This is a genomic window from Streptomyces sp. HUAS YS2 (assembly GCF_033343995.1).
Lineage (GTDB): Bacteria > Actinomycetota > Actinomycetes > Streptomycetales > Streptomycetaceae > Streptomyces > Streptomyces solicathayae.
The window spans coordinates 3,401,338-3,456,235 of record NZ_CP137573.1 but is presented as its reverse complement, the minus strand read 5'-3'; the positions used below and the strand labels follow the sequence as shown (position 1 = coordinate 3,456,235).

Genomic DNA, 54,898 nt, shown 5'->3' with positions numbered 1-54,898 from the left:
CTGGTGCTGGGCGTCGCGCCGCAGTACTTCCTGGACCTGGCCGGCCAGGCGGGCGTGTTCGTCCGGTAGCCGGCCGCTGTACGGCGTCAGGGCCCGGTCCCCGCGAGTGCGGGGGCCGGGCCCTGACGTATGTCCGGGAGAGGTGGGGCCTAGCCCTCGCGGGCGGGCACGATCCGGCCCGTCACCTCGCCGAGGCCGACCCGGGTGCCGTCCGGGCCGGGGGCCCAGGCGGTCAGGGTGACCTCGTCGCCGTCCTCCAGGAAGGTCCGCTTGCCGGTGGGCAGCTCGATCGCGTCCCGGCCGTTCCAGGTCAGCTCCAGGAGCGAGCCGCGCTGGTGCACCTCGGGGCCGGAGACCGTGCCGGAGCCGTACAGGTCGCCGGTGCGCAGCGAGGCGCCGTTGACCGTCATGTGGGCGAGCTGCTGGGCGGCCGTCCAGTACATGGTGGCGAACGGCGGCTCGGAGACCACCTCGCCGTTGATCTCGACCGTGATCCGCAGGTCGTAGCCGCCGGGCTCCTCCTCCGCGGAGTCGTCCAGGTACGGCAGCAGGTCGAAGTCCCGGGCCGGCGGGGCGGTCCGGGCGGCGTCCAGCGCCTCCAGCGGCGTCACCCAGGCGGAGACGGAGGTGGCGAAGGACTTGCCGAGGAACGGGCCGAGCGGCACGTACTCCCAGGCCTGGATGTCCCGGGCCGACCAGTCGTTCAGCAGCGTCAGGCCGAAGACGTGGTCCCGGTAGTCGCCGAGCGCGACCGGGGAGCCCTGCTCGGACGGGGTGCCGACGACGAAGCCGACTTCCGCCTCGATGTCCAGCTTGACCGAGGGGCCGAAGACCGGCGCCGGGTCGGACGGGGCCTTGCGCTGCCCGGAGGGGCGTACGACGTCGGTGCCGGACACGACGACGGTGCCGGAGCGGCCGTGGTAACCGATCGGGAGGTGCTTCCAGTTGGGGGTGAGCGGTTCGCCGTCTGGTCGGAAGATGTGGCCGACGTTGGTGGCGTGGTGCTCGCTCGCGTAGAAGTCGACGTAGTCGGCGACCTCGTACGGGAGGTGCAGCGTGACCGCGCTCAGCGGGTGCAGCAGCGGCTCGATGTCGGCGCGGTGCGCGGGCACGGTCACCCAGGCGGTCAGCGCGCGGCGCACGTCGCGCCAGGCGGTGCGCCCGGCGGCGAGCAGCGGGTTGAGGCTGGGCTGCGCGAGCAGCGCCGCGTACGGGGAGCCCAGGGCGTGCGCCGCGGCCCCCGCGTCCAGCACCGAGTCGCCGATGCGGACGCCGACCCGGCGCCGGCCGGGCTCGTCGGGGGTGCTGAAGACGCCGTACGGAAGGTTGTGCGGGCCGAAGGGGTCGCCCTCGGCCAGATCGAGCGGGCTCTGCTCGGACATCGGTGCCTGCCTCGCTTTCCACGGGTGTGGGGGACACGTTACGTCGAGCGCCGGGGGCGGCGTCAGTGTCCGATGAGCCGGACCGGGTGTCCGACCCGGGGCCAGGGACATGACATGCGTCACACAAAAACCTGGGTGATCGTGGGCAACTGTCCCGGTTCTTCCCCTTCGTTGCCCCGGTCCGAAGAACGGTCGCGCGCAGGCCCCGAAAACCATCTCCTGAGCGTCATGTTCGGGCCATACGATCGCGGCACGCGTCGCCGCTGCGTGTCGATCTCCGCAGCGGCGAACCGCACCGAATCGTTGTGTCACCCGTCCTTTCCGACCCAGGAATAGGTTGCGTCTTGAAGATCCGTCGCATGCTCGCGACGGCCGTCGCCGCGGCCGTCACCACCCCCGTCGTCCTGCTCTCCGCCGCCCCCGCGTTCGCCGACACCAAGCCGGCCGCGCAGACGGGCCAGCAGGACCAGAAGCCGACCATCGAGGAGCTGGAGCGCCGCGTCGCGGCCGCTCAGAAGACCTACGACGCGGCCGTCGTCACCCTCGCGCAGGCCACCGCCGACCGCGAGGCCGCCCTGAAGGACGACAGCCCGCTCGCCAAGGCCGCCATCGAGGCGAAGACGGCCGCCGACACGGCCAACGCCAAGTGGAAGGCCGCCGAGGCCAAGCAGGCCGACGCCGAGGCCGCCCTGGCCGCGCTGCCCGACACGGCCACCGCCGAGGAGAAGGCCGCCGCGGAGAAGGCCGTCGCCGACGCCAAGACCGTCGCCACGGGCCTGGCCGGCGAGGCCGCCGCCGCCGACACCGCGTACAACACCGCGGTCAAGGAGCGCGACGACCAGCGGGTCGCCGCGGTCCGCGCCGAGGGGCTCGCCAAGACGGCCAAGGAGGACGCGTTCAAGGCCCTCAAGGCGGCCGAGAAGGAGCTCGCCGACGCCAAGGCCGAAGAGGGCGAGGGCGGCGAGGAGGGCGAGGACTGCGTCCCCGAGCCGAAGTTCACCACCGTCGTCACCGGTCTGCCGTCCAAGGTCGTCGGCGGCGCCACCGTGAACTTCACCCTGAAGGTCACCAACGGCACCGAGAAGAAGCTGGACGAGGTGTACCCGTACGCCTTCGTGTCCGCCTTCGACACCAAGGGCCTCAAGGAGCTCGACAAGTTCCTGGACCTCGAGTACTACGCCGACGGGACCTGGAAGGACGCGGACGACGAGTCCGAGGACGCCGAGGAGTTCGGCATCGGGAACGTGGGCCCGCTGAAGGCCAAGTCGTCCGTCGACGTCAAGCTCCGCCTGAAGGTCGACGCCAAGATCCCGGCGGGCCAGGGCGCGGCCTTCGTCGCCGGCGACTACTGGAACGAGGACGAGTCCTGCGGCGGCACGCCGGACCTCGACTACTACGAGTTCGAGATCCTCGCCAAGGGCAGCAACCCGGGCAAGGTCGACGACGCCAAGGGCAAGCCGGGCAAGAGCAACACCCCCGGCACCCAGGGCGGCGCCAACAACCCGGTGACCAACGGCAGCACGAACGGCTCGCTCGCGAAGACCGGTTCGAGCGACGTCGTCCCGCAGATCGCGATGGCGGGTGCCGCGGCCGTGGCGCTCGGCGCCGGCGCCGTGTTCCTGGTCCGTCGCCGCAAGGCCGGCTCGGACGCGTAACGGCGGCGCGTGACGCGCAGCAGTGAGGCGGGCCCGCATCCCCCGGAAGGGGGACGCGGGCCCGTCGCGCGTTCCCCGGGGCTCAGCCCGACCTGCGGGGGACGCGCCGCTCCCACGTACGGTGGAAGACGACCTCGGCGCCCTCCGTGCAGATGACCTCGTCCGATGCGGTGAACGCGTCGGCGTCGCAGGAGAGCTCCGAGCGGGCGGTCACCCGGACGTCCCAGGCGTCCTCCGGACGGTGGAGGCGGATCGCCCGTTCGGACGTCGTACGGGCGGACAGCGGGTCGTGCTCCACGATCGTGTAAGTCTCCAGGGCCTCCTCGGTGACCTCCAGGCCGTCCGGGTGGACCCGGGTGCCGCCGTGCCCCGGATCGGCCTCCAGACGCCACTCGCCCTTCGCGACGTCCCGCAGCACCAGGCGCTCCGGGCGGGGCTCCTCCAGCGTCGCCGGGATCACCACCGCCAGCGGCTCCGCGTGCTCCGGCGGCGCGAACTCGACCGCGTCCCGGGTGGCGGTGCGGACCGGGAGGGTGAGCGAGGAGCCGTCCGGGTCGAGGGTGAAGCCCGCCGCGTCCGGCTGCGGCCAGATCCACGGCCAGTACGCGGAGGAGACGGCGAGGCGGACCCGGTGGCCGGGCGCGAAGGCGTGCCCGGCGGCGTCCAGGTCGAGCACCACCTCCTCCGTCTCGCCGACCTGCGCCTCCACCGCGCGGTCGGACCCGTAGCGGGCGGACAGGTTCAGCACGCCCCGGGTGACCAGGGTCGACGAGCCGTCCGGGGCGACGTCGCAGAGCCGGGCGGCCACCTGGCCGGTCGGCGCGTGGCAGCGCAGCGCCAGGACCGCCCGCGGCCTGCCCAGGATCGTGACCGGCTCCCCGTCCGCCGGTACCGGGAAGTCGAAGCAGGCCGAACGGGCGTCGTCCTCGCGTTGGTCGGGCGGCAGATCGGCCTCGCGGCCCTGCGGCAGCAGCGGACCCGCGTCCAGGCCGGTGTGCTGCGGCGAACGGACCAGCACCGGGTCGCCCCCGAGGGCGTACGAGACGGGCGTGACGTGCGGCGACGGCCAGGCGGGGTCCGCCGCCCAGTGCCCCGGCAGCTCCTCGCGCACGGTGGCAGGGGCGTGGGACGCCGTGATCCAGGAGCGCAGCAGCGGCTCGGCCGCCACCCCGCTGTCGATGCCCTTGAGGTGGTGGTCCCACCAGCGCAGCGTCTCCTGCAGGAAGCCGATCGACGGGCCGGGCGGCAGCCCGCGGTCCGGGTACTGGTGGCACCAGGGTCCGAGGACGGCGCGCACCCGGTCCTGGGGGAGCTGCTCGACGAGCCGCAGCACGGCGTTGCGGTGCGGGTCCTGGAAACCGCCGAAGGCCAGGACGGCCGCTCTGACGGCCGCGAGGTCCTCCCGGACCGCCGCGGCCCGCCAGTGGTCGTCGAGGGTCTGGTGGGCCAGCCAGGTGTGCAGGAAGGGCCGTACGGCCTCCAGGCGGCGCAGCCACAGCGCGCGCCACTCCTCGCCCGCGTGGCGCGGGTCCGGCGGCCGGCAGACGTGCGCGAGCAGCCGCGCCGCCCGGGCGGGCAGGCCGGCCGCCAGCAGCGAGCCGCCCTTGTAGAGGAGGTCGTCCTCGTACGGGTCGTCGGTCGCGCAGACGGCGACCACGGCCTGCAGCGGCCCGGGGGCGAGAGCGGCGACCCGCAGCGCGGCCAGGCCGCCCCAGGCGGTGCCGAACATGCCGACCCGGCCGGTGCACCAGGGCTGGGCGGCGAGCCACTCCACGACCGCGACGGCGTCCGCGAGCTCGGTCGCGTCGTGGGCGTCGCCGGGCACGCCCTCGCTGTTGCCGTGGCCGCGCACGTCGACCCGTACGGAGGCGTAGCCGTGGCCCGCGTACCAGGGATGACGCTCCGCGTCGCGTGCCGCGGTGCCGTCCGTGAGCCGGTACGGCAGATACTCCAGGAGGGCGGGGACCGGCTCGTCGGTGACCGGCCGCCAGACGCGCGCGTACAAACGCGTAGTGTCCGGGAGGGGGATCCGGACGTCGTCGTGGACGGTCTCGTACGGGAAGTCGCTGCGGATGCTGATGCTTCTGGGCAAAGCGGACGCTCCAGGTCGTATGAGCTGATCACGAACATACCGGCGGTGGCGGGAAGGCGCCCACGGTGATCGAAAGGCGACCGGATACGCTGACTTGAGTGAATCCAGCGACACATCGACAATCCGTGTGATCCTCAGCAGGCGTCAGCAGACAGGAGACTCCCTCGTGACCGTCGTCGGGCCGTTCGGGCTGAGCGTGCGGGACCAGGCTCTTGAGGCCGATGTCCAGACCGGATTGGCTGCGGTGGAGGCCGGCCTCCTCGAAGCCACCAAGAGCGAGGTGCCGTTCATCACGGAGGCCGCGCAGCATCTGGTCAGGGCCGGCGGGAAGCGCTTCCGGCCGCTGCTGGTGATGCTGGCCGCGCAGTTCGGCGACCCGTTCGCGCCGGGCGTCGTGCCCGCGGCCGTCGTCGTCGAGCTCACCCACCTGGCCACGCTGTACCACGACGACGTCATGGACGAGGCGGACGTGCGCCGCGGTGTGGACAGCGCCAACAGCCGCTGGGGCAACTCGGTGGCCGTCCTCACGGGTGACTTCCTGTTCGCCCGTGCGTCGCACATCCTGGCCGACCTCGGTCCTGATGCCGTCCGTATCCAGGCGGAGGCGTTCGAGCGTCTGGTGACCGGCCAGATCCTGGAGACCGCCGGCCCCCGCGACGGCCGCGACCCGGTCGAGCACTACCTGGACGTCCTCGGTGGTAAGACCGGCTCGCTGGTCGCCGTCTCCTGCCGTCTCGGCGCCATAGAGTCCGGCGCGGACGAGGGTGTCATCGACATCCTCAGCCAGTACGGCGAGCGGCTCGGCGTCGCCTTCCAGCTCGCCGACGACGTCCTCGACATCGCGTCCGACTCGCACGAGTCCGGCAAGACCCCCGGCACCGACCTGCGCGAGGGCATCCCGACGCTGCCGGTGCTGCACCTGCGCGCCGAGGCCGCCGCGCACGGCCGTCCGGAGGACCTGGAGCTCGTCGCGCTGATCGACGGCGACCTCGCGGACGACACCGTGCTCGCGGAGGTGCTGCGCCGGCTGCGCGAGCACCCGGCTCTCGAGCAGGCCCGTCGCGACACCGTCCGCTTCGCGGAGGAGGCGCGGTCCATGCTGGCACCGCTCCCCGAGGGCTTCGCGAAGGCCGCGCTCGGCGAGCTGTGCGACGCGGTGGTCCACCGCGCGGGCTAGGGTCCGTCCGACGTAGATCCACCCCGTGGCCTAGGGGCTCTCGGGGTCGGGTCATCCCGGAGCAGTACGCCAGGTTGAGTCCGGAGGCTGACGATTCCCCACCGCCGTTTTGGTCAGATGGAGTCATCGACCACGGAGGTAGGACAGACCATGGCAACAACTCGTAAGGCGAGCCGTTACCTCGTGCCGGTCGCGGTGGCCGGTGTCGCCGCGGCGACGATCGGGCTCGTCCCGGCCCTGGCGGCGTCCGGGGACCCCGAGCTGCCGGAGATCACCGCCCAGCAGCTCATCGAGAAGATCGCCGCATCGGAGACCCAGACCCTCTCCGGCACGGTCAAGGTCGAGACCGACCTGGGCCTGCCGTCCTTCGCCGGGCTCGCGGGCCTCGCCGGATCCGATTCCGGCAAGTCCCCGGCCCCGTCGACGGATCCGACCGAGAAGCTGACCGAGCTGGCGTCCGGCTCGCACACCCTCAAGGTCGCCGCCGACGGCCCCGACAAGCAGCGCCTGACCGTCCTCGACGGCAAGGACGAGTACAGCCTGATCCACAACGGCGCCGACGTGTGGGCGTACGACAGCAGGTCCGGCGAGGCCGTCCACGAGAAGGACGCGGACGCCGGGCGCAAGGACGCGCCGCGCGAGAAGGAACTGCCGGGCACTCCGAAGGAGCTCGCGGACGAGGTCCTGAAGGCGGCCGGCGAGAGCACCTCGATCACCGTCGACGGCACCGCCCGGGTGGCCGGCCGGGACGCGTACCAGCTGGTGATCAAGCCGAAGCAGAGCGGCTCGACCGTCGAGTCGGTGAAGATCGCGGTGGACGCGCAGAACGGCGTGCCGCTGAAGTTCACGCTGGCGTCGACCTCGGGCGGCAAGGCCGTGGTGGACGCGGGCTTCACCAAGGTGGACTTCGGGACGCCGGCGGCCTCGACCTTCCAGGCCCCCAAGGGCGCGAAGGTGACGGAGGGCGCGGCGGACGAGGCGGAGCACGAGGCCCGGGGCAAGGCCCCGAAGGGGCTGGAGGGCCTCGTCGGAGCGAAGGGCGAGGGCGGCAAGGAGCCCGTCGTCATCGGCGAGGGCTGGACGACGATCGCCAAGCTCGACTCGGGTGCGCCCGCGCCGAAGACCGAGGACGCCCCGAAGGAGATGCAGGGCTTCCTGGACTCGCTGGGCGACAAGGTGAGCGGGAAGTTCGGCTCCGGCACGGTCTTCAAGACCAAGCTGGTCAACGCACTGATGACCGACGACGGCCGGGTGTACGTCGGCGCGGTGACTCCGGACGCCCTGGTGAAGGCGGCGAACGCGGACAAGTAGTCCGCGGGGCGGAGCAGTTGGGACCCCGGGTGGGGCGGGACCGCGCGTCACCGTCCCACCCGGGAGTTCTTGTGTGTCAGAACGTCAGCTTGAAGCTGTTGATGTAGCCGGTGTCGATCGCGGCCTTGTCCTGGACCCGCAGCTTCCAGACGCCGCCCGCGACCTCGCTGGAGGCGTTCACGGTGTAGGTCTGGACGATGTTGTCCGCGCTGCCGCCGGAGCGGTTGTGCAGGTTGTAGACCGAGCCGTCGGGGGCGATCAGGTCGACGACGAGGTCGCCGACGTAGGTGTGGACGATGTCCACGCCCACCTTGAGCGTGGCCGGCGCGTTCCCGGTGACGCCGGAGACGGTGACCGAGGAGGTCACCGCGGCCCCGTTGTCCGGGATGGAGACGTCGGCGGTGTTCTCGAAGACCGGGCCGGGCGGCGGCGTCGTGGCGGTGCCGAGGGTCCAGATCGCGTGGGCGATGGCGTCGCTGTTGCGGTCCAGGGCGGTGTCGTTGACGGCCGCCGTCGTGTCGCAGGACGAGTGGTAGCAGCTGTCGAAGGCGGTGGCCGTGCCGCCCCACTTCTGGACCTGGGCGCTGGTCTTGACGCGGCTGGCGCCGGTGAACAGGCCGCCGACGGGTATGCCCACGTTCTTGAACGAGGCGTGGTCGGAGCGGCCGTCGCCCTCGGTCTCTATCTCCGTCGGGACACCGATGCCCGCGAAGTAGTTCTTGAAGACTCCTTCGAGGGTCGGGTCGTCGTCGTAGACGAAGTAGCCGGCGTTCTTCGAGGCGATCATGTCGAAGTTCAGATAGCCGGTGATCTTCGAACGCTCGGTGCTGGGAAGGTTGTTGACGTAGTGCTTCGAGCCGACGAGGCCGAGTTCCTCGGCGCCCCACCAGCCGAACCGCAGGTGCTTGGTGGGCTGGAGGTTGGCACGGGAGACCGCGAGCGCGGTCTCCAGGATTCCGGCCGAGCCGGAGCCGTTGTCGTTGATCCCGGGCCCGGAGGTCACCGAGTCGAGGTGGGCCCCGGCCATCAGGACCTGGTTGGCGTCGCCGCCCGGCCAGTCGGCGATGAGGTTGTAGCCGGTGGTCCCGTTGTAGGTGAACTGCTGGACGGTGGTGGTGAAGCCGGCCGCGTCCAGCTTGGCCTTCACGAAGTCGATGGACGCCTTGTAGCCGGTGCGCCCGTGGGCCCGGTTGCCGCCGTTGGCGGTGGCGATCGACTGCAGGTCGGCGAGGTGCTGCTTGACGTTGGCGAGCGGGATGTCGGGCGCCGCGAGGGCGCCGGCCGGGGCGGCCGGCGCCGTCTGCGCGGAAGGCGGTGCCGCGGTCGCTGTGGTCCCGGCGAGGCCGGTGACGGCGAGGACGGTGAGCGCCGCGACCGCGGTGGCACGTCTGGGCACGGAGAGGTTCATGTGGGGGCTCCGGATTCCGAACGGGGATGGAACGGAAACGTGCGAGAGCTGTGCGTGGTGCGGGTGAATGTTCGACGAGAGTTTGATCCACCGTCAAGAGCGGAAACCGGTCAGGAGTGTTCGCTGACCGGACAATCCATCGCCCGCTGCCGCAGCGTCGAGAGCGCCCCGTCGATGGCGCTGGGCCGGCTCCATCGCATGAGGTTGATCGCGAACGAGAACTGCCGCCCGCCGTCCTCCCGAGTCATGGTGACCGTGCCGGCTCCCCAGACCGTGCCCTCGTTGCCCCAGAAGGTGCCGCAGCCAGGGACCTCGAGCTTGTGCAGCCCGAGTCCGTACTGGATCGTCGACCCGTCCAGGGCGACCACCGGGACCGTGCGCCGCATTTCCGCCAGCGACGACGGGGCGACGATCCGGCCCGCGAGCAGCTTGCCGTAGAACAGGTTCAGGTCCTCCATGGTGGACACGAGCCCGGCCCCGGCCATCACCCACGACATGTCGTAGACGCTGTAGTCGCGCGGCGGGTCGAGCACGCCCCACAGCGCCTCGTACATCTTCGAATGCGGCCCCTGGACGCGCGGTCCGGTCGGGAAGCCGGTGTGCCGGAGTCCGGCGGGCTCGATGACGTGCTCGGTGATGTAGTCCTCCACCGGGGCGCCGGAGACCCGCTCCAGGAGCTGTCCGAGCAGCAGGTAGTTGGTGTTGGAGTACACGCCGGTGGGGGTGCCGGGCTCGGCGGCAGGGGGCGCCGCGAGCCCCAGCGCGATCAGCTCGGCCGGGCGGAACCGCCGGAACCGGTTCTCGTCCAGGCTCCGGGCGGAGACGCCCGAAGGGCCGCCCTGGATGGACGGGAAGGCGTACGGGATGTACTCGGCGATGCCGCTGGTGTGGTTGAGCAGCATCCGTACCGTGACCTGCCGGCCGCGCTCGCCCGGCACCAGATCCGGCAGGTAGTCGCCGATCGGGGCGTCCAGCCGCACCCGGCCCGCCTCGACCTCCCGCATGACCGCGACGGCCACGAAGGTCTTGGTGATGCTGCCGACACGGTGCCGCATGTCCGGCCGGACGGGACGGTCGGTGTCGAGGTCGGCGACCCCGGAGGCGCCGCGCCAGGTCCGGCCGGCCTCGCGCACCTCGGCGAACACCCCCGGTATCCCGGCGCGGTGGACGCCGTCCAGGGCGGACTGGAGCCCGTCGCCGTTCAGGCGGGCCGGCGCGGAGCCCGTGCTCCCGGCGGGTGCGGGCGTACCTGCCCCGGCCCCGTCGGCCGCGGCGGCCGCGGTCACCGTGCCCGTGCCGATGGTCAGCGCGGCCATGCCGCCGCACAACACCTTGCGCATCTTCATGAGTTCGTCCTCTCGTCGCTTGTTCATCGGTGAAGGGTTCAGTCGGCCAGCGCGCGTCGCAGCACGGCGCCGAGCTCGGCGTTCTGCCGCTGCGAGACGTCGGCGGAGACGATCGCCTGGGAGCCGTGGAAGGTGCCGGGCCACTGGTGCAGCTCGACGGACACGCCCGCCTGCATCAGGCGCAGCGCGTACCGGATGTCCTCGTCGCGGTTCGGGCACAGCTCCGCCGTGGCGATGTAGGCGGGCGGCAGCCCGGACAGGTCCTCGGCCCGGGCGGGGGCCGCGTACGGGCCGGCCGGTCGCCCGCCGAGGTAGTGCCGCCACGACATCCCGACCTTGGCGCGGGTGATCCAGGGCGTGTCGGTGAAGTTCCGCTGGGACCAGGTCTCCTGGCGGTCGTCGAGCTGCGGCTGGTTGAGCAACTGGAAACGGATCGCGGGCCCGCCCTCGTCCCGGGTCCGCAGCGTCAGCGCCGCCGCGAGCCCGCCGCCGGCGCTGTGGCCGCCGACCGCGATCCGGTCCGGGGCGCCGCCGAGCGCCTGGGCGTGCTCGGCCGCCCATGCGAGTACGGCGCCGGCGTCGTCCAGGGCCGCCGGGTACGGGTTCTCGGGGGACAGCCGGTAGCCCACCGACACCACCACCGCGCCGGACCCGGAGGCGATCCGGGTCGCCCACGGGTGCTCGGTGCTCAGGTCGCCCGTGACGTACCCGCCGCCGTGCAGCCAGAGCACGATCCCCCGGGCGCCCTGCGGGCGGTACACGCGCACCGGCACGTCCGGGCCGGTGGCCGGCACCGCCACGTCCTCGATCGCCATGCCGTCCGTGTCCGGTGCCGGAGTGGCGGCGGCGATGCCGGCGAACCTCTCGCGGTCCCGGACCGGGTCGGTGAAGTCGGTGTCGGGGAACAGTGGGACGAATGCTTCGAGTTCGGGATCCATGAGGGTCATCCTCACGGCCGGACCCCGGCGGGATCATCCGCCGACCGTCGCGCATCGGACCGCGATCACGCGCCGAACGGCGCACCGCAGCGCGGCCGGTGCTTCTATCCTGGCCGGTATGGAGGCACTGGCCCTACGGGTGTCGGGACTCGACCCGTACGTCGACGGCGCGATCCGCGTCGTCGCGTTCTACGACACGCTGATGCGCCGCCGCGTGGATCTCCCGGCGCTCGCCCGCGCTTCGGCCGGCCTGGCCGAGTGCGTCACCGGGATACGGCTCCACGGCACCGGGCGGGCCGTTCGCGTCTCGCCGCTGGGCACGGAGGCCACCACCGCCCCGTTCCCCGCCTCGACCACTGTCGCGGTCACCCTCGACGAGGAGGAGATCGGCGAGGTGTGGCTGGAACGGACCGGCCCGCCGAACCCGCTCGACGACATCGTCCTCGACCGGCTCGCGATCGCCGTCGCGGCGGCCGTCGAGCGGTACGGCCCGGCCCGCACCACCATGGCCGACCCCGCCCTCGTCGAACTGGCCGTCGGAGCCGAGGGCGACGAGGTGGCCAGGGCGCGGGCGCTCAGGCTCCTGGGCTTCGCCGCGGGCGTACCCGTCCACGTCGTCGCCGTATGCTCCGAGCTGCCGCTCGACCAGGTCGGCGGCCGGATGTGCCCCACCGGACTGGTGAAGGCGGCCCCGCTCGACGACGTCGGCGTGGTCCTGGCCGCCGCCGTGGATCCCGCCGGTCTCCCGCCGGGCGTGCGCGCCGGTGTCGGCGGCCCCGGCAGCCCCGACCTGTCCTGGCGCCGGGCCCGTACCGCGCTGCGCTTCACCACCGCGCGCGAACCCGTCGTCCACCACGCCGACCTGGGCGCGCTGGCCCTCCTCGCCGACCTTCCCCCGGACGTCGCGCGCGCGAACCCCGACGTGGCCGCGCTCGCCCGGATCGCCGCCGTGCCGGAGGACCTGGAGACCCTGGACGCCTACTGCGCCACCGGCTCCCTGCGCCGCGCCGCCGACCTGCTCCACCTGCACCACAGCAGCGTCGCCCGCCGCCTCGACCAGCTCGGCAAGGTCCTGGGCCTCGACCTCACCGACCCGGCCGGCCTGACCCGAGCCCGACTGGCCCTCACCGTACGGCGGTTGCTCGACTCCTGAGGAAGGTCCGGGGCACGGGGCCTCAGTCGTCGGTGTGATCCGCGACGGCCTCGCGGACGCCGGGGTCCGGGTCGTTCGCCAACTCCCGCAGCAGCTCCGGCACTCCGGGTGTCTTCCAGTACGCCACGGCCTCGACGAGCGCGACCCGCACGGCCGGGTCGGGGTGCCGGGCCAGCCCGGTCAGCCGGGGGAGGGGACCGCGGCGGCGCAGACCGTACCAGCCCAGCGCCTCGCGCAGCGCCGCCGTGTCGCCCCGCGCCTCGGCGGCGTCGAGTCGCGCGAGCAGGACGCGCGGCGGGGGCGGCGGCCCGTCGAAGGGATGCGGCCGGCGCCGCCGCAGCCGCTGGGACCCGTACTCGCCGCGCACCCGGCAGCCGTAGCAGGTGCAGGGCGTGACCCCGTGCGCGTTCGGGAAGTACCGCCAGCCGGTGACCTGCCGCACCTCCCGGACCGTCCGCACCTCCCGTGCCGTGACGGTGCGCGGCAGGATCACCTCCCAGCCGCGCGGGTCCTCCATCGCCGCGATCCGCCGTACGGCGTCGGCCGCGGTGGTCAGGAGCGGCTCGCGGTCGTTGTACCGCCCCACCCGGACGGGCTCGGCGTCGTCCAACCGCACGTGTACGGCAACGAGTCGGCGCGGTCCGGGGCGCCGGGCCAGTTCGCGCAGCCACTGGTGGGTGAGCGTGTACGACGGCAGCACGGGGAAGAGGAACACCCCCCGCCGCTCCTCGCGCCCCTGGGCCCGGATGCCGCTCCGCCGGATCCGGGCGGCGTGGGCGGCGGGGGTGAGGTGAACGAACGTGGCCATGGGCGCCGATGGTGCCAGTGCACGCGCAACTCGTCGCCCCCGGGGTCCGGTCGGCGTCAGTGCACGCAGAACTCGTTGCCCTCGGGGTCCGTCATCACCACCCACGAGCCGCCCGGTTCGGCGACCCGGCGCAGGACCGCCGCGCCGAGGGACTCCAGGCGGGCGACCTCCGCGTCCCGCTCGCCGGGGGCGCTGTGGACATCGATGTGGAGCCGGTTCTTGACCGTCTTCGGCTCGGGGACGCGCTGGAAGAGCAGGCGCCTGCCCAGACCGGTGTCGCTGTCCGGGTCGAACGGGTCGTCCGGATGGCGGACGGCGGCGAGATCGCGCCAGGCGAGGCGGCCGGCATGCGTCGTCGTCGCGTCCGGCGGGGCGGCGCCGAGGTCCAGCAGCCGCTCGACGAGCGCGCTGTGGTCCTCCTGCCGGTACCGCAGGGCCTCGGCCCAGAAGGCGGCCTGCGTGTGCGGGTCGGCCGCGTCGATCACGAGCTTCCAATGGAGAGCTGTCATGTAACTGGTTATAGTGGTTACGTGAGTGAGTCCGCAAGCGCATCCGCCATGACACTCCGTCACCGCGACGGCCAGGTCTTCCGCTTCGACGCGGGCGCCCTGTGCCTGGAGCTCCTGCTCACCGGCGGCCCCGGACCCGTGGCCTCGCAGTACGAGGTGCTCGACCGCACCGAGGGGCTCCTCGACTGGGTCCGCGACTGCCGGCTCGCCCCGGGCCTCGCCCCCGTCGTCACGGCCGCCGAGCTCACCGCCGTACGGGCGACCCGCGACGCGCTCTGGCGGCTGGCGCTCGCCCGCGCCGGGGGCGAGCCGCTGCCGGCCGCCGATCTCGCCGTGCTCAACGCCGCCGCCGCCCACGCCCCGCTCGTCGCGACGGTCGCCGCCGACGGGACCCGCGCCTGGGCCCCCGGCGCCACCGGCACCGGGCTGCTCGCCACGGTCGCGCGGGACGCCGTCGACCTGCTCACCGGGCCGTACGCGGACCGCATCCGCGTCTGCGGCGCGGACGACTGTGCCCTGCTCTTCGCCGACACCTCCCGCCCCGGGCGCCGCCGCTGGTGCTCGATGGACAGGTGTGGCAACCGTCACAAGGTGCGGGCCCACCGAGCCCGTACTCCCACGGAAGGGGAGAAGTGATGCCCACAGGACTGACCCGCGACGCGGGCTGGGAGATCGGCGTCTCCAGGACGTTCCCGCTGCCGCCGTCCGCCGTCTGGGACTTCGTCGTGAGCCCCGAGGGTGTCGCCCTGTGGCTCGGGCCCGGCGTCGTCCTTCCGACGGAGAAGGGGGAGACGTACGAGACCGCCGACGGCGTCACGGGCGAGCTGCGCGGCTACCGCCCGGGGGACCGGGTCCGTCTCACGTACGGTCCGACGACCGTCCAGGTCGCCGTCTCCGCGACGGGCGAGGGCCGCGCCGTCCTCCGCTTCCATCAGGAGCGGATGGCCGACGAGGCCGAACGCGAGCGTCAGCGCGCCCACTGGCGGGCCGTGATGGCGGAGGTGGCGCGGACCCTCGCGCCTTGACCCGCGTGGCTGCGACCGAGCTCACGGTCCGAGCACCCCGCTGCGGGCCTAATCTGTAGGAATGAACGATTCGCCCGGCTGCCCGCTGGTGGGTGTCGCCGCCGCCTACATGTCCCGGCTCTCGGAGTTCTCCTTCGAGCCGGGACTCGTGGCTGCCGTCGACCAGCACGCGGCGGCCGTGCGCGACGCCCTCGTCGTCCCCGCGCAGCGGCGGCCGTCGGACGTGCCGGACGGTCGGTCGTCCGTGCGGCGCGAGGACCTCTCCGACTACGTCCTCGGGTTCACCGACCGGCTCTCCGCGGTCGACTGGGTCGAGCCGGTCGGCCACGACTTCGCGACCCTGAGGCTGACCGCGATCTGCTGGCTGATCCGGGAGTACGACCTGCTGGACGCGTGACGGGCACGAAAGAAGGGGCGGGACCGTGAACCGGCCCCGCCCCCTGGCGTCTCCGCTCAGCGGCCGGGCTGCGCCGACGGGGCGGCGGGAAGGTGTTCCGAGGCGGGCTCCGGCGTCGGGGCGGGCTCCTGCTCCGCGAGCCGCGCGGCCTCGGCCAGACGGGCCGCCTCGGCCCGCGTCCGGCGCGCCGTGCTCAGCGCGTCCCAGGTCAGGACCGTCAGCGCCAGCCACACCAGCGAGAAGCCGGCCCACCGCTCTGGCGGCATGGCCTCGTGGAAGTACACGACGCCGAGCCCGAACTGGAACACCGGCGCGAGGTACTGGAGCAGGCCGAGCGTCGACAGCGGCACCCGGATCGCGGCGGCGCCGAAGCAGACCAGCGGGGCGGCGGTGACGATGCCGGTCGCGGCGAGCAGGGCCATGTGGCCCCCGCCCTCGGCGCCGAAGGTGGCGTTCCCGGTCGAGCCCAGCCAGATCAGATAGCCGAGCGCCGGCAGGAACTGCAGGGCGGTCTCGGCGGCCAGCGACTCCAGGCCGCCGATGTTGACCTTCTTCTTGATGAGCCCGTAGATCGCGAAGGAGAAGGCCAGGGTGAGCGAGATCCAGGGCAGCCGCCCGTAGCCGACCGAGAGGACGAGGACGGCGGCGAAGCCGATGCCGACCGCCGCCCACTGCGCGGGCCGCAGCCGCTCCTTCAGGAGCAGTACGCCCATGGCGATGGTGACCAGCGGGTTGATGAAGTAGCCGAGGGACGCCTCGACGACCTGGCCGGAGTTCACCGCCCAGATGTAGAGGCCCCAGTTGACCGTGATCACGGCCGCGGCGAGGGCCAGCAGTCCGAGCTTGCGCGGGGCGCGCAACAGGTCGCGCACCCAGCCCCAGCGGCGCAGGACGAGCAGCGCGAGACCCACGACGACCAGCGACCACGTCATGCGGTGGGCGAGGATCTCGACCGCCCCGGCCGGCTTCAGGAGCGGCCAGAAGAGCGGGACCAGACCCCACATGCCGTAGGCGCCGATCCCGTACAAGAGCCCTGCCCGACTCTCGCTTCCCTCGACCTCTGTCTTCACCGAACCTCCTGCCGCTTGCCCCGTACTACGCCGTTCTGATGAAGGTAGCGCCGCACGGGGCACGCTGTCATGTCCGTAGCGGTAAACGGTCATGACTCTCCGGTCCGCGGGGGATCCCCGTCAGGCCCTGCGGAGCGCCTCGGCGATCGTGTCGGCGATCGGGGTGGTGGGCCGGCCGGTCAGTCGCGCCAGGTCGCCGGTGGTCGCGGCCAGCGCGCCCCGTCCGATGGCCTCGTCCACGTCCACGAGGATCGCGGCGAACGGCTCCGGGACGCCGACACCGGTGAGGATCTCCAGGTGCGAGGCGGCCGGGACCTCGCGGTAGGTGATCTCCCGGCCGGTCTGCCGGGCGATCTCGGCGGCGTACTCGGCGAGCGACCAGGCGGTGTCGCCGCTCAGCTCGTACGCGCGGTTCAGGTGCTCCTCGGCCGGGCCGGTGAGGACGGCGGCCGCGGCGGCGGCGTAGTCGGCGCGGGCGGCGGAGGCGATGCGGCCCTCGCCGGCGTTGGCGACGACGGCGCCGTGCGCGAGCACGGGGGCGAGGTTGCCGGTGTAGTTCTCCGTGTACCAGCCGTTGCGCAGGAAGGTGTACGGCAGGCCCGAGTCGAGGATCAGTCGCTCGGTCTCCTTGTGCTCGGCCGCCAGCCGGAAGTCGGCCTCGGGGCCGCCGAGGATCCCGGTGTACGCGAGCTGGGCGACGCCCGCCGCCTTGGCCGCGGAGATCACGGCGGTGTGCTGGGGGACGCGGCGGCCGACCTCGTTGCCGGAGATCAGCAGCACCCGGTCGCCCTCCTCGAACACGTCCGCCAGGCTCTCCGGGCGGTCGTAGTCGGCGATCCGCAGCTCCACACCGCGCTCGGCCAGGTCGGCGGCCTTCTCCTTGTCGCGGACGACGGCGGCGACCGACGCGGCGGGAACGGCGGTGAGCAGCTCGTCGATGACGAGGCGGCCCAGCTGTCCGGTGGCTCCGGTGACGACGATGCTCATGACGTGCTCCCTGCGGGTCGGGGTGTTTCGGGGTGTGCACTCACCGTACGAGGGGCGCGAACTTTTAGAAAGTACCCACTTTGAAGTAAGGTACTGGCATGGGAGTAAGTCCGGACGTCAACGATGCGATGTGCCCCTCGCGGCTGGTCCTGGAGCACGTGACGAGCCGCTGGGGCGTGCTGGTGCTGGCCGCGCTCCTGGAGCGCTCGTACCGCTTCAGCGAGCTGCGCCGCGAGATCGGCGGCGTCAGCGAGAAGATGCTCGCCCAGACCCTCCAGACCCTGGAGCGGGACGGGTTCGTGCACCGGGACGCCAAGCCGGTCATCCCGCCGCGGGTCGACTACAGCCTCACGGAGCTCGGTGCGGAGGCCGCCCGGCAGGTCTGGGAACTGGCCCGCTGGACCGAGCGCCGGGTGCCGGCCGTGGAGGCGGCGCGCGTGCGGTACGACGAGGCCCGCCGGGCCGCCACGGCATGACGAAGGGGCGCCCCCGCCCGTGCGGGAGGCGCCCCCTCAGTGTCCGTCCTAGCCGACGACCGTCCAGGTGTCGTTGCCGGTCAGCAGCGTGGTGAGGTCGCCCTTGCCGTTCTGCTCGATCGCCGTGTCCAGTTGCTCGGCCATGAGCGTGTCGTACACCGGCCGCTCCACCGACCGGAACACGCCGATCGGCGTCTGGTGCAGCGTGTCCGGATCCGCGAGCCGCGAGAGCGCGAAGGCGGTGGTCGGTGACGCGGCATGCGCGTCGTGGACCAGGATCTGGCCCTCGTTCTCCGGAGTCACCCGGACGACCCGCAGGTCACCGGTGGCCGGGTCGCGGACGACGCCCTTCGCCAGGTCCGTGCCGAAGCGGATCGGCTGCCCGTGCTCCAGCCGGATCACCGCCTCCTGGGCCTGGTCCTTGTCCTTCAGGACCTCGAACGCGCCGTCGTTGAAGATGTTGCAGTTCTGGTAGATCTCCACCAGCGCCGTGCCCGGGTGGTCGGCGGCCTGCCGGAGCACCTCGGTGAGGTGCTTGCGGTCCGAGTCGACCGTCCGCGCGACGAACGAGGCCTCCGCGCCGAGCGCCAGCGAGACCGGGTTGAAGGGCGCGTCCAGCGAGCCCATCGGCGTCGACTTGGTGATCTTGCCGAGTTCGGACGTCGGCGAGTACTGGCCCTTCGTGAGGCCGTAGATCCGGTTGTTGAACAGCAGGATCTTCAGGTTCACATTGCGCCGCAGCGCGTGGATCAGGTGGTTGCCGCCGATCGACAGCGCGTCGCCGTCACCGGTCACGACCCAGACCGACAGGTCGCGGCGCGAGGTGGCCAGACCGGTCGCGATGGCCGGGGCGCGGCCGTGGATGGAGTGCATCCCGTACGTGTTCATGTAGTACGGGAACCGGGACGAGCAGCCGATCCCGGAGACGAAGACGATGTTCTCCTTGGCCAGGCCGAGCTCCGGCATGAAGCCCTGCACGGCCGCGAGGACCGCGTAGTCGCCGCAGCCCGGACACCAGCGGACCTCCTGGTCCGACTTGAAGTCCTTCATGGACTGCTTGGCCTCTGCCCTGGGCACCAGGTTCAGGAGCGACTCAGTCATCGATGGCCTCCTTGAGTGCCGCGGCGAGCTGCTCGGCCTTGAACGGCATGCCGTTCACCTGTGTGTGGCTGCGCGCGTCGACGAGGTAGCGCGCGCGGACGAGGGTGGCCAGCTGTCCCAGGTTCATCTCGGGGACGACGACCTTCTCGTACCGCTTCAGGACCTCCCCGAGGTTCTTCGGGAAGGGGTTCAGGTGGCGCAGGTGCGCCTGGGCGATCGGACGGCCCTGGACGCGGAGCCGGCGCACGGCGGCCGTGATCGGCCCGTACGTCGAGCCCCAGCCGAGCACGAGGGTCTTCGCGCCGTCCGGGTCGTCGACCTCCACGTCCGGGACGTCGATGCCGTCGACCTTGGCCTGACGGGTGCGGACCATGAACTCGTGGTTCGCCGGGTCGTACGAGATGTTGCCCGTGCCGTCCTGCTTCTCGATGCCGCCGATGCGGTGCTCCAGGCCCGGCGTGCCCGGCAGCGCCCAGGGACGGGCGAGCGTCTCGGGGTCGCGCTTGTACGGCCAGAAGACCTCGGTGCCGTCGGCCAGCTCGTGGTTCGGGCCGGTGGCGAAGGTGACGCTCAGGTCGGGCAGGCTCTCGACGTCGGGGATCCGCCAGGGCTCGGAGCCGTTGGCGAGATAGCCGTCGGAGAGCAGGAGGACCGGCGTGCGGTACGTGAGCGCGATCCGGGCGGCCTCCAGGGCCGCGTCGAAGCAGTCCGCCGGGGTCTTCGGGGCGACGATCGGGACCGGGGCCTCGCCGTTGCGCCCGTACATGGCCTGGAGCAGGTCGGCCTGCTCCGTCTTGGTCGGCAGGCCCGTCGACGGGCCGCCGCGCTGGATGTCCACGATCAGCAGCGGCAGCTCCAGGGAGACCGCCAGGCCGATCGTCTCCGACTTCAACGCCACGCCGGGGCCGGAGGTGGTGGTGACGCCGAGCGCGCCACCGAAGGCCGCGCCGAGCGCGGCGCCGATGCCGGCGATCTCGTCCTCGGCCTGGAAGGTCCGCACGCCGAAGTTCTTGTGCCGGCTCAGCTCGTGCAGGATGTCCGAGGCCGGGGTGATCGGGTACGAGCCCAGGTAGAGCGGCAGGTCCGCCTGCCGGGCGGCCGCGATCAGGCCGTAGGAGAGGGCCAGGTTCCCGGAGATGTTGCGGTACGTGCCCGTCGGGAACGCCTTCGTGGCCGGCGCGACCTCGTAGCTGACCGCGAAGTCCTCGGTCGTCTCGCCGAAGTTCCAGCCGGCCCGGAAGGCGGCCACGTTCGCCTCGGCGATCTGCGGCTTCTTGGCGAACTTCTGGCGCAGGAAGGTCTCGGTGCCCTCGGTGGGGCGGTGGTACATCCAGGAGAGCAGTCCGAGCGCGAACATGTTCTTGGAGCGCTCGGCCTCCTTGCGGGAGAGCCCGAAGTCCTTCAGCGCCTCGACGGTCAGCGTGGTCAGCGGCACCGGGTGGACCCGGTAGCCGGCCAGTGAGCCGTCCTCCAGCGGGGAGCTGTCGTAGCCGACCTTGGCCATGGCCCGCTTGGCGAACTCGTCCGTGTTGACGATGATCTCGCCGCCGCGCGGCACGTCGCCGATGTTGGCCTTCAGGGCGGCCGGGTTCATCGCGACCAGCACGTTCGGCGCGTCGCCCGGGGTGAGGATGTCGTGGTCCGCGAAGTGCAGCTGGAACGAGGAGACGCCCGGCAGGGTCCCGGCAGGGGCCCTGATCTCCGCGGGGAAGTTCGGCAGCGTCGACAGGTCGTTGCCGAACGACGCCGTCTCCGAGGTGAACCTGTCACCCGTGAGCTGCATGCCGTCACCGGAGTCACCCGCGAACCGGATGATCACACGGTCCAGACGGCGTACTTCCTTCTCGGCGCCGTTCGTCGCCGGGGCGCTGCGCTGTTCCCCGACGACTGCCTCATTGGCCTCATCGGCCTCGTCGGCCTGCTCGGCCGGGCTACTGACCTGGCTGGTCACTGAACTGGACCTCCTTCGAGGCGGCTGGGCCGCGACCGGATCACCGGTCGCCCCAAGGCCAACCCTACGTCGGTAAGGGGCACGGTTCTTCGTTCTCCGTCCGTCGCCGTACGGCTGTGTTCGTCCGGCTGTGTTCGAGCGAAGTGTCTGACGGTGTGTCAGATATTGAGGATTCCAGGAATCTACGAATCGAGATAGGTCAGCACGGCCAGAACGCGGCGGTGGTCTCCGTCACTGGGGGAGAGCCCCAGCTTCAGGAAGATGTTGCTGACATGCTTCTCCACCGCGCCGTCGCTCACCACCAGCTGGCGTGCGATCGCCGAATTCGTCCGGCCCTCGGCCATCAGCCCCAGGACCTCGCGCTCGCGCGGCGTCAGGCCGGTCAGCACGTCCTGCTTGCGGCTGCGGCCGAGCAGCTGCTGGACGACCTCGGGATCCAGGGCCGTACCGCCCCGGGCCACCCGCACCACCGCGTCCACGAACTCCCGAACCTCGGCGACCCGGTCCTTCAGCAGATAGCCGACGCCGGTGCTGGAACCGGCCAGCAGTTCGGTGGCGTACTGCTCCTCCACGTACTGTGACAGGACGAGCACGCCTATCCCCGGGTGTTCCTTGCGCAGCTTCACCGCCGCGCGGACGCCCTCGTCGGTGTGCGTCGGCGGCATCCGCACGTCGGCCACCACCACGTCCGGCGCCGCCCCCTCGGCGGCGAGCTCCGCCACCGTCTTGACCAGTGCGTCCCCGTCGCCGACGCCCGCGACGACCTCGTGCCCCCGGTCGGTCAGCAACCGGGTCAGGCCCTCACGCAGCAGCACTGAATCCTCGGCGATGACCACCCGCACCCTGTCTTCCACGACCAGCTGCCCCCATGCTCGATGCGATGTGCGCGTTGCGCACCCAGCATCGCAGCTTTGTCGTGCAGACAGGGGGCAGGACCGATCGGAGTCGGTCAACCACGCGCGCGGCCGACCGTGCCTCGGTAGCTCGCGCGGGGTCAGCCGCGCCAGGGGAGCTCGGCGGTGACCGTCGTCGGGCCGCCCACCGGCGAGTCGACCGCCAGGACACCGTCGACCGCGTCCAGCCGCTCCGTGAGCCCGGCGAGCCCGCTGCCCGCCTCCGGGTCCGCGCCGCCCCGCCCGTCGTCCCTGACCTGGAGCAGCAGCCGGTCGCCCGTGCGCCACACGTCCACGAAGGCCCGGCGGGCCCGCGCGTGCTTCGACACGTTCTGCAGCAGCTCCGACACCGTGAAGTACGCGATGCCCTCGATCGCCGCGGCCGGCCGGGACGGCAGATCCACCTCGACCGTCACCGGGACCGTGCAGCGGGCCGCGACGGCGGAGAGCGCCGCGTCGAGACCGCGGTCGGTGAGGATCGCCGGGTGGATGCCGCGGGCCAGGTCGCGCAGCTCCTGCAGCGCCGTCTTCACCTCGACGTGCGCCTCCTCGACCATCACCGCCGCCGCCCGCGGGTCCTCGGCCAGCTTCTCCTTCGCCAGCCCCAGGTCCATGGCCAGGGCGACGAGCCGGGCCTGCGCGCCGTCGTGCAGGTCGCGCTCGATGCGGCGCAGGTCGGCGGCGGCGGTGTCGACGACCACGCCGCGGTCCGACTCCAGCTCCGAGACCCGGGTGGCCAGCCGCGACGGGCCGAGCAGCCCGACGACCATCACCCGGTCGACGGTGGCGAGCGACCGGATGATCCACGGCGTGACCAGGACCAGAGCCAGACCGAACAGGCTGGTCAGGGCGAGCTCCGTGGACGTGTCGAGTTCGACGCTGTGGCTGCGGTCGCCGTACAGCTGGATGCCGCCCCGGCCCACGAAGGTCGGGAAGATCCAGCTCCACAGCGGGTACGTGAACATGGCCCAGCCGGTCGTCCAGAACGTCACCGCGACCGAGAACGCGAAGATCGCCCACGGCATGTGCACCAGCGCGTACAGCAGGTGACGCCAGGAGGCGCCGCTCTTCAGGACCGCCCCGACCCAGGACATCACGCCGCCGCGCTCGCCGCGGGCGGGCTCCGGGTCGGCGATGTCCAGGCCGAGCAGCCCGCGGGCCCGGGCCCGCTCCAGGGCACCGAAGCCGCGGCACATGGCCAGGCCGCCGGCCAGGACGGGGATGCCGAGGAAGGTGATCAGCAGCCCGGCGCCCAGCGAGACGGCGGCGATGGAGAACGCGAAGTACACGACGCTCAGGGGCAGGCTGAGCAGCAGGTACCCGAACTCGCGCCAGGCGCGGGCCTCGATCGGCGCACGGAGCGCGGTCGGCAGGCGGTGGTGGGCCATCGGAGACGTCCGTTTCTTGGTCGGGATCGGGACCGGAGTCGGGGCCGGGCCGGTCGGCTTCGGCGTGGTTACAGGGTTCCGCGCAGAGGAGCCCCCGGACCATGAGGGCCGTGGGCGTCTTGGACGGGGGGTTATCCCCACCTGGGGCTGGGGCTGGGGCTGGGGCTGGGGCTGGGGCTGGGGCGGGTAGGGACCCGCCTGGTGGCGCGGGAGGCGCGGCAGGCGGGCGCCTGGGGCGCGCGGTCCGGGGGCTGCGGGCCGGGGCCGGGGGCCGGGCCGCGGCCAGGCGCGGCCCGAGGTCAGGTGCGGGCCGGGTGGCCAGGTGCGGCCCGAGGTCAGGTGCGGGCCGGGTGGCCAGGTGCGGCCCGAGGTCAGGTGCGGGCCGGGTGGCCAGGTGCGGCCCGGGGCAGGCGCGGGCCGGTCAGCCGCCGGCCTGGGCCAGCGCCTGGGGCGAGGCCGGGGCGGGGCCCGCGCGGGCTTGGGGCCCCGCGCAGGCCCGCGTGGGCCCGTCTGGTCGGTCAGGTGCGGGTCGTGGTCTGTCTCGGGCGCCAGGGCAGTTCCGCCGTCACCGTCGTCCCCTCGCCCTCCGGCGAGGCCACCACGAACACGCCGTCCACCGCGCCCAGCCGCTCCGCCAGGCCCCTCAGACCGGAGCCCGCGTCGAGCCGGGCGCCGCCGCGCCCGTCGTCCGAGACCTGCAGCAGCAGCCGGTCCGACGTCCGCCACACCTCCACGGACGCGCTGCGCGCCCGCGCGTGCTTGGAGACGTTCTGCAGCAGCTCCGAGACGGTGAAGTACGCGATCCCCTCGATCGCCTCCGCCGGCCGCACGTCCAGGTCGACGCTCACCTTGACCGGGACCGTGCACCGGGCCGCGACCGAGGACAGTGCCGCGTCGAGGCCGCGGTCCGTCAGGACCGCCGGGTGGATGCCGCGGGCCAGGTCGCGCAGCTCCTGGAGCGCCAGCTTCACCTCGCCGTGCGCCTCGTCCACCATCGTCGCGGCCGCCTCCGGGTCCTCCAGGAGCTTCTCCTTCGCGAGACCGAGACCCATCGCCAGGGCGACGAGCCGGGCCTGCGCGCCGTCGTGCAGGTCGCGCTCGATGCGGCGCAGGTCGGCGGCGGCGGTATCGACGACCACGCCCCGGTCCGACTCCAGCTCGGCTATCCGCCGCTCCAGCTCGTCGGACGGGGACAGCAGCCCGCGCACCAGCGCCCGGTCGACGTTCGACAGGGCGCGGGTGATCACCGGCAGCAGCGGCCAGAGCACCACCAGCGAGACCAGTGTGAGGGTGAACGTCAGGATCCCCCAGGGCAGCCGGATGAAGTCGTACAGCACCGTCCGCCAGGCCACCGGGTCCTTCACCCGCGCCCACATCGCCGCCAGCACGCCGCCCCGGCTGCGCGGCAGCGGGCTCGGCTCGTCCACCCGTACCCCGAGCAGCGCCCGGGCCCGGCGTCGCTCGGCACGGCCGAGCCCGCGCGCACCGGCGAGGCCCAGGGCCAGCCACGGCAGCCCGATCACCGTCACCGCGAGGCCGGCGCCGACGACCACGGTGACCACCACGTACACGAACCCGATCAGCGTGACCGGCAGGTTGGCCAGCAGGAACGCGACCTCGCGCCAGGTCACGCCGTCGAGTGCGGCGATCCGCGCGCGCGGCGGACGGTCGTCGGCCGGGCGGTCGTGGACGTCGTGGACGTCGGCCTCGACGTCAGTACGGGTGCTCATGTCGAACAGCCTGCCGGGCCGGTGATCCCGATGCCATGGGGTTCCTCGTACGAAGGGACTGGGGATAACCCCAGCCCCCTCGTGACGGGGCCGTTGTCCCGGGGGGCGTCCGGCATGCGGCACGGCTGCTTACTGTGTACTTATCAGGGCCTAGACTCCCGTGCGTACAGATCGTCGAACGGGCAGGGAGCGAGGGGCGGACGTGCCGGAGACGACCGTGTCGACCGTACTCGCGGCGGACTACTTCGAAAGCTATTCGGTCGTGGGACTGCTCGCCGTGCTCGGCGTGCTGTTCGTCGCGATCGCCTTTGGCGCGGGGCGGTTGCTGCGGCCGGTCGTGCCGACACCCGAGAAGCTGCTCACGTACGAGTGCGGCGTCGACCCGGTGGGCGAGGGCTGGGCGCACACCCAGGTCCGCTACTACGTCTACGCGTTCCTCTACGTGATCTTCGCCGTCGACTCGATCTTCCTGTTCCCCTGGGCGACGGTGTTCGCCGCGGCGGGATACGGCGCGACGACGCTCGTCGAGATGTTCATCTTCCTCGGCTTCCTGGCCGTGGGACTGCTCTACGCGTACAAGAAGGGCGTCCTGACATGGACGTGAGCCCCGCACCCGTGGACCTGCCCGAGCCGAAGCGGCTGGGCGTCCTCTCCCGTCTCGCACCCGAGCCGATGAAGGTGGTCCTGAACTGGGGCCGCCGGTACAGCCTCTGGGTGTTCAACTTCGGGCTGGCCTGCTGCGCGATCGAGTTCATCGCCGCGTCGATGGCCCGGCACGACTTCATCCGGCTCGGCGTGATCCCGTTCGCGCCGGGACCCCGGCAGGCCGACCTGATGATCGTCTCCGGCACGGTGACGGACAAGATGGCGCCGGCCGTGAAGCGGCTGTACGAGCAGATGCCGGAGCCGAAGTACGTCATCTCCTTCGGCGCGTGTTCGAACTGCGGCGGTCCTTATTGGGACTCGTACTCGGTGACGAAGGGCGTCGACCAGATCATCCCGGTGGACGTGTACGTCCCCGGCTGCCCGCCGCGGCCCGAGGCGCTGCTGCAGGGCATCCTCAAGCTCCAGGAGAAGATCGCCCGCGAGAGCCTCGGCGAGCGGTACGCGACGCCGTCGGTGACCCAGCTGACGAGCGGCCTGGTGACGCCGCCGAAGCCGGGAGGCACGGCGTGAACGCGACTGCGACCCCGACCCCGAACCCGAACCCGTACGACACGCTCCCCGACGCCGTCACCGACGTCTTCGGCCCGGACGCGACGGCGGAGCAGGCGTACGACCTGCTGACCGTCGACGTGTCGGCCGACGCGTGGATCACGGCGCTGACGACCGCGCGGGACCAACTCGGCTGCACGTTCTTCGACTGGCTGAGCGCGGTCGACGAGCCCGGCGTCGGCTTCCGGATCTGCGCGCACGTGGCCGCGCTGGAGGGCGGCCGGGTGCGGCGGCTGCTCGTGCGTACGACGGTGCCGCACGACGCGGCGGTGCTGCCGACGGCGGTGGACGTGTACGCGGGCGCGGCCTGGCACGAGCGCGAGACGTACGAGATGTTCGGCGTGACCTTCACGGACCACCCGAACCTCGTGCACCTGCTGCTGCCGGAGAACTTCGAGGGCCACCCGCTGCGGAAGGACTTCGTCCTGGCCGCGCGGGTGGCGAAGGCGTGGCCGGGCGCGAAGGAGCCGGGCGAATCCGAGCACGGCGGCCCCAAGCGCCGCCAGATGCTCCCGCCGGGCGTCCCCGACCCCAACGAATGGGGCCCCCTCAAGGGCCAGCTCCCCCCTGCCCCCGAACGCCCGGCCCGCGCCGCCCGCGCGGCAGGCGACCGCCCGGTCCGCCGCGCCCGCACGGCGGGCGAGGGCTCGGCCAGCCAGGCGGCGGAGACCCCGGCGGCGGAGGGGGCAGCACCCCCGGCCCGCCGTGCCCGCACGGCGGCCGGCGGCTCGGCGAGCCAGACATCGGAGGGCTCGGCGGCTCCGGCGCGCCGTTCCCGTACCGCGGCGGACGGCTCGGCGAGCCAGGCGGCCCCGGCGGCGGACGGCACGGCCGATGCCGCCGGTACCACGCCCGCGTCTCCGGCCGGCCCGGGCCGCAGCCGCTCCGCGAGCCGGCGGGACGCGGACGCGCCCGCGGCGAGCGAAGCCCCGGCCCCGGCGGCGGAGCCCGCTGCGGCCGCGCCGCGCACCCGCAGCTCCGACGCGCCCTGGCACCACGCCCGCCCGGCCTTCGACGAGCCGGCGGGCAAGCCGAAGCCCGACGCGGCCGGAGCCCCGACGCCGACCCCGGGCGCCGAGCCTGCGGCCGCGCCTCCCACGCCGGACAGCGCTCCCAGCGCCGCACCCGCCCCGGCGGCGAAGCAGGCGCCCGACACGGACGCAGCACCCGAGCCGACGCCGGAGACTCCGGCGGCCCCGGCCGCCGAACCCGCGCCCGAGGCGGTGCCCGCGCCCGACGCGGCCCCGGTGGCCCCCGCCGCCGAGCCGGAAGCCGAGCCCGCGCCGGCTCCCGAGCCCGCGCCCGAGCCCGACGCCGACGAACCCCCGTCCACCACCCCACCCCCCGCCGGAGGCGAACCCGCGTGAATGACGCACTCGACGTCGCGCTTCGGCTGCTTGTCGTCTTCGCCGTGTTCCTCGTGCTGCCGCTGGTCGTCGGGCAGACCGAGCACAAGGTGATGGCGCACATGCAGGGCCGGCTCGGGCCCATGTACGCGGGCGGGTTCCACGGGTGGGCGCAGCTCGTCGCGGACGGCGTGAAGTTCGCGCAGAAGGAGGACGTGGTCCCGAAGGACGCGGACCGCCGCATCTTCCAGCTCGCGCCGGCCGTCGCCCTGCTCCCGTACCTCCTCGTCCTCGTCGCGATCCCGATCGGCCCGAGCGAGGGCGCCGTCGGCCAGATCGTCGACGCGGGCATCTTCTTCGTGCTCGCCGTGATGGGCGTCGGCGTGCTCGGCAGCCTCATGGCCGGCTGGGCGTCCGCCAACAAGTTCTCGCTGCTCGGCGCCCTCCGCAGCGCCGCCCAGCTGCTCGCGTACGAGCTGCCGATGCTGCTCGCCGCCGCGTCCGTCGCGATGGCCGCCGGCACCGTCAGCCTGCCCGGCATCCTGAACGCCTTCGAGTGGTGGTGGCTGCCCTGGCAGATCACCGGCGCGCTGGTGTTCTTCGTGGCCGGCCTCGCCGAGCTCCAGCGGCCGCCGTTCGACATGCCCGTCGCCGACTCGGAGATCATCTTCGGCGCGTACACCGAGTACACCGGTCTGCGCTTCGCGCTGTTCCTGCTCGCCGAGTACGCCGGCATCGTCGTCCTGTGCGGTCTGACCACCGTCCTGTTCCTCGGCGGCTGGCACAGTCCGTTCGGGGACGACGGCCTCGGCTGGCTCTGGACCCTGCTGAAGACCGCCGTCCTCGCGTTCGTCGTGATCTGGCTGCGGGTGTCCTACCCGCGACTCCGCGAGGACCAGCTGCAGAAGCTCGCCTGGACGACCCTCGTCCCGCTCGCCCTCGCGCAGATCGCGCTCACCGGCATCGTGAAGGTGGCGATCCAGTAATGCCCAACCCGTCGCCCGACCACCGCTCCTCAACGACGCCCTCCGGGCGGCCCCGTTCGTTCCCCGGCTCCGGCCTCGCCAAGGGCCTCGCCGTCACCCTGCGGACGATGACGAAGAAGACCGTCACCGCGCAGTACCCGGACGTCCAGCCCGAACTCCCGCCGCGCACCCGCGGCGTGATCGGGCTGTTCGAGGAGAACTGCACGGTCTGCATGCTCTGCGCCCGCGAGTGCCCGGACTGGTGCATCTACATCGACTCCCACAAGGAGACGGTGCCGCCCGCGGCCCCCGGCGGCCGCGAGCGCAGCCGCAACGTCCTCGACCGCTTCGCCATCGACTTCTCGCTCTGCATGTACTGCGGTATCTGCATCGAGGTCTGTCCCTTCGACGCGCTGTTCTGGTCGCCGGAGTTCGAGTACGCGGAGACGGACATCCACGAGCTCACCCACGAGCGCGACAAGCTGCGCGAGTGGATGTGGACCGTCCCGGAGCCGCCCGCGCTCGACCCGCGCGCGGAGGAGCCCAAGGAGATCGCCGCCGCCCGCAAGGCCGTCGAGAAGGCGGCAGCGGCCCAGGCCGCCGCCGAGACCTCGGCCGAGGGGGACGCGCAGTGATCCTCGCCGCCGCCCACCCCGGCTTCATGTCGCCCACCGGCGTCGAGATCGCCTTCGTCCTCGTCGGCCTCGCCACCCTCGGCGCGGCCCTCGTCACCGTCACCACCCGCCAGCTCGTGCACGCCGCGCTCTGGCTGGTCGTGGCGCTCGGCGGGCTCGCCGTCGAGTACCTGCTGCTCACCGCGGAGTTCATCGCCTGGGTCCAGGTGCTGATCTACGTCGGTTCCGTCGTCGTGCTCCTCCTGTTCGGTCTGATGCTCACCAAGGCGCCGATCGGCCGCTCCCCGGACGCCGACTCCGGCAACCGCCCGGCCGCCCTCGCGGTCGCGGTCGCCGCCGCGGGCGCCCTGGTCTGGGTGGTCGTCGACGCGTTCCGCACCACCTGGATCGACCTGGACGGCCCCGCCCAGGGCTCCACCAAGGTGTCTGGCGAATTCCTCTTCCGGCACTGGGTGCTGCCCTTCGAGGCGCTCTCCGTCCTGCTCCTCGCCGCCCTGGTCGGCGCGATCGTGCTGTCCCGCAAGGGCGACAAGGAGGACTCGCGCTGATGCACCTCGCCTACCCCGCCGTCCTGGCCGCCCTGCTCTTCTCCGTCGGCCTCTACGGCGTCCTCGCCCGGCGCAACGCGATCCTGGTCCTGATGTCCGTCGAGCTGATGCTCAACGCCGTCAACCTCAACCTGGTCGCCTTCGACGTCTGGCTCCGCGACACCCTGCACGCCGGCCAGGCCCTCACTCTGTTCACCATCGCCATCGCCGCCGCGGAGATCGGCATCGGTCTCGCGATCGTCCTGATGGTGTACCGCAACCGCGGCACCTCGGACGTCGACCGGCTCCGTGACAACGCCGAGACCGACCAGGCCCCCGCGGCCGGTGACGAGAAGGCGGAGGCCGCCGCGTGACCACGACGACCCTCGCCGTCCTCGTCCCCCTGCTTCCCTTCCTCGGCGCCGTCGCCGGCCTGCTCCTCGGCCGGACCGCGCCCGGAATGGTCCGGCCCCTCGCCGTCCTCCCGACGTTCGCCGCGTTCGTCCTCGCCGCCGTCGTCGCGGGACGCCAGGGCGGTGGGAGGCCCATCGTCGCGTCCACCGAACTCACCCCGACCGGCTCCGTCCCGATCGACCTGGCCCTGTACATCGACGGCTTCGCCGCCCTGGTTGCGGTACTCGTCGGCCTCGTCGCGACCTGCGTGCAGGTCTACTCGACCGGCTACCTCCGTCACGACCCGCGCTACCCGTCGTACGCGGCGCTCGTCTCGCTCTTCACCTCCGCGATGCTGCTGGTCGTCTACTCCGGCGACCTGATGGTGCTCCTGGTCGGCTGGGAGATCATGGGCATCTGCTCGTACTTCCTCGTCGGCCACTACTGGGAGACCCCCGAGGCGCGCTCCGCGTCCCTGAAGGCCTTCCTGGTCACCAAGCTCGGCGACGTCCCCTTCCTGATCGGCCTGTTCGCGCTCGCCACGGACGCCGGCACGTTCCGGATCACCGGGATCCTCGGCTCCGTCGCCACCGGCGGGCTCGACCACCCGACCCTGGTCGCGCTGCTCCTGCTGGCCGGCGTGGCCGGCAAGTCGGCGCAGTTCCCGCTGCACACCTGGCTCCCCGACGCGATGGCCGGCCCCACCCCCGTCTCGGCGCTCATCCACGCCGCGACGATGGTCGCCGCCGGTATCTATTTCGTGGCCCGGCTGCTGCCGGTCTTCGCCGCCTCCGCCGCCGCGCTGACCGTGCTCGCCGTGATGGCCGCCGTGACGATGACCGGCTCGGCGCTCGCCGCGCTCGCCCAGGACGACATCAAGCGCGTCCTCGCCTACTCGACCATCGGCCAGCTCGGCTACATGGCTGGCGCACTGGCCGTCGGGGACCGCGGAGCGGCCGTCTTCCACCTCCTCTCGCACGGCGCGTTCAAGGCCCTGCTGTTCCTCGCCGCCGGTGTGGTCATCCACGCGGCCGGCACGAACTCGCTCGCGGCGATGTCCCGGATGGACGGGCTGGCCAAGCGGATCCCGGACGCGTACTGGACGATGACCGTCGCCCTGCTCGCGCTCGCCGCGATCCCGCCGTTCGCCGGCTTCTTCTCCAAGGAAGCCGTCCTGGTGGCCGCCGAGCACACCGCGCTCGGCGACCGCACCGTCGCCCCCGCCGGGGCCGGCTGGATCGTCCTGATCGCCGCCCTCGTCACCGCCCTCCTCACCGCCGCCTACGCGATGCGCCTCTGGCTGCTCGCCTTCCGCGGCCGCGGCGCCGAGGCCCCGGATCACGGCCGCCAGCCGATCACCATGAACGCCGTCCTGTGGGTGCTGGCCGTCCCGTCCCTCGGGTTCGGGCTGACCGTCGCGTACCTCGACGACTGGTTCGACGGGCACGCGCTCACCCCGACCGTCACCACCGCGGTGCTCGGCACCGGCGTCGCCCTCGTCGGCGCGGTGATCACGTACGCGGTGTGGAACACCCTCCGGGCCAAGGCGCCCGCCCCCGCGCTCGCCGCGACCGTCGCGCACCCCGACGCCGAGGCCGGTCAGGTCGAGGCCGAGGCCCTGCACCTGCCGCACCCGTCCGAGGACCCCGCCGACCCCGGCCGGCTGCTCCTCGGCCCGCTGCACCGCCACGCCGCCGCCGGCTTCCACCTCGACGCCGTGTACGACCGCCTGTTCGTCCGCCCCGTCGTCGCCGCGGCCGGCCTGGTCCGCTTCCTGGACCGCGAGGTCGTCGACACGTACGTCAGCGGCGCGGGCAGCGGCACCAAGGGCCTGGGGTGGCTGGTCCGCCGCGCCCAGACCGGAAACGTGCAGACCTACCTGAGCGTCCTGCTCGCCGGTTCCGTGGTCCTGGCGATCACCGCCGTCGTCCTTGCCAACGTCAACGCCGGATCGTGAGCCGTGATCGATATCAGCGAATCCGTGATGCAGTTCCTTCTCGCATTGATCGTCGCCGGCCCGCTCCTCGGCGCCGCCGCGGCTCTCCTGCCGGCCCCGCCCGGGCTGAAGGGGAAGTCCCCGGACCAGGCCGTGCTCCGCCACGGCGTGACGGTCACCGCCGTGATCCTGGCCGCCGCGATCGTCCTCGCGCTCGGCTTCGACCACGACCAGCCGTCGAGGATGCAGGCCACGACGGACATCAAGTGGATCCCCGCACTCGACGTGCGGATCCACCTCGGTGTCGACGGCATCTCCCTCCCCCTGCTGGTCATGACCGCGCTGCTGACGTTCCTCTGCGCGCTCTACAGCTACTTCAAGATGCCCGCGGGCCCGTCCCCCAGGGGCTTCGTCGCGCTGCTCCTCGTCCTCGAGTCCGGCACGCTGGCGACCTTCGCCGTCCTCGATCTCGTGCTGTTCTTCCTGGCCTTCGAGATGGTGCTCGTCCCGATGTACTTCCTGATCGCCCGCTGGGGCGGTGCGGGGCGGCAGGCCGCCGCCTGGAAGTTCATCCTCTTCACGCTGCTCGGTTCGGTCGTGATGCTGCTCGGCCTGCTCCTCATCGGACTGAAGGCGGGCACGTTCGACATGGTGGCACTGGCCACTGACAACGGCCGTGGGCTGACCACGTCCGTGCAGGTCATCGCCGTTCTGGCGATCGGGATCGGGCTCGCCGTGAAGACCCCGATGTGGCCGCTGCACAGCTGGCTCCCGGACGCCCACACCGCCGCCCCGACCGTCGGCTCCGTGCTCCTCGCCGGCGTGCTGCTGAAGATGGGTACGTACGGGTTCGTCCGGATCGTCCTCCCGATCGCCCCGGACGGCATGCGGGTCTTCGCCCCGTACCTCGCCGCCTTCGCCGTCGCCGGCATCGTCTACGGATCGCTCGCCTGCCTCGCCCTCGCGAAGCCCGGCAACAAGGGCGACCTCAAGCGCCTCATCGCGTACTCGTCCGTCGGCCACATGGGCTTCGTACTCCTCGGCATCGCGACCATGACCCCCACCGGCGTCAACGGCGCGCTGTTCGCGAACATCGCCCACGGCCTCATCACCGGCCTGCTGTTCTTCCTGGTCGGCGCGTTGAAGGACCGCTACGGCACGGCCGACCTCGACACCCTCGCCGGCGCCACCGGCGCCGCCCTCTACGGCCGCGCCCCGCGCCTCGGCGGACTGCTCGCCTTCGCCGCCGTCGCCTCCCTCGGACTGCCCGGCCTGGCCGGCTTCTGGGGCGAGATGCTGGCGCTGTTCGGCGCCTTCGAACCGGCCGCGGGCCTCAGCCGCCCCGCGTTCCTCACGTTCATGGCGATCGGCGCCTTCGGCACCCTGCTCACCGCCGCGTACCTCCTCCTCGTCGTCCGCCGCGTCTGCATGGGCGGCGCGCGGCCCGCGGGCGAGGCGCGGATCGCCGACGTCCAGGGGTACGAGTTCGCCGCCTGGACGCCCCTCGTCGCCCTCACCGTCGTCGCCGGCCTCTGGCCCGCGGTCCTCCTCGGCCTCACCGACCCGGCCGTGCAGCAGCTCCTCGCCGGAGGCAAGCAGTGACCCCAACCGCCGCGACCCAGTCCGCCGCAGGCCTCACGCAGGCGGCCGACGCGAGCCTCGTCCAGTCCGTCGACTGGCTCGCGATCGCGCCGCCGACCCTGGTCGCCCTCGTCGCCCTGGTCGTCCTCGTCGCCGACCTGTTCGTCCCGGCGGCGCGCAAGCAGCTGCTCGGCTGGACCGCGATCGCCGGCCTGGCCGCCTCGATCGTGCTCCTGCTGCCGCTGCGCGCGGCGGACCGCTCGACCTTCTGCCTCACCACCGACGTGCAGGCGTGCAGCTACACCGCCGACCGGTTCACCCTGGTCATCCAGTTCCTGGTGCTCGGCGGCGCGTTCGTCACCGCCCTGCTCTCGCTCCCCGACACGAAGGCCTCCGACGCGAAGGGTTCGGAGGCGAGGCTGCCGGCCGGCGAGTACTGGTTCCTGCTGCTGTCCTCGGCCGCCGGCGCGGCGCTGCTGCCCGCCTCCCGCGACCTCGCCACCCTCGTCGTCGCCCTCGAAGTGGCCTCGCTGCCTGCCTTCGCGCTGGTCGGCCTGCGGCGCGGGGACCGGATGTCGAGCGAGGCGGCGCTGAAGTTCTTCCTCTCCTCGGTCACCGCCACCGCCGTCACCCTGCTCGGCGTCAGCTTCGTGTACGCCGCGACCGGCACCCTGCACCTGACCGAGCTGGCCCACCGGCTCGACGACGTCCCCGGGCAGCTGGACGTCCTCGCCCAGACCGGCGTCGTGCTGACCCTGGTCGGCTTCGCCTTCAAGACAGCGGCCGTACCGTTCCACTTCTGGGTCCCGGACACCTACGTCGGCGCCCCGCTGCCGGTCGCCGCGTACCTCTCCGTGGTCGGCAAGGCGGTCGGCTTCACCGGCCTGATCCTGGTCACCGTCGTCGCCTTCCCGACGTACGCCGACGTGTGGGGCCCGGCCCTGGCCGTGCTTGCCGCGCTGACCATGACGGTCGGCAACGTGGGCGCGCTGCGCCAGGCGGCCGACCGGCCGGGGAGCGCGGTGCGGCTGCTCGCCTGGTCCTCCGTCGCCCAGGCGGGCTACCTGCTGGTGCCGATCGCGGCCGCCGCGTACACCAGCGACGACCAGATCGGCGCGACCGTCGCGTACGCCGTGATGTACGCCGTCGTGAACCTCGGCGCGTTCGCCGTCGTCGCCCTGGTCGGCCGCACGCACCCGGAGAACCGGATCGCGGACTACCGCGGTCTGTACGCCGCCGCCCCGGTCGTCGCGCTCGTGCTCGGCTTCTTCCTGCTCAATCTGGCGGGTCTGCCGCCCGGTATCATCGGCCTCTTCGCCAAGGTGACGGTCTTCTCCGCGGCGGTGGACGCGGGCCTCGGCTGGCTGGCGGTCGTCATGGGCGTCAACGTCGTGATCGGCCTGTACTACTACCTGCGGTGGACGGCCGTCCTGTTCCGGGCGCCCGAGGGCGAGCCGGTCCGGCACCGGGTCCCGGCCCCCGTGACCCTGGCGATCGTGCTGACGGCCCTGGCGGGCGTCGTCCTGTCGGGCTACCCGCAGTTCGCGCTCCGCTTCGCGGCGATCGGCCTCTTCTGATCCCCCACACAGAAAAGCATCGAGGAGCAGCGCCGTGCTGAACGGTTTCAAGGACTTCATACTTCGCGGGAACGTCGTCTCGATGGCCATCGGTCTGGCCGTCGGTTCGGCTTTCACGGCTGTCGTCACCGGCTTCAGCAAGGCGTTCATCACCCCGCTCATCGGTCTCGCGACCGGCTCGGTCGGCGACTTCAGCGAGGCGAAGTTTCATGTCGGCAAGACGATCTTCCCGTACGGTCTGGCGATCTCCGCGGCCATAGCGTTCGTCATCACCGCCGCCGTCCTCTACTTCTGCATCGTCGTCCCCATGACGAAGGTCCAGGAGAGGTTCGCCAAGGAGGAGGCGAAGGACGTCAAGTCGGAGAAGCGCGACTGCCCGGCCTGCTTCAGCGAGATCCCGGCGATCGCCACCCGCTGCGCCCACTGCACCAGTGAGGTCGAGCCGGTCGCGTCGGCCCTGGAGGCCGTCGGCCTGGAGAAGACCCCGGTCCCGGCCCAGCGCTAGTCACCCGTACGGCCCAGAGCACGCCCCGGCACGCCCCGTGCGGCCAGGGGAACCCGCGCCTCCCGCCTGGCGTTGACCTGTACGGGAGGGTCCACTGGACGGGTGGACCAGCACCCAGCAAAGGGTTCCCCTGCCGTACCACTTGGAGGGCGTACCGTGCACCGCCGGCACAACGGGCTGAGGACCGCCGTACTTCTCGGAGGGCTCTCGGCCCTCATCATCCTCATCGGCAGCTTCTTCGGGCGTACCGGCCTGATCGTCGCGGTGGTCGTGGCGCTCGGTACCAACGCGTACGCGTACTGGAACAGCGACAAGCTGGCGCTGCGGGCCATGCGGGCCCGGCCGGTGAGCGAGTTCGAGGCGCCCGCCCTGTACCGGATGGTGCGCGAGCTCTCCACGCAGGCCCGCCAGCCCATGCCCCGGCTCTACATCTCGCCGACCCAGGCCCCCAACGCCTTCGCGACCGGCCGGAACCCGCGCAACGCGGCGGTGTGCTGCACGGAGGGAATCCTCCAGATCCTGGACGAGCGCGAGCTGCGCGGTGTCCTCGGCCACGAGTTGAGCCATGTCTACAACCGGGACATCCTGATCTCGTCGGTGGCGGGCGCGCTCGCCTCCGTGATCATGTTCCTGGTCAACTTCGCCTGGCTGATCCCGGTCGGCCGGTCGGAGGACGACGAGGGCCCGGGCCTGCTCGGCATGCTGCTGGTCGCGATCCTCGGCCCGATCGCCGCCTCGGTGATCCAGCTCGCCATCAGCAGGTCCCGGGAGTACGAGGCGGACGCCTCCGGCGCCCAGCTGACCGGTGACCCGCTCGCCCTGGCCAGTGCGCTGCGCAAGCTCGAAGCGGGCACGAAACAGCTGCCGCTGCCCCCCGAGCCCAAGATCGAGACCGCCAGCCACATGATGATCGCGAACCCGTTCAGGCCGGGCCGGGGGCTCACGAAGATGTTCTCGACGCACCCGCCGATGGCGGAGCGCATCGCCCGACTCGAGCAAATGGCAGGTCGTCGCCCATGAAGACACTCCTCAACGTCATTTGGCTGATCCTCTGCGGATTCTGGATGTTCCTCGGCTACCTGCTGGCGGGCGTCCTGCTCTGCATCACGATCATCGGCATCCCCTTCGGCCTGGCCGCCTTCCGGATCGGCGTCTACGCCCTCTGGCCCTTCGGGTACACGGTCGTCGACCGGCGGGACGCGGGCGCGCCGTCCTGCGTGGGCAACGTGCTGTGGCTCGTCCTGGCGGGCTGGTGGCTCGCGCTCGGCCACATCACCACCGGCATCGTGCTGTGCATCACGATCATCGGCATCCCGCTCGGCATCGCGAACTTCAAGCTGATCCCGGTCTCCCTGCTCCCGCTGGGCAAGGAGATCGTCCGTACGGACCAGCCGTTCGCGAGCCGCTGATGGACTCTCCGAAGTACGCCCTGGAGACCGACCCGAGGGCCCCGGCGTCCGCCTACGGCGACGGGGTTCTGGCGCTGTGCAAGGACGTCGACGGCCTGTTCGCCGAGCCCGGCCCGTCCCACCGCGCCCGCTTCGAGCTGCGCGGCTGCGCCGAGCCGCGCGGCGAACTCGCCCGCGCCGTCGCCGAGGCGACCGTGGCGGGCACCGCGCCGCTGGGCGAGCTGCTCGTACGCACCGCCGACGAGCAGCTGCGACTGCTGGAGGACGTACGGGTCCTCGCCCGGACGGGGGACGTGGTCACGGTGGAGGCGGTGACGTGGCCGCATCCCGAGTACGCCGACGACGGCGAGGACGGACCGGCGGCCGCCGAGACCCGTTGCGTCAATCTGGTGCGCGTCTCGCCGGACGAACCGGAGGAGCGCACGCACACCGAGGTCACGTTCCTCGGCTGCTCCCCACGGGGCCCGCTGCGCGACGCGCTGGAGACCGGGACGGAGGACCTGCCGGCCGCCGTCATGTTCCAGCGCCTGGCGTACATGGGCGTCGTCGCGCACTTCGAGGGGCGCGCCCGCCTGGTGGACCTGAAGCCGTCCCGGCGCCATTACGGCCTGTTCGACCTCACCGTCCTCGTCGACCGCTGCGACCTGCGCGTCCCCGGGATCGGCGGCATCTGGGACCTGTGGTGGTGGCAGCGCCCGGAGGAGCCGGGCACCTGGGCGCGGTTCCCGTCGGGCACCCGCCGCGAGTGGCTGGTCCAGGCCGAGCGCCGCGCCTGGGACCTGCCCGGTTACGGCGCCGGCGTCGCCACGTACCACCTGGACGGCCGACACGTCGTCGACGCGGACTCCTTCCACTGCGCGCTGGGCGAGGCGGTCCTGGGCCCCGGCGGCTATGTCGCCGACAACCTCCACGGGCTCGCGAAGAACCTGGTCGTGGGCGTGGGCGACACCCTGGTCTGGCACGACGCCGACACGGCCCGCGCGTGCCTGGGCGTCCGCCCGCTCGCCCGGCACCAGCCGCCCACGTTCGACCGGATCGTCACGACGCTGGAGGCGACGGGCCTCACGGTCGTCCTCGCCTGACCACACTCCTGCCGTCCGACGACACCCCGCAGCCTGACCACACCCCCGCAGCCTGAAGGCACCCCCGCCCTCGGCCCGCCTCAGCGCCGTCCCTCCCGCACCGCGTACGCGACCACCCCCGCCGCCAGCACCCCCGCGCCCGCCGCGACGGACGTCCACGGCAGCGCGAACGCCAGCGCCCCGCAGCCGGCCAGCCCCACGCCCGCCAGGACCCGCGCGCGCGGCCCCAGCGTCCAGGCGGCGGCGTTCGCGATCCCGTAGTAGACCAGCACCCCGAACGACGAGAACCCGATCGCGCCCCGCACGTCCGCCGTCGCCGCCACCACGGCCACCACCGCGCCCACGACCAGCTCCGCCCGCTGCGGCACCTGGAAGCGGGGGTGCACGGCCGCCAGCGGGGTCGGCAGGTGCCCGTCGCGGGCCATCGCCAGCGTCGTACGGGAGACACCGAGGATCAGCGAGAGCAGCGAGCCCAGCGCCGCCACCGCCGCGCCCACTCGGACCACCGGCACCAGCCGGTCCGCGCCCGCCGCCCGTGCCGCGTCCGACAGCGGCGCCCCCGAGGCGGCGAGCCCGTCCGTGCCCAGGACCGCCAGGACGGCCACGGCGACCGCCGCGTACACCGCCAGCGCGATGCCGAGCGCGATCGGCACCGCCCGGGGGATCGTGCGCGCCGGGTCCCGCACCTCCTCGCCGAGCGTGGCGATCCGCGCGTACCCGGCGAAGGCGAAGAACAGCAGCCCGGCCGCCTGGAGCAGCCCGCCGGCCGAGGCGTCCGCGCCCACCGAGAGCCGCCCCGCCTCACCGGCGCCGAAGGACACCACCACGACCGCCGCCAGGACCGCGAGGACCAACGCCACGATCACCCGCGCGGCCAGCGCCGACTTCTGTACGCCGGTGCAGTTCAGGGCCGTCAGTGCGACGACAGCGGCGACCGCTACCGCGTGCGCCTGGTCCGGCCAGGCGTACGCGCCGACCGTGAGCGCCATCGCCGCGCACGAGGCCGTCTTGCCGACGACGAACGCCCAGCCCGCGAGGTACCCCCAGAAGGGCCCGAGGCGTTCGCGCCCGTACACGTACGTGCCGCCCGAGGCCGGGTAGAGGGCCGCCAGCCGGGCCGAGGCCATGGCGTTGCAGTACGCGACGAGCCCGGCGAGGCCCAGCGCGGGCAGCAGCGCGGAACCGGCCGCGCCGGCCGCGGGCCCGAGCGCCACGAAGATCCCCGCCCCGACCATCGCGCCGAGCCCGATGACGACGGCGTCGAAGACCCCGAGCGTGCGCCGCAGTTCGTGTGTCATGCGCGGCAGGTTACGGCCCGCGGCAACCGCGGCGTCCGGCCGGGCGTCCTACCGGACATGAACATTGTCAGCTGGATCGTCCTGGGCCTGCTCGCCGGCGTCGCCGCCAAGATCCTGCTGCCCGGCCGCGACCCGGGCGGCATCGTCGGCACGACCGTCATCGGCATCGTCGGTGCCTTCATCGGCGGCTGGCTCTCCGCCCGTTTCCTGGACCGCCCGATCACCGCGGACTTCTACGACGGCGCGACCTGGCTGTCCGCGATAGGCGGCTCGTTGGTGCTGCTGATCGCGTACCGGATCTTCTTCGGCCACTCCCGCGAACGCTAGAGCCCGGTCTCGCGCAGGGTGATGTTCAGCCGCCCCGAGAGCCCGAGGGACGGGGGAGCGGTGTGGGGCATCACCTTGGGCACCCCGTGGTACGCGAACCGCGAGGCCAAGCCGAACACGAACAGATCCCCGGAGGCCAACTCCACGTCGGTGTACGGCTTTCCGCGCGTCTCGGTGTTCCCGAACCGGAACACGCACCGGTCGCCCAGGCTCAGCGACACGACCGGCGCGCCGGAGCGCTCGTCCTTGTCCTGGTGCATGCCCATCTTCGCGCCGGCGCCCGCGTCGTAGTAGTTCACGAACGCGGTGTCGGGCGCGTAGCCGCCGTCCTCCCCGTACGCCTCGGCGACGGCTTCCCGCCCCAACGCGGCGAGCCAGTCGGGCAGTTCGACGGCGACGTCGTCCACGTACCGATACGGCACCCAGCGCCGCCCGAGGCCCAGCGACTGCACGGACATCACCCCGCCGCCCGGCAGCACGATGTGCCGGTACGGGACGGGCCCGCGCCCCCACTCCCGGCACGCGGCCACCAACTCCCGCTGCCGCGCGGCCGGAAGCCACCCGGGCACGTGCACGGCACCGGGCGCGACGACGGCCCGCTCGCGGGGGAACAGGGTGTCCACGGCTACGCAGCGCCCTCCAGCGCGAGGAGGCTCTCCTTGCGCTCCAGGCCGGCCGCGTACCCGCGCAGGGCACCGTCCGCCCCGATCACCCGGTGGCAGGGCCGCACCACGAGCAGCGGGTTGCGCCCGATCGCGGTCCCGACGGCCCGTACCCCGGCACCGGACGAACCCACCTTCCGGGCGATGTCCCCGTACGTGACGGTCGTCCCGTACGGAATCTCCTCCAGGGCCTCCCAGACGCGCCGCTGGAAGTCCGTCCCGCTGTGCGCGACGGCGACGTCGAACCGCTCCCGCCGCCCGGCGAAGTACTCGCCGAGCTGCGCCGCGATCTCGGTGAACGCCTCCGGCGCGAGCCGCCACCCGTCACGGACGGCGACGGCCCCCTTCTGACCGGGCAGCGACAGCGAGGCGAGCGCGGTCCGCCCGTCCTCGCCGACCCGCCCGACCAGCAGCATCCGGCCGAGCGGCCCGTCGACGTATGCGTACACGTCGTCCATGACGTCTCCTCTCCTCGCCTGCCAGTCTGCGCGCGGGCAGGCGGAGGAGCTGGCGGTTTTCGGACGCGGCAGTCCGGGGACTACCGGTAGTTCACGAACTGCAGGGCGAAGTCGAAGTCCTTGCCCTTGAGCAGCGCCTGCACGGCCTGCAGGTCGTCCCGGCTCTTCGAGCTGACCCGCAGCTCGTCGCCCTGCACCTGCGCCTTGACGCCCTTGGGGCCCTCGTCGCGGATGGCCTTCGCGACCTTCTTGGCGTTCTCCTGGGAGATGCCCTCCTGGACGGAGGCGAAGAGCTTGTACTCCTTGCCGGACAGCTGCGGCTCACCCTCGACGTCCAGCGACTTCAGCGAGATCCCGCGCTTGATCAGCTTGGACTGGAAGATGTCGAGGATCGCGTTGACCCGCTCCTCGCCGTTCGCCTGCATCAGGATCTTCTCTCCCGACCAGGAGATGGAGGCGTTGGTGCCCTTGAAGTCGTAGCGCTGCGAGATCTCCTTGGCGGCCTGGTTGAGGGCGTTGTCGACCTCCTGCCGCTCGACCTTGGAGACGATGTCGAAACTGGAGTCGGCCATGACGTGTGGCTCCTTGCGTCGAATGCCTTCGCGCGTGCGCGGCGGATGCGTGTGGTTACAGCCCAAAGCCTAGCCACCCGCCCCCGCCCGAACCGCTGATCAATCCGGTGGCGAAGCACCCCCGCACATCGGGTATCGTTTACGTCGTTGCCCCGGAGCACCGCCGAAAAAGCGGCTCCACCGGCGACATCCCATGGCGGTGTGCCCGAGTGGCCAATGGGAGCGGACTGTAAATCCGTCGGCTTAGCCTACCCAGGTTCGAATCCTGGCGCCGCCACGCGATGGAACGGCCCCTGATCTGCGGAAACGCGATCAGGGGCCGTTCTGCTGTGCAAGTGGCGCAGGGCGGGACTGTCTCACGCTGTCTCGCTCGATCACGCTCTCTATCAGCGTGTCTGGACGGAGTGTGGACGGGACCTGCCGGCGCGCGGCCGTCGCTGCTGAGGGCATGCCGCGCCTGGCGGGCTGCTGCGCTGTAGTTGAGTGAGGATCTTGCCCTCCGCGGCCCGAGGGTCGTGTGCGCGTTCATCCCATCGGCCGCAGTGGCGCTGCCTGTACTGCGTATTGCAGTGATGCTGAACAGGAGCAGTCCCTGGAAGATGCGGGCCTCAAGGGAGTCGAGATGAAGCTGTCTGATTTGACGTCGAGTGAAGGCGTGACCCTCGTCTCGAAAGATGGCCAATTGATCGGCCAGGTCATTGCTGTTCACGTTAACAGGGAAGATGCTAGGCCGGTCCTAGCGCAAGTTCGGGCAGGGAAGAAAAATCGACGCCTCTTGGTCCCTCTTCTTCGAGGTGAAGTCTCTGGAGGGGAATTGAGAGTTCCCTATTCCGCAAAAGAGATCTCTTCCAGTCTTACCGTTTCCGAAGGGTCAGTGCTTCCTCGGAAGGAAATCGCTGCGGCACTGGATCGCTACGGAATTGAGTTGGGAAAGGCGTCATCGGGGGGTAAGAGGGTCGGTCGAACAGTCGGTTATGGGCGTTACGGTCCGGCATTTGAACGAAAGAGGAGGGAGTTGCCTGGGAGAGGCCGAAATCCTATCGTCATCCCGATTAGGCCCCCGGTTATCCTCAAGCCTTCCATCGTCGAGTGAGGTATTCATGGTCGGACAAAGCTTGGATGAAGCCACTCCTCCCGATGATTCTTCCTCGGAATTCGCTGCGCTGAACAAGGCGAACGACAAGATCCGCGAAGCGGCGAAGTGGATGATCGCGAGCTCGGCCGCCGTGGGTGCAGCATTGCTGGCGGGCAGCCAGCTCTCCAACATCGGCAAGTTGGAGTGGAGCTGGCGGCTGGGGGTTGCCATCGGCGGCGCTGTCGTAGGGCTGGCGGCCGTGGTGGCAGCGATCTGGCTTGCGGTCCGCCTGCTGGTTCCTGTGGTAGTCACGATTGACCAACTCGCTCGAGAGTGGGAACACCCGACCGACAGCGTTAAGGCTGCGGTTGAGTTCTTTAACGCAACACCAAGTCAACTGGGAATCTGGGATACTCCCCAGTCGCTCATGGATGACTTGGCTCAGACGGAGGCGCGGCGAGATGCAGCCGCAAAAAAGAGAAAACGAGCGGAAGTTAGGCAAGAGGAGGATCGCATCGGTCAAATCGAAGTGTGGATCGAGTCGATCCAACAGGTCGCCCAGAATCGGGTGCTAGAAGCAAGATTCAAGGGGACTTTGAAACTGTTGCTCCTCGCGACATCTCTAGCTGCTGTCGGAATTGTTGCATTCGCGTGGGCCTCGAACCCGCCGCCGAAGCCGCCCCCATCCGCAAGCCTTGAGAACTCCAGCTTGCTCAATGCGGATCTTCGTGACGCCGATCTGAGGGGTGCCAATCTGGACGAGGCTGACCTGACAGGTGCCGATCTGACTGGTGCGGACCTCACTGGAGCATCCATCGCAGGGGTCAAATGGAAGAACACTACCTGCCCAGACGGGCGGAATAGCGACCGCGTTGGCGGTACGTGTGCTGGGCATTTGAATCCCGAATGAACAGTCTGCGCCTAAATCAGAGACAGTACGCTGATGGTGGGAATTGGCGCTGGCGGCGCCACGCGATAGAGCTGGCCCCTGACCCGCTGCGCGCAGATCAGGGGCCGATGTCTTGGTCAGGGATGGCGAGCACGGACCAGCGGCTGGGTTGCGGCTAGACCGACTTGGGCAAAGGCGCGCTCCGCTCGCGAAGGCGGGCCGAGATCTTGGCGTTCGCTGCCTCGTCGCCGCCCTTCAGGAACTTCGCGTACACCCGGAAGAGGACGCCCGTACTGTGGCCGGCGCGCTGCGCCACGAGCTGTGGTTCTACCCCCGAACTGAGCCACGTCGAGACGGCCGCGTGACGAAGGTCATAAGGCCGCTTGGCCAGCTTCGTCGTGCGTTCGGCAGGCGTGAGCGCGTCCTCGCGAGCGTTCGCCCAGACCTCGCCATAGCCACTCTCCTGCACCATGCCGCCTCGGGCCGTACGGAAGAGCCGGCCGTCGGCGTGGGCGCCGTAGAGGGTGACGTGCCACCGGAGCATCGCCACCAGCTCGGGCGGGATCGGCACGTACCGCACCGTCTTCCGCGCCCGGTGCTTGAGCCCGCGCCGGTCGTGCGCCTCGCCCGTGTCCGTCCAGGAGCTCCCGGAGCGCGCCCGGCTCTCCCGGAGGCGAAGCACACCCCAGCCGCGGCGGGGGAGGTCGCAGTCCTGGAGCTGGAGCCCCACCAGCTCGCCGGGGCGGGCGGCGGAGTAGTAGATGCACCCGAAGAACGCCTCCAAGTGCTTTCCGCGGCTTCCCTGCTTCCGTACGGCCGCCAGAAGCGCGGCTGCCCGCTCGGGGTCCGGAACGCACTCCGGGTCCACCTGTTCCTCCACCCGCTCGGGTGCCTTCCACTTCACGGTGGCGAGCGGGTTCTCTGCCAGCAGCTCGGCGTCGACGGCGAAGCCGAGGGCCTGGTGGAAGATGGCGCGCTTCCGGGCGATGACCGATCCCGACGACGTTTTGCCGTCCAGTCGGCGTGAGCAGGCGTCCAGAGCCTTGCGCACGAGCATCCGGTCGGAGAGAGCAGAGGTGGCCACGGATTTCCGCTCCACCCACGTGAGCAGCTCGGCGACGTCGGCCGGCGGCTCTTCCTTCCAGCGGTGCACGTTGAATCCCCAGGTGTAGAGCGCGCGGCGCACGGCCTTGTGGTCGCTCATGCCCTTGGTGTCCTTCACCAGGGCGAGAGCCACCGTGGCCATGGCCTCGGCGAGATTCCGGCGGGTGGAAGCGGGGGAGTGGTTCCACTTCAGTTCCACGTAGTTCCTGGCGTGCTGGTACCAAGAGATGTCCTTAGCCTTCTGCACCATCGACTTCGGCAGCCCGCTGTCGACGTCCCACGGCTCGCCCTCGCGCGCGGCCGTGACGAACTGAGCGCGCCTGCTCTCGGCGAGCCCGCGGGTCAGGAAGGACTCGGAATGGGGTCGAGTGCCCACCTGCCAGCGGAGCTGGAACGGCTTGCGGTACGGCCGCTTGCGGATGCTCCAGATCCGCACGGTGTAGCTCCACTCGGTCACGCGGTCTCCAGTTCATCCATGAACGCGTCCAAGACGCTCCGGCGGATATGCAGCCGTCCGTTGGGGTAGCGCTTGGCCTCCGGGCCATATCCGCGGTTGCGCCAGCGGTACCAGGTGGCGCGCGTGATCTTCATTTCCACAAGTGCGTCGCTCAGTGGCAGCCACTCGTCGACTGGGGGCTGGCGGCGGCGGGTGGTGGATGTCATCGGCTGACCTCCTGCTGGTCTGACGCGGAGCCGGACAGCCCGGACAGTTCCAGTGACGACTGTCCGGAGCATTCGGGCTGGTCGGGTGCGGTGTCGGGACAGTCGGACGGCTCGGACGCCCCTCCGGCGGCCTGCGTGCGGCTCTGGGTGTCCGGGTAGTACCGGCCGCCGGGGTCCTTGGTGAGCTGGCCGTCGGCGGCCATGCGGGAGCAGGTGCGGCGGACCGTGTCGGCGTCGAGGTGCGGCATCGCCGCGGCGATGTCCTTCGGCTTCGCCCCTGGGTTGGCCCGGACGAACTTGATGACGGCGGCGCGGGTGTCGCCGACGGTGTGGTCTGAGACGGGGCCGTCCAGCAACTGCCAGGCGCCGGAGGCGGCCTGGAACTGGAGCGCGTACTCGGCCTCGTCGACATCGCGCCCAGTGACGTGGAGGATGCCGTCTGCCTTGCCGCGGGCGCGTTTCAGTACGAGCGTGGCGTCGGCGGCGCCCGCGATGCCGTTGGTCCCCGAGACCTCCGCGAGGAAGTCATCAGAGCCCGCCTTGCGGACGTGGTGGACCAGGACGACGGCGATGCCGTAATGGTCAGCGAGCCGCTTGGCGTAGCCCACGGCGACGTAGTCCGCGTCGTACGCGGAGACGCCTTGCGGGGACTGTCCGCGCATCTTGGCGAACACGTCGATGACGACCATCCGGGCGTCCGGGTTGCGGTCGAGCCACTGGGCGATCGCCTCGGAGCCGCCCTGCGGGAAGGGCGGGCACTCGGTCACGAGGGTGAGCCCGGCCGGCGCTTTCTGGCCTCCGAGGACCTTCCCCATGCGCGTCTGGAGGCGTCGCGGAGTGTCCTCCAGGGCAAGGTAGAGCACCGGGCCGCCCTGGACGGGCACGGAGTCGAACGCGCGGCCGCCGGCCGCCACGGCGAGCCCGAGCCCGAGGGACAGCCAGGACTTGCCCACCTTCGGCGGTCCGGCCAGCAGGCTGACACCCTCCGCGAGGATGCCCGGCACGGCCCACTTTGGCTCGGGGAAGTCCGCGGCCATGAGCTGATCGGCTGTCCACGCGGTCCGCGGCCGCTCACGCTTCGGCGGTGCCACCGGAGCCGCGGGCGGGTCGCTCGGGACCGAGTACAGGTGCAGCGGCGGAATCGGGTTGGCGCTCATGCCGCGAGCCTCCGGGGTCGACGGGCGCCGGCCTTAAGACCAGACGCAATGGTGCGCCGCGCCTCGCGGTCGCCCTGCCCCACCTGAAGCGCCGCCGCGGCGAGCCACGCGGTCACCTCGCCCTCGCCCAGCTCGCCGCCCTCCACGAGCTGTCCGAGGGCGACGGCGGCGATGTAGAGCGCGTTGTTGTGCTCGTGTGCCTGGGAGTTGGCGACGCGCTGAAGCTCGCCGTCGACGGCGGCGCGCAGCCACTTGCCCCGCCGGTCGGAGGAGAGCTCCACGGCAATGGGTTCCTGCGGCGGCAGGGGCGCGGGTCGCAGGAGTTCGAGCAGCCAGCCCGGGAGCGGGGCGGGCGTCATGTCGACGACGGCCCGGTACCCGGTCGCCTGGCGCGTGAGCGAGCTTCCCGCGCCCACGATGTATCCGCCATGGGCGCGGGTGTCGATCTTCCACCCGAGCTTGCCCGCGGTGTTCCGGAGCTCGACGTCCCCGGGCGCGGCGAAGTAGAGGTGCGTCCCGCCGCTCGCGGTTCGAACGGTGTGGCTCGCCAGGGTGAGTTCCGCGTCCCCGGCCACGTCCTCACACAGCGCCACGAGTACGTCGTGCCCGTCCTGGATGCCGGGGCGGTCCCACTTGGCCGGCGGCCGGTCCTGCGAGCTCTTGGCGGTGTCCAGGTCGACGATGACCAGCCCGGACGGTCCGGTGGCAATGCCGATGTTGTAGGGCGCGTGCGCCCAACAGCGGCGGATGCGCTCCGGGTCAGTGGTGGCGCGGTTCTCCCAGTTGGCGACGGCGGGGCGCTTGTCGCCAGGGATGAGGGGGAAGACGTGCCAGCCGCGGGCGGCGGCCGCGAGTGCCGCGTCCAGTAGCGGCCGACGGCCGTCTCGCTGGACGGGGGTCGGATAGGTCATGCTGGTGGTTCTCCTGTTTCTGTCGAAGGGACGGAGAAGCCGAGGCGGTCGCGGTCTTTGGAGAGAGGCGACCGCCTCGGGCGTAGCTAGTCGTGGTTGGCGCTGGGTAGTTCGGGGAGGCCCGCGTCTGCGAGGGCCTTGGGGTCGAAGCCGGGCAGGGCCGCGCGGGTGAGCAGTGCGGTGGCGAGCTGCTCGGCGTAGGCGGCGCCGCTCCGGGCGACCTCGATCTGTGCTCCGGCGCGGAGGGCTTCCACGCGCTCGACGTGAGCGTGCTCCTCGCGCCGCTCGCCCGTGTGCCGCTCGTGTGCGATGGCGGCCCGGCGGTCCGTCCGCCAGTAGCGGGCGGCGAGACCGTAGGCGACGGCGGTGGCGAGCGACCAGAGCAGTAGCGGCAGGGACAACCCGTCGGCGTACCCGGCGACTCCGGCGAGCGCGAGCCCGCCCGAGGCGGCGAATGCGGTTGCGGCGAGCACCCCATCCCCGTTGCGACCGGCTGCGGCGAACGCGCCGGCCGTCGCGGCGCCCGCGGCGAGGACGACGATCAGGGCGGCGTTGCCGACGGAGTGCTCGGCGCCGTTGGCGTTCCAGATCCGGCCGAGGATCAGCACCGTGGAGGTGGCGATGCCCGGGGCGGCCTTGGGGAGGGCGTGGGCGAGCCAGTGGCGGTGGATGAGGGGTTCGTTCATGGCCGGGTCCTCCTAGTCGGCGATGTCGGAGACGAACGTGGCGGTGGACTTCACGAGGTTCGTGATGGGCTCGTACGCGCCGGTCCCGGCGGCGAAGAAGCCGAAGAGGAACAGGACGGTGGCGGCGGCGGCTCCGGCGGCCTTGGTCTTGACGGCGAAGGCGGAGGCGACGGCGAAGAGGAGTAGGGCGGAGATCTCGAAGTTCACGGCAGGGCTCCAGTCGTTGTGGTCAGCGGGTGCCGTCGCGGTGGATGCGGGCGGCGCGGTTGTAGAGCCAGCGGCCGGCGCGTATGCGGATGCCGTGTCCCTTGCAGCGGCGGCAGGGCTTGCCGCGCTTGGGCTTGCCCTTGCGGTCGTGCTTGAGGGCGAAGCCGAGGCCGGTGCATTTGCGGCAGGTGCCGAAAGGGCTGGCCGCACACAAAGTTGCGTAACAGAGTGTTACGAGAGTCAGGCAGGCGATAGCAAGGGCGATGGGGGTCATCGGGGGCCTCCGGGGCGGGTTTCAGGGGTTTCCGCAGGTAGGCCGCTATCGACTAACGGCCTGATCAAGGTGGGAATGGGCCGCTAGCGGAGCCGCTAACGTTAGCGGGGTGTGCCGCTAGCGCTAGCGGCTCCGGGGGGTCAGCTTGCGTCCCGCTTTCCGTCACGCTCCGCAATCGCGGTCGTGATGTGGGAGCGGTCGATGCCGCGCCGGTTGACGACCTTGCCGTCCACGCGGCGCCCGACCTGGATGGTGGAGATACCGTGCGGCTTGAGTGCCGCGGTGAGCGAGTCGGGCTCCCAGCCGTCGTAGACGTCGGGGCGGAGTTCGGCGAGCCGGGCCACGACCGTCTCGGACCATGCCTTGGTCTCGGCGGCGGGGACGACGGCGAGGATGTCGGCGAGCAAGTCGTAGGCCGGGCCGGTCACCGCCTCGGAGGCTTCGCCAGCCGCGTAGCCGGTGAGCAGTCCGGCCTTCTCGCGGGCGGCGCGGGCGCGGGCGCCGATGGTCTCGGCACCGGGCGCGTCCACGTAGACCGAGGCGACGATCCGGGCGTCGGATCCTTCGCCGACGAAGTAGTGGATGCCCTTGTCGCCCCAGGCGAACATGGTGGCCCGCACGCCGCGCTTGTAGGCGGAGGTGCCGAGCACCATGTCGTTCTCGGTCTGGCCCATGACCTTCAGGCACCAACGGGCGCCCGCGTTGGCGGAGATGCCGGTCGGCAGGGACTTGGCGTCGGGGCGCTGCGTGGCGAGCAGCATCACGATGCCGGTGGCCGGACCGCGCTTGACCAGGTCGGTCGCGATTTCCTCGAACTCCTTGCCGTGCTCGGGGTGCTCGAACAGCACCTGGCACTCGTCCACGCCGACCACGATCGGGTGCAGGCCCAAGGAGCGCTTGTCGGCGAGCTGGCTGGTCACCTTCGACTCGGGGCAGATGTCCCGCGGGAGCGAGCGGATCACCTTGGTCCGGCGCCGGAGTTCCTCGCGCAGTGCTCGCCAGTCGGCGAGCGCGTAGAGGATCGACTCGTCGTCGTCGCCGGCGGCGTGCCGGTGGGAGACCGCGTTGCCGACCGGGTCGAGGTCGCCGGTGCCCTTCATGTCGTAGGTGTGCAGCTCGGCGCGCGGGTCGAGAGCGGCGATGAGCAGGAGCAGGCGGAGCAGGAATGTCTTGCCCATGCGGGGGATCGCGCCGATGACACCGGCGATGTACATGAGGGTGACGTCGACCCAGCGTCCGCGCTGGTCGGTGCCGTAGGCGACCGGCTTGAACAGGTCGACGCTGCCCGAGGTGAGCAGCGGCCACTTGGGCTTCTTCGCCTTGTTCATGTCCTGGTCGCCCACCCACAGCACCAGGTGCCCGGTGTGCTCGTCCGGCACCGCCTCCGGCCACACGCACCCCAGCGGCCGACGAAGACCGGAGGCGAGCCGCTCGCGGCGCTCGATCACGTCCGTGACGGTCACGCCGTAGGGGAGGTCGCCCTCGGCGCGCCAGCCGGGCCCGTCGCGGGTGATCGGCGCGGTGAACGTGAACCCGTCCCGGCCCTTGCCCTGCGCCTGATTGATCGCGGGGATGCCGAGGGCGCCGAGCGCGCGCAGCACGATGTCGGACGTGAGCTTGGGGGCCTTGGTGACCTCCACGGCCCGGTTGACGACCGGCGTGTCCGCCGCGCTGCCGGCCGCGCCAAGCGCGAGCAGCAGCGCACTGACGGAGACGGCCTGCAACCAGCCCGGCGCGAGTACGTACAGCGCGAGCGCGGTTCCCGTCCCGACCAGCGTGGCGAGGGTGGCGACCAGGGTGCGCAGTCGGACCCGCCTGTCGCGCTGCCGCGAGAGCTTCAGGTACTCGCCGGCGTCCTCGCGCCTCACGGCGGCGAGTCGGACGGGCTCGCCCTCGCGGTCGGCAACCCACCGCATCGCGCCGCCCGCGAACCTGGCGGCGCCGCGAGGGGCCTGGAGCGCGAGACGCCCGGCGTAGACCGGGGAGCGCAGCGCGTGGTACCCGGCCAGGTGGGCGTAGTGGCTCGCGACCCAGGTGGCGGCGGTCTTGAGTTCGGCCGTGGAGCGCAGCCACGCCGGGACGATCGCCCGCCGCTTCGCGCCCATCAAGCGGCCGAGGTATCCGGGCCCGGCGACGTCCGGACCGTCGACCAACCGTCGGGCCGACGGGTCGCCCGACCCGTGGCCCGACTCGCCGTCACGGGAGTCGGACGACTCGTCGGCGTCGGGTCGGGTGTGCGGGTCGGCCGACTCAGTGCGGGCGGAGCGGGCCTTGTCGAGGTCGACCACGTCGGCCCCGGCGTCGGCCGACCGGTCGGCGGCCATGTCGGCTTCGAGTCGGTTGAAGAACTCGTTCTCTTCCTCGGGGTGCTTCACTGAAACTTCCTTCTCTCGGGAGGGAAAGGCGGGCCCGGCCGGCGCTGTGAGAGGTAGGCGGCCGGGCCCGTGCTGTGAATCGTCAGCCAGTTGCGGCTGGAGAAGGGGCAGGGTTCCTACCCCCTTGCTGAGGGGCAGGGTTTCTGCCCCTTTGGCGGTCAAGCAGCGCGCTGTTCGTCGGGGTGGGCGCAGAGGACGCACATCCCGAGTGAGGTCGGGATGCAGTAGCTGTAGGTGATCCGGCACTTGGGGCAGGTGCGGCGGGCGAGCATCGCGAGGGCGAGAGCTCCCCACTTGCGGGACGTCATCGGCCGGACGGGCTTGGCGAGGTCGAGCCGGTAGAGGTAGCCGACCTGGACGCCGGACTTGCGGCCGCGGTTGTGGCGCATGACCTGAGCGGCGACCGGCTGCCCACCCGGACGCAGGCCGCGGGCGCGGAGTTGGCGGCGGGTGGCGTAGCCGTCGGGGGCGTACCGCCACGGGAACGTCGGTATCCCGAACTCCGCCCCGGTCGGGTCGAAGCACTTCCCGAACGCGGCGGACATCAGGCAGCCGCCACGATCGCCGGGGCGTCGGTGCGGGCGCCGCGCCGTCCGGAGCGTCGGCCGGCCACCGTGGCGAACAGCCGCCCCAGCCCAGCCCGCTTGATACCCGCGCGGCCCTGCTTTGCCGCATACATCGCCTCATCCGCGCGACCCAGGAGCGCGGACAGGTCGTCGCCGGGATGGTCGATGGCGCGGACCCAGCCGAGGGACACCGTGGTGGCGATATGGGGGGTGGTGGGGTCGGCGGGGCGGGCGAGCACGCCGTGGAGGACCGTGAGGAGGTCGCCGACGGTGCCGTGGGTGTCGAGGACGACGGCAGCGAACTCATCGCCCCCGAGGCGTCCGGCGACCCCGTGCGGGCCGACGTAGTGCGCGAGCCGCTCGGCGGTGGCCTTGAGCAGCGTGTCGCCGGCGGCGTGGCCGTGGCGGTCGTTGATCTGCTTGAACCGGTCGACGTCCGCGAGGATCACCACCGCCCGCTCATCGCGCAGCAGCGCGGTGGCGCGGCGGGTGAAACCGTCGCGGGTCCGCAGACCGGTGAGCGGGTCGCGGCGGGCGGTACGGAGCCGCTTGCGCAGCCACAGCACGTGCCCGGACCAGCCGGCCGCGAGCGGCGTGGCGGCGGCGAGGGCGGTTAAGAGCGTGTTCATGCCGCGACCTCCTCGGCCGTCTCGTCGGCGTGCGTGTCGATGGAGTGCAGCGGCAGACGCTCGGCTCGCTCGGCGAGCAGCGCGTCCCGCAGGGTGCGGGAGTTCGCTGCGGAGCAGTGCAGCTCGGTCCGGATCGCCTCCGCGTTGATCGCCGCGTCGGCCCAGTCGGCGGTGATCTCCCGTGCCGCGGCCAGCAGCTCCGCCGCGGTGCGTACGGTCTTGGTCGCGGGCTTCTTGGGGCGCGCGGTCCGCTTGCGGGGCTTCGGCTCGCTCGGCTCCTGCGGCGGGACGGTCGGCGCCGGAGGCTCGGGCGCGGCCTCCTCCTCGGCTCCCTCGGGGGCGAGTTCGCCGAGGCGGAGCAGGACGCGTTCGCGGCGTGGGGTCTTCGATCGCCACCGCCATCCGTAGGTCTCGCGGAGCTCGGCGCGGGCGAGCTGGCGCTCCTTTTCGCGGGCGAGGGCGTCGGCGTAGGAGGTGATCTCCCACAGCGTCATCCGCCGCCACAGCGAGAACGTGGACGGGAACGCGAGCAGCCACCGCGACGCGCGGATCTTGTCCATCCGCCGGCCGGTCGCCGCTCCGATCCGCACCGCGTAGATGTGGGCCCCGATCTCGGAGAACACCACCCACAGCAGCGGCATCGTGCCGTGGGCGACCTTCGCCCACATCCCGTGTCCGGCGGCGACGTTCAGGCCGCAGGTCACCAGGGTGAGGATCCAGGGAACGAACCTGACCCAGGCGAGGGCCATGTCCATCCGGATCAGCAGCAGGTTGGCCACGGTGAACACCGGGATCGCCACATCGATACCGACCGGCAGCATCCACGGCTCACCGAACCCCCACCGAGCAGCCGCAGCCGAGACCGCGTCGAAGGAAGAGATCAGCCCCAGCGCTCCGACACCGGCCGCGGCAAGCGCGCCGACCCCGGCGAGCCCCATCTCCGGGCGCGTCAGCGGCGGAACCGCCGGCCGCTCGACGGCTACCAGGGCGCTCACGCCGCGGCTCCCTTCCGGGAGCGGTTCCGCCGGGCCGGCCGGACCAGCGGGACGACGTTGAACAGTTCCGGCGCGTACGCCTCGATCGCCTCGGCGGCGACCCGCGACACGTCGTCCGGCAGGCTCGGGTTGTCAGCGAGGATGTCGCGCGCCGCGTCCAGGCGGGCCGCGCGCTCCTTCTCGGTCTCGCCCTCCACGCCGAGCCACAGCTCAACCGGCGTGCCGAGGGCTAGTTCCACGAAATCAATGCTGCTGACGGCCTGATGGCCGCCCACGTACATGCGCTGCATGGGAGCTCTCTTCCGTGTCGAAGGGAAACCGGGCCGTCGCGGTCTTTGGAGAGAGGCGACCGGCCCAGCAAGGGGCCCGTGCGGCGAGTGCCGGATGGGCCAGTGCCCCGGCCAGGAGTCGAACCCGGCCTACGACCATCGGGGCGTTGCGCTGTTCATCACGCGGAGACCGCGTGGCCGCCTACTTGGCCGAGGAGAGGCGGCGTGATCCCCATTCAGTTGTCAATGAACTGGCGCTTCCTTCGAGCCCGTTTCACGGGGCCCTCGGGGCGACGGAACGGCCCTCACGGGCACTCCGGCCGATCGAGACCGCAGTCGACTGGCCGCGAACTCCATGCGGTACCTCTATTACAGGTACCGCATGGAGTTCCGTCAAGCGTGCTGGCGGACCCTCCTGGCTTTGCGCCGGGACTTCTTGGCGCACCATCAGAATCGGTGCAGGTGAGGGGCGTTGGTTACCCCGTCCGTGGACAGCTCGGGGACTTCTGGCTACCGTCAAGAGCTCCCAAGACGTCCCACCGGGGGTGGACATGTCCAACGAGCGCTTACGGTCGGCACTGCTTGCCCAGGGCAAGTCGATTCACGACCTTGCCGAGGCGATCGAGGTCAACCCGAAGACGGTGGAGCGCTGGATCACTCAGGGGAAGGTGCCGTACCGGCGTCACCAGTACGCGACTGCGGCCTTCCTGAAGGTCGACGCGACGACGCTCTGGGACGACTCGCGTGGCGTGGAGAGTGCGGCCGACCTGAGCAAGGCGGAGATCGTCACCGTCTACCCGCACCGACACATGGTCCCCGCGAACCTCTGGCGGGACATGTACGAGCGGGCGGAGCGACACCTCGATGTGCTCGTGTACGCCGGCCTGTGGCTTTCGGAGGATCCCGTCTTCCTCGACATCCTCAAGGCCAAGGTGGAGGGAACCGCGCAGGTGCGCGTACTCCTCGGCGATCCGGGCTGCGAGGCCGTGAAGCAGCGCGGCATAGACGAAGGTCACCGCGTCATGGACGGGAAGATCCGCAACGCACTGATGAACTACCGCCCGCTCTTCACGAGCCACCCGGACATCGGCTTCCGGCTGCACGACGCGACGCTCTACAACAGCCTGTACCGGGCCGATGACGAGATGCTGGTGAACACCCACGTCTACGGCATCGGCGCGTACATGGCGCCGGTCCTGCACCTGCGGCGCCTGCCGGGCGGCGGCCTCTTCGACACATACGCGAATAGCATCGAACAGACCTGGGGAGGCGCGCGCCAGGTGATGGATCACGACCTGACGGGAGCCTGACCATGGGACGCATCGACTACCTGCACGACCCTGCCGCGCCGCCGGCCAACTCTGTCGTGCCCTCTGTCGTGGCGTTCGTCCAGGACGAGGCCGGGCGGGTGCTGATGATCCAGCGGTCCGACAACGGCCGGTGGGCCCTTCCCGGCGGCGGCCACGACGTCGGCGAGTCCATCAGTGACACCGTCGTGCGCGAGGTGTGGGAAGAGACCGGCATCAAGGCCGAAGTCGTCGACATGTCGGGGATCTACACCGACCCGGGGCACGTGATGCTGTACGACGACGGCGAGGCCAGGCAGCAGTTCTCCATCTGCTTCCGTGCGCGGCCGGTCGGAGGCGACCTCCGTACGAGCAGCGAGACGACGCAGGTCCGCTGGGTTGCCCCAACGGACCTGTCCGAACTCGATGTTCACCCGACCATGCGCATGCGCATCGAGCACGCCATGGACCGGGGCCGAACGGCTCCCTACATCGGCTGACGCTTCACCGCGGCAAGCCGCTCCAGG

The 54,898-nt window shown here is 71.8% G+C and carries 58 protein-coding genes and 1 tRNA gene (2 of these 59 running past the window's edge); 28 read left to right on the top strand and 31 right to left on the bottom strand.

Translation table 11 applies throughout. The features are described from left to right. Positions 1–69 carry the final stretch of an NADH-quinone oxidoreductase subunit NuoN gene (nuoN, locus tag R2D22_RS15720; protein WP_318104007.1) on the top strand. 1,581 nt of this gene lie to the left of the window's left edge, so only the last 69 of its 1,650 coding nucleotides appear in the window; its start codon lies beyond the left edge, outside the window; it ends in the stop codon at positions 67–69. An 80-nt stretch (positions 70–149) separates the two neighbouring features. On the opposite strand, the gene fahA is transcribed toward nuoN, so the two are convergent. Then, positions 150–1,382, bottom strand: a complete 1,233-nt coding sequence (gene fahA, locus R2D22_RS15715) for a fumarylacetoacetase (RefSeq protein WP_318104005.1) — start codon at positions 1,380–1,382, stop codon at positions 150–152. 359 nt (positions 1,383–1,741) lie between these two features. Here fahA and R2D22_RS15710 point away from each other — a divergent pair, with 359 nt between their 5' ends. Beyond that, positions 1,742–3,037, top strand: coding sequence for an LAETG motif-containing sortase-dependent surface protein (locus R2D22_RS15710; RefSeq protein ID WP_318104002.1), 1,296 nt, complete (start codon positions 1,742–1,744; stop codon positions 3,035–3,037). A gap of 82 nt (positions 3,038–3,119) precedes the next feature. On the opposite strand, the gene R2D22_RS15705 is transcribed toward R2D22_RS15710, so the two are convergent. Then, the gene (locus R2D22_RS15705; RefSeq protein WP_318109789.1) at positions 3,120–5,117 is read right to left on the bottom strand and encodes a CocE/NonD family hydrolase; all 1,998 of its coding nucleotides are present in this window, start codon (positions 5,115–5,117) and stop codon (positions 3,120–3,122) included. 178 nt (positions 5,118–5,295) lie between these two features. Between R2D22_RS15705 and R2D22_RS15700 the strand changes: the two genes are divergently transcribed. Beyond that, positions 5,296–6,306 carry a polyprenyl synthetase family protein gene (locus R2D22_RS15700; RefSeq protein WP_318104000.1) on the top strand — a complete coding sequence of 337 codons (1,011 nt, stop codon included), beginning with the start codon at positions 5,296–5,298 and terminating at the stop codon, positions 6,304–6,306. Positions 6,307–6,456: 150 nt separating this feature from the next. Then, the gene (locus tag R2D22_RS15695; RefSeq protein ID WP_318103998.1) at positions 6,457–7,617 is read left to right on the top strand and encodes a LolA family protein; all 1,161 of its coding nucleotides are present in this window, start codon (positions 6,457–6,459) and stop codon (positions 7,615–7,617) included. Positions 7,618–7,693: 76 nt separating this feature from the next. Here the strand turns inward: R2D22_RS15695 and R2D22_RS15690 are convergent, their stop codons facing one another. From R2D22_RS15690 to R2D22_RS15680, 3 genes are all read right to left on the bottom strand, one after another. Next, on the bottom strand, positions 7,694–9,025 hold the full coding sequence (locus R2D22_RS15690) for a M28 family metallopeptidase (protein ID WP_318103997.1): 1,332 nt from the start codon (positions 9,023–9,025) through the stop codon (positions 7,694–7,696). A 110-nt stretch (positions 9,026–9,135) separates the two neighbouring features. After that, positions 9,136–10,398, bottom strand: coding sequence for a serine hydrolase domain-containing protein (locus tag R2D22_RS15685; protein ID WP_318103995.1), 1,263 nt, complete (start codon positions 10,396–10,398; stop codon positions 9,136–9,138). A gap of 11 nt (positions 10,399–10,409) precedes the next feature. Further along, complete coding sequence (locus R2D22_RS15680; RefSeq protein WP_318103994.1) at positions 10,410–11,309, bottom strand: alpha/beta hydrolase; 900 nt, start codon at positions 11,307–11,309, stop codon at positions 10,410–10,412. A gap of 118 nt (positions 11,310–11,427) precedes the next feature. Here R2D22_RS15680 and R2D22_RS15675 point away from each other — a divergent pair, with 118 nt between their 5' ends. Beyond that, positions 11,428–12,462, top strand: coding sequence for a helix-turn-helix domain-containing protein (locus R2D22_RS15675; protein ID WP_318103991.1), 1,035 nt, complete (start codon positions 11,428–11,430; stop codon positions 12,460–12,462). Positions 12,463–12,484: 22 nt separating this feature from the next. Here R2D22_RS15675 and R2D22_RS15670 read toward each other — a convergent pair whose 3' ends face one another. Both R2D22_RS15670 and R2D22_RS15665 read right to left on the bottom strand, forming a co-directional pair. Then, positions 12,485–13,270, bottom strand: a complete 786-nt coding sequence (locus tag R2D22_RS15670; protein ID WP_318103989.1) for a HEAT repeat domain-containing protein — start codon at positions 13,268–13,270, stop codon at positions 12,485–12,487. Between the two features lie 56 nt (positions 13,271–13,326). Beyond that, positions 13,327–13,779, bottom strand: a complete 453-nt coding sequence (locus R2D22_RS15665; protein WP_318103987.1) for a VOC family protein — start codon at positions 13,777–13,779, stop codon at positions 13,327–13,329. 48 nt (positions 13,780–13,827) lie between these two features. On the opposite strand from R2D22_RS15665, the gene R2D22_RS15660 reads away from it, so the two are divergent. The 3 genes from R2D22_RS15660 (at position 13,828) to R2D22_RS15650 (ending at position 15,201) form a co-directional block, all read left to right on the top strand. Then, positions 13,828–14,415, top strand: coding sequence for a CGNR zinc finger domain-containing protein (locus R2D22_RS15660; RefSeq protein ID WP_318109787.1), 588 nt, complete (start codon positions 13,828–13,830; stop codon positions 14,413–14,415). Then, the gene (locus R2D22_RS15655; protein WP_318103984.1) at positions 14,415–14,804 is read left to right on the top strand and encodes an SRPBCC family protein; all 390 of its coding nucleotides are present in this window, start codon (positions 14,415–14,417) and stop codon (positions 14,802–14,804) included. The genes R2D22_RS15660 and R2D22_RS15655 overlap by 1 nt, the downstream gene beginning before the upstream one ends. A 61-nt stretch (positions 14,805–14,865) precedes the next feature. Beyond that, positions 14,866–15,201, top strand: a complete 336-nt coding sequence (locus R2D22_RS15650; RefSeq protein ID WP_318103982.1) for a DUF6401 family natural product biosynthesis protein — start codon at positions 14,866–14,868, stop codon at positions 15,199–15,201. 56 nt (positions 15,202–15,257) lie between these two features. Here the strand turns inward: R2D22_RS15650 and rarD are convergent, their stop codons facing one another. Both rarD and R2D22_RS15640 read right to left on the bottom strand, forming a co-directional pair. Beyond that, on the bottom strand, positions 15,258–16,205 hold the full coding sequence (gene rarD, locus R2D22_RS15645; protein WP_411977140.1) for an EamA family transporter RarD: 948 nt from the start codon (positions 16,203–16,205) through the stop codon (positions 15,258–15,260). A gap of 186 nt (positions 16,206–16,391) precedes the next feature. Next, positions 16,392–17,258: an SDR family oxidoreductase gene (locus R2D22_RS15640; protein WP_318103977.1), complete on the bottom strand. Its 867-nt coding sequence runs from the start codon at positions 17,256–17,258 to the stop codon at positions 16,392–16,394. Positions 17,259–17,356: 98 nt separating this feature from the next. Between R2D22_RS15640 and R2D22_RS15635 the strand changes: the two genes are divergently transcribed. Continuing rightward, positions 17,357–17,734: a winged helix-turn-helix transcriptional regulator gene (locus R2D22_RS15635; RefSeq protein WP_318103976.1), complete on the top strand. Its 378-nt coding sequence runs from the start codon at positions 17,357–17,359 to the stop codon at positions 17,732–17,734. Positions 17,735–17,782: 48 nt separating this feature from the next. On the opposite strand, the gene R2D22_RS15630 is transcribed toward R2D22_RS15635, so the two are convergent. The 5 genes from R2D22_RS15630 to R2D22_RS15610 form a co-directional block, all read right to left on the bottom strand. Next, on the bottom strand, positions 17,783–18,835 hold the full coding sequence (locus R2D22_RS15630) for a 2-oxoacid:ferredoxin oxidoreductase subunit beta (RefSeq protein ID WP_318103973.1): 1,053 nt from the start codon (positions 18,833–18,835) through the stop codon (positions 17,783–17,785). Beyond that, the gene (locus R2D22_RS15625) at positions 18,828–20,786 is read right to left on the bottom strand and encodes a 2-oxoacid:acceptor oxidoreductase subunit alpha (protein ID WP_318103971.1); all 1,959 of its coding nucleotides are present in this window, start codon (positions 20,784–20,786) and stop codon (positions 18,828–18,830) included. Before R2D22_RS15625 ends, R2D22_RS15630 begins: the two co-directional genes overlap by 8 nt. Positions 20,787–20,968: 182 nt before the next feature. Then, on the bottom strand, positions 20,969–21,628 hold the full coding sequence (locus tag R2D22_RS15620; protein WP_318109785.1) for a response regulator transcription factor: 660 nt from the start codon (positions 21,626–21,628) through the stop codon (positions 20,969–20,971). A 152-nt stretch (positions 21,629–21,780) separates the two neighbouring features. Then, positions 21,781–23,067, bottom strand: a complete 1,287-nt coding sequence (locus R2D22_RS15615; protein WP_318103969.1) for a sensor histidine kinase — start codon at positions 23,065–23,067, stop codon at positions 21,781–21,783. A 518-nt stretch (positions 23,068–23,585) separates the two neighbouring features. Beyond that, positions 23,586–24,797, bottom strand: a complete 1,212-nt coding sequence (locus R2D22_RS15610; RefSeq protein WP_318103966.1) for a sensor histidine kinase — start codon at positions 24,795–24,797, stop codon at positions 23,586–23,588. Between the two features lie 202 nt (positions 24,798–24,999). On the opposite strand from R2D22_RS15610, the gene R2D22_RS15605 reads away from it, so the two are divergent. From R2D22_RS15605 to R2D22_RS15540, 14 genes are all read left to right on the top strand, one after another. After that, positions 25,000–25,401: an NADH-quinone oxidoreductase subunit A gene (locus tag R2D22_RS15605; protein WP_318103963.1), complete on the top strand. Its 402-nt coding sequence runs from the start codon at positions 25,000–25,002 to the stop codon at positions 25,399–25,401. After that, entirely contained in the window at positions 25,392–25,973 is a 582-nt protein-coding gene (locus R2D22_RS15600) for an NADH-quinone oxidoreductase subunit B (protein ID WP_318103960.1), read from the top strand. Before R2D22_RS15605 ends, R2D22_RS15600 begins: the two co-directional genes overlap by 10 nt. After that, entirely contained in the window at positions 25,970–27,379 is a 1,410-nt protein-coding gene (locus tag R2D22_RS15595) for an NADH-quinone oxidoreductase subunit C (RefSeq protein ID WP_318103957.1), read from the top strand. Before R2D22_RS15600 ends, R2D22_RS15595 begins: the two co-directional genes overlap by 4 nt. Further along, entirely contained in the window at positions 27,376–28,344 is a 969-nt protein-coding gene (locus tag R2D22_RS15590) for a complex I subunit 1/NuoH family protein (RefSeq protein WP_318103954.1), read from the top strand. The genes R2D22_RS15595 and R2D22_RS15590 overlap by 4 nt, the downstream gene beginning before the upstream one ends. 107 nt (positions 28,345–28,451) lie before the next feature. Next, positions 28,452–28,958: a 4Fe-4S binding protein gene (locus R2D22_RS15585; protein WP_318109783.1), complete on the top strand. Its 507-nt coding sequence runs from the start codon at positions 28,452–28,454 to the stop codon at positions 28,956–28,958. Between the two features lie 26 nt (positions 28,959–28,984). Then, complete coding sequence (locus tag R2D22_RS15580) at positions 28,985–29,506, top strand: NADH-quinone oxidoreductase subunit J family protein (protein WP_318109781.1); 522 nt, start codon at positions 28,985–28,987, stop codon at positions 29,504–29,506. Further along, complete coding sequence (gene nuoK / locus R2D22_RS15575; protein WP_318103952.1) at positions 29,506–29,859, top strand: NADH-quinone oxidoreductase subunit NuoK; 354 nt, start codon at positions 29,506–29,508, stop codon at positions 29,857–29,859. The genes R2D22_RS15580 and nuoK overlap by 1 nt, the downstream gene beginning before the upstream one ends. Then, the gene (locus tag R2D22_RS15570) at positions 29,856–31,835 is read left to right on the top strand and encodes an NADH-quinone oxidoreductase subunit 5 family protein (protein ID WP_318103950.1); all 1,980 of its coding nucleotides are present in this window, start codon (positions 29,856–29,858) and stop codon (positions 31,833–31,835) included. The genes nuoK and R2D22_RS15570 overlap by 4 nt, the downstream gene beginning before the upstream one ends. Positions 31,836–31,862: 27 nt before the next feature. Next, positions 31,863–33,416, top strand: coding sequence for a complex I subunit 4 family protein (locus R2D22_RS15565; RefSeq protein WP_318103948.1), 1,554 nt, complete (start codon positions 31,863–31,865; stop codon positions 33,414–33,416). Then, positions 33,413–34,972, top strand: coding sequence for an NADH-quinone oxidoreductase subunit N (locus R2D22_RS15560; RefSeq protein WP_318103944.1), 1,560 nt, complete (start codon positions 33,413–33,415; stop codon positions 34,970–34,972). The genes R2D22_RS15565 and R2D22_RS15560 overlap by 4 nt, the downstream gene beginning before the upstream one ends. Before the next feature lie 34 nt (positions 34,973–35,006). Further along, positions 35,007–35,477: a large conductance mechanosensitive channel protein MscL gene (gene mscL / locus R2D22_RS15555; protein ID WP_318103942.1), complete on the top strand. Its 471-nt coding sequence runs from the start codon at positions 35,007–35,009 to the stop codon at positions 35,475–35,477. Positions 35,478–35,633: 156 nt separating this feature from the next. Continuing rightward, positions 35,634–36,497: a zinc metalloprotease HtpX gene (gene htpX, locus R2D22_RS15550; protein WP_318103939.1), complete on the top strand. Its 864-nt coding sequence runs from the start codon at positions 35,634–35,636 to the stop codon at positions 36,495–36,497. Beyond that, on the top strand, positions 36,494–36,886 hold the full coding sequence (locus tag R2D22_RS15545; protein ID WP_318103937.1) for a YccF domain-containing protein: 393 nt from the start codon (positions 36,494–36,496) through the stop codon (positions 36,884–36,886). The genes htpX and R2D22_RS15545 overlap by 4 nt, the downstream gene beginning before the upstream one ends. After that, positions 36,886–37,968: a barstar family protein gene (locus R2D22_RS15540; RefSeq protein ID WP_318103936.1), complete on the top strand. Its 1,083-nt coding sequence runs from the start codon at positions 36,886–36,888 to the stop codon at positions 37,966–37,968. Before R2D22_RS15545 ends, R2D22_RS15540 begins: the two co-directional genes overlap by 1 nt. Positions 37,969–38,048: 80 nt before the next feature. On the opposite strand, the gene R2D22_RS15535 is transcribed toward R2D22_RS15540, so the two are convergent. Continuing rightward, positions 38,049–39,266, bottom strand: a complete 1,218-nt coding sequence (locus R2D22_RS15535; protein WP_318103934.1) for an APC family permease — start codon at positions 39,264–39,266, stop codon at positions 38,049–38,051. A gap of 57 nt (positions 39,267–39,323) precedes the next feature. Between R2D22_RS15535 and R2D22_RS15530 the strand changes: the two genes are divergently transcribed. Beyond that, complete coding sequence (locus tag R2D22_RS15530) at positions 39,324–39,593, top strand: GlsB/YeaQ/YmgE family stress response membrane protein (RefSeq protein WP_318103933.1); 270 nt, start codon at positions 39,324–39,326, stop codon at positions 39,591–39,593. On the opposite strand, the gene R2D22_RS15525 is transcribed toward R2D22_RS15530, so the two are convergent. The 3 genes from R2D22_RS15525 to R2D22_RS15515 form a co-directional block, all read right to left on the bottom strand. Further along, positions 39,590–40,216: an alpha-ketoglutarate-dependent dioxygenase AlkB family protein gene (locus R2D22_RS15525; RefSeq protein ID WP_318103932.1), complete on the bottom strand. Its 627-nt coding sequence runs from the start codon at positions 40,214–40,216 to the stop codon at positions 39,590–39,592. The genes R2D22_RS15530 and R2D22_RS15525 overlap by 4 nt on opposite strands. 2 nt (positions 40,217–40,218) lie before the next feature. After that, the gene (locus R2D22_RS15520; protein WP_318103931.1) at positions 40,219–40,713 is read right to left on the bottom strand and encodes a methylated-DNA--[protein]-cysteine S-methyltransferase; all 495 of its coding nucleotides are present in this window, start codon (positions 40,711–40,713) and stop codon (positions 40,219–40,221) included. Positions 40,714–40,793: 80 nt separating this feature from the next. After that, complete coding sequence (locus R2D22_RS15515) at positions 40,794–41,285, bottom strand: YajQ family cyclic di-GMP-binding protein (RefSeq protein ID WP_318103929.1); 492 nt, start codon at positions 41,283–41,285, stop codon at positions 40,794–40,796. A 195-nt stretch (positions 41,286–41,480) separates the two neighbouring features. Here R2D22_RS15515 and R2D22_RS15510 point away from each other — a divergent pair. Further along, positions 41,481–41,562 (top strand) — tRNA-Tyr (locus R2D22_RS15510). A gap of 823 nt (positions 41,563–42,385) precedes the next feature. Next, positions 42,386–43,270, top strand: coding sequence for a pentapeptide repeat-containing protein (locus tag R2D22_RS15505; protein WP_318103927.1), 885 nt, complete (start codon positions 42,386–42,388; stop codon positions 43,268–43,270). Positions 43,271–43,424: 154 nt separating this feature from the next. Here R2D22_RS15505 and R2D22_RS15500 read toward each other — a convergent pair whose 3' ends face one another. From R2D22_RS15500 to R2D22_RS15445, 12 genes are all read right to left on the bottom strand, one after another. Further along, a complete protein-coding gene (locus tag R2D22_RS15500; RefSeq protein WP_318103925.1) occupies positions 43,425–44,810 on the bottom strand; it encodes a tyrosine-type recombinase/integrase in 1,386 nt (461 codons plus the stop codon). Next, positions 44,807–45,016 (bottom strand): helix-turn-helix transcriptional regulator, encoded by a 210-nt coding sequence (locus tag R2D22_RS15495; protein WP_318103923.1) that lies wholly within the window; start codon positions 45,014–45,016, stop codon positions 44,807–44,809. The genes R2D22_RS15500 and R2D22_RS15495 overlap by 4 nt, the downstream gene beginning before the upstream one ends. After that, complete coding sequence (locus R2D22_RS15490) at positions 45,013–46,173, bottom strand: AAA family ATPase (protein WP_318103921.1); 1,161 nt, start codon at positions 46,171–46,173, stop codon at positions 45,013–45,015. The genes R2D22_RS15495 and R2D22_RS15490 overlap by 4 nt, the downstream gene beginning before the upstream one ends. Further along, on the bottom strand, positions 46,170–47,084 hold the full coding sequence (locus R2D22_RS15485) for a bifunctional DNA primase/polymerase (RefSeq protein ID WP_318103920.1): 915 nt from the start codon (positions 47,082–47,084) through the stop codon (positions 46,170–46,172). The genes R2D22_RS15490 and R2D22_RS15485 overlap by 4 nt, the downstream gene beginning before the upstream one ends. 86 nt (positions 47,085–47,170) lie before the next feature. Next, the gene (locus R2D22_RS15480) at positions 47,171–47,770 is read right to left on the bottom strand and encodes a hypothetical protein (protein WP_318103917.1); all 600 of its coding nucleotides are present in this window, start codon (positions 47,768–47,770) and stop codon (positions 47,171–47,173) included. Positions 47,771–47,782: 12 nt separating this feature from the next. Next, positions 47,783–47,977: a hypothetical protein gene (locus R2D22_RS15475; RefSeq protein WP_318103915.1), complete on the bottom strand. Its 195-nt coding sequence runs from the start codon at positions 47,975–47,977 to the stop codon at positions 47,783–47,785. 22 nt (positions 47,978–47,999) lie between these two features. Beyond that, complete coding sequence (locus R2D22_RS15470; RefSeq protein WP_318103913.1) at positions 48,000–48,251, bottom strand: hypothetical protein; 252 nt, start codon at positions 48,249–48,251, stop codon at positions 48,000–48,002. A 140-nt stretch (positions 48,252–48,391) separates the two neighbouring features. Further along, positions 48,392–50,626 carry a cell division protein FtsK gene (locus tag R2D22_RS15465; protein ID WP_318103912.1) on the bottom strand — a complete coding sequence of 745 codons (2,235 nt, stop codon included), beginning with the start codon at positions 50,624–50,626 and terminating at the stop codon, positions 48,392–48,394. A 158-nt stretch (positions 50,627–50,784) separates the two neighbouring features. Then, complete coding sequence (locus R2D22_RS15460) at positions 50,785–51,171, bottom strand: RRQRL motif-containing zinc-binding protein (RefSeq protein ID WP_318103909.1); 387 nt, start codon at positions 51,169–51,171, stop codon at positions 50,785–50,787. Further along, positions 51,171–51,821, bottom strand: coding sequence for a GGDEF domain-containing protein (locus R2D22_RS15455; protein WP_318103907.1), 651 nt, complete (start codon positions 51,819–51,821; stop codon positions 51,171–51,173). Before R2D22_RS15455 ends, R2D22_RS15460 begins: the two co-directional genes overlap by 1 nt. Next, entirely contained in the window at positions 51,818–52,816 is a 999-nt protein-coding gene (locus R2D22_RS15450) for a DUF2637 domain-containing protein (protein WP_411977025.1), read from the bottom strand. Before R2D22_RS15450 ends, R2D22_RS15455 begins: the two co-directional genes overlap by 4 nt. Then, on the bottom strand, positions 52,813–53,106 hold the full coding sequence (locus R2D22_RS15445; protein ID WP_318103905.1) for a hypothetical protein: 294 nt from the start codon (positions 53,104–53,106) through the stop codon (positions 52,813–52,815). The genes R2D22_RS15450 and R2D22_RS15445 overlap by 4 nt, the downstream gene beginning before the upstream one ends. 530 nt (positions 53,107–53,636) lie before the next feature. Between R2D22_RS15445 and R2D22_RS15440 the strand changes: the two genes are divergently transcribed. Then, on the top strand, positions 53,637–54,395 hold the full coding sequence (locus R2D22_RS15440) for a helix-turn-helix domain-containing protein (RefSeq protein ID WP_318103904.1): 759 nt from the start codon (positions 53,637–53,639) through the stop codon (positions 54,393–54,395). Positions 54,396–54,397: 2 nt separating this feature from the next. Next, positions 54,398–54,871 carry an NUDIX domain-containing protein gene (locus R2D22_RS15435; protein WP_318103903.1) on the top strand — a complete coding sequence of 158 codons (474 nt, stop codon included), beginning with the start codon at positions 54,398–54,400 and terminating at the stop codon, positions 54,869–54,871. Here the strand turns inward: R2D22_RS15435 and R2D22_RS15430 are convergent. Continuing rightward, on the bottom strand, positions 54,859–54,898 hold the final stretch of the coding sequence (locus R2D22_RS15430) for an HD domain-containing protein (RefSeq protein ID WP_318103902.1). The gene runs 533 nt beyond the window's last position; the window shows 40 of its 573 coding nt (coding positions 534–573); its start codon lies off the right edge, out of view — the gene reads right to left on this strand; its stop codon occupies positions 54,859–54,861. The genes R2D22_RS15435 and R2D22_RS15430 overlap by 13 nt on opposite strands.

Coding starts and splice junctions, on each gene's coding strand:
- R2D22_RS15650 (WP_318103982.1), top strand. CDS start 14,866: ATGAACGATTCGCCCGGCTGCCCGCTGGTGGGTGTCGCCGCCGCCTAC.
- R2D22_RS15505 (WP_318103927.1), top strand. CDS start 42,386: ATGGTCGGACAAAGCTTGGATGAAGCCACTCCTCCCGATGATTCTTCC.
- fahA (WP_318104005.1), bottom strand. CDS start 1,382: ATGTCCGAGCAGAGCCCGCTCGATCTGGCCGAGGGCGACCCCTTCGGC.
- R2D22_RS15685 (WP_318103995.1), bottom strand. CDS start 10,398: ATGAACAAGCGACGAGAGGACGAACTCATGAAGATGCGCAAGGTGTTG.
- R2D22_RS15490 (WP_318103921.1), bottom strand. CDS start 46,173: ATGAGCGCCAACCCGATTCCGCCGCTGCACCTGTACTCGGTCCCGAGC.
- R2D22_RS15665 (WP_318103987.1), bottom strand. CDS start 13,779: ATGACAGCTCTCCATTGGAAGCTCGTGATCGACGCGGCCGACCCGCAC.
- R2D22_RS15680 (WP_318103994.1), bottom strand. CDS start 11,309: ATGGATCCCGAACTCGAAGCATTCGTCCCACTGTTCCCCGACACCGAC.
- nuoK (WP_318103952.1), top strand. CDS start 29,506: ATGCACCTCGCCTACCCCGCCGTCCTGGCCGCCCTGCTCTTCTCCGTC.
- R2D22_RS15670 (WP_318103989.1), bottom strand. CDS start 13,270: ATGGCCACGTTCGTTCACCTCACCCCCGCCGCCCACGCCGCCCGGATC.
- R2D22_RS15610 (WP_318103966.1), bottom strand. CDS start 24,797: ATGAGCACCCGTACTGACGTCGAGGCCGACGTCCACGACGTCCACGAC.
- R2D22_RS15545 (WP_318103937.1), top strand. CDS start 36,494: ATGAAGACACTCCTCAACGTCATTTGGCTGATCCTCTGCGGATTCTGG.
- R2D22_RS15600 (WP_318103960.1), top strand. CDS start 25,392: ATGGACGTGAGCCCCGCACCCGTGGACCTGCCCGAGCCGAAGCGGCTG.
- R2D22_RS15515 (WP_318103929.1), bottom strand. CDS start 41,285: ATGGCCGACTCCAGTTTCGACATCGTCTCCAAGGTCGAGCGGCAGGAG.
- R2D22_RS15440 (WP_318103904.1), top strand. CDS start 53,637: ATGTCCAACGAGCGCTTACGGTCGGCACTGCTTGCCCAGGGCAAGTCG.
- R2D22_RS15470 (WP_318103913.1), bottom strand. CDS start 48,251: ATGACCCCCATCGCCCTTGCTATCGCCTGCCTGACTCTCGTAACACTC.
- R2D22_RS15565 (WP_318103948.1), top strand. CDS start 31,863: ATGCAGTTCCTTCTCGCATTGATCGTCGCCGGCCCGCTCCTCGGCGCC.
- R2D22_RS15540 (WP_318103936.1), top strand. CDS start 36,886: ATGGACTCTCCGAAGTACGCCCTGGAGACCGACCCGAGGGCCCCGGCG.
- R2D22_RS15710 (WP_318104002.1), top strand. CDS start 1,742: ATGCTCGCGACGGCCGTCGCCGCGGCCGTCACCACCCCCGTCGTCCTG.
- R2D22_RS15530 (WP_318103933.1), top strand. CDS start 39,324: ATGAACATTGTCAGCTGGATCGTCCTGGGCCTGCTCGCCGGCGTCGCC.
- R2D22_RS15520 (WP_318103931.1), bottom strand. CDS start 40,713: ATGGACGACGTGTACGCATACGTCGACGGGCCGCTCGGCCGGATGCTG.
- R2D22_RS15695 (WP_318103998.1), top strand. CDS start 6,457: ATGGCAACAACTCGTAAGGCGAGCCGTTACCTCGTGCCGGTCGCGGTG.
- R2D22_RS15640 (WP_318103977.1), bottom strand. CDS start 17,258: ATGAGCATCGTCGTCACCGGAGCCACCGGACAGCTGGGCCGCCTCGTC.
- R2D22_RS15455 (WP_318103907.1), bottom strand. CDS start 51,821: ATGAACACGCTCTTAACCGCCCTCGCCGCCGCCACGCCGCTCGCGGCC.
- R2D22_RS15635 (WP_318103976.1), top strand. CDS start 17,357: ATGGGAGTAAGTCCGGACGTCAACGATGCGATGTGCCCCTCGCGGCTG.
- R2D22_RS15435 (WP_318103903.1), top strand. CDS start 54,398: ATGGGACGCATCGACTACCTGCACGACCCTGCCGCGCCGCCGGCCAAC.
- R2D22_RS15495 (WP_318103923.1), bottom strand. CDS start 45,016: ATGACATCCACCACCCGCCGCCGCCAGCCCCCAGTCGACGAGTGGCTG.
- R2D22_RS15675 (WP_318103991.1), top strand. CDS start 11,428: ATGGAGGCACTGGCCCTACGGGTGTCGGGACTCGACCCGTACGTCGAC.
- R2D22_RS15615 (WP_318103969.1), bottom strand. CDS start 23,067: ATGGCCCACCACCGCCTGCCGACCGCGCTCCGTGCGCCGATCGAGGCC.
- R2D22_RS15460 (WP_318103909.1), bottom strand. CDS start 51,171: ATGTCCGCCGCGTTCGGGAAGTGCTTCGACCCGACCGGGGCGGAGTTC.
- R2D22_RS15690 (WP_318103997.1), bottom strand. CDS start 9,025: ATGAACCTCTCCGTGCCCAGACGTGCCACCGCGGTCGCGGCGCTCACC.
- R2D22_RS15445 (WP_318103905.1), bottom strand. CDS start 53,106: ATGCAGCGCATGTACGTGGGCGGCCATCAGGCCGTCAGCAGCATTGAT.
- rarD (WP_411977140.1), bottom strand. CDS start 16,205: ATGTGGGGTCTGGTCCCGCTCTTCTGGCCGCTCCTGAAGCCGGCCGGG.
- R2D22_RS15480 (WP_318103917.1), bottom strand. CDS start 47,770: ATGAACGAACCCCTCATCCACCGCCACTGGCTCGCCCACGCCCTCCCC.
- R2D22_RS15485 (WP_318103920.1), bottom strand. CDS start 47,084: ATGACCTATCCGACCCCCGTCCAGCGAGACGGCCGTCGGCCGCTACTG.
- R2D22_RS15535 (WP_318103934.1), bottom strand. CDS start 39,266: ATGACACACGAACTGCGGCGCACGCTCGGGGTCTTCGACGCCGTCGTC.
- R2D22_RS15630 (WP_318103973.1), bottom strand. CDS start 18,835: ATGACTGAGTCGCTCCTGAACCTGGTGCCCAGGGCAGAGGCCAAGCAG.
- R2D22_RS15585 (WP_318109783.1), top strand. CDS start 28,452: ATGACGAAGAAGACCGTCACCGCGCAGTACCCGGACGTCCAGCCCGAA.
- R2D22_RS15660 (WP_318109787.1), top strand. CDS start 13,828: ATGACACTCCGTCACCGCGACGGCCAGGTCTTCCGCTTCGACGCGGGC.
- R2D22_RS15580 (WP_318109781.1), top strand. CDS start 28,985: ATGTCGCCCACCGGCGTCGAGATCGCCTTCGTCCTCGTCGGCCTCGCC.
- R2D22_RS15655 (WP_318103984.1), top strand. CDS start 14,415: ATGCCCACAGGACTGACCCGCGACGCGGGCTGGGAGATCGGCGTCTCC.